This is a genomic window from Kitasatospora sp. NPDC098652 (genome assembly GCF_044760155.1).
Taxonomy (GTDB): domain Bacteria; phylum Actinomycetota; class Actinomycetes; order Streptomycetales; family Streptomycetaceae; genus Kitasatospora.
In genome coordinates this window covers 54344-109772 of the sequence record NZ_JBIWAQ010000013.1, presented here as the reverse complement: position 1 = coordinate 109772, position 55429 = coordinate 54344, and the positions used below count along the sequence as shown (strand labels likewise).

The window sequence follows — 55429 nt, the reverse complement described above, 5'->3', positions numbered from 1 at the left end:
ACAGCGGGACGCCGAGCGAGAAGGCGTACCCCTTGGCGGCGGCGACCCCGACCTGGAGGGCGCCGGACAGGCCGGGGCCGGTGGTGACGGCGACGGCCCCGACGTCCCGCAGCGTCAGTCCGGCCCGGTCCAGGGCCTCCTGCACCACCGGGGCCATCGCGTGGACGTGCGCCCGGGCGGCGATCTCCGGCACCACCCCGCCGTAGCGGGCGTGCTCGTCCATCGAGGAGGCCACCGCCTGCCCGAGCAGCACGCCGTCCCGGACCAGACCGGCACCGGTCTCGTCGCAGGAGGACTCGATGCCCAGTACGACCACCGGCGCCCCTGTCACAGTCACTCACCCTCTTCACTCATTACACGTGCGGGTGACCATTGTGCCCGATGTGAACGCCGGAATAAGCAGGAGCCCATACTTCGTTCCTGCAACCCATACGCAATAGTGTTGTCCCGGCACGATCGTCATCGCTCAACCCGCCGAAAGGGGCCGTGTCCTGATGGGCACCTACTCGCTTCCCGACCTGCCGTACGACTACTCCGCGCTCGAGCGGGCCATGTCCGCCGAGATCCTGGAGCTGCACCACTCCAAGCACCACGCCGCCTACGTGAAGGGGGCGAACGACACCCTGGAGCAGCTCGCCGAGGCGCGCGACAAGGAGCAGTTCGGCGGCCTGGTCGGCCTGCAGAAGACCTTCGCCTTCCACCTCTCCGGCCACGTGCTGCACTCGCTGTTCTGGCAGAACCTGTCCCCGGAGGGCGGCGACCGCCCCGAGGGCGAGCTGGCCGACGCCATCACCGAGCACTTCGGCAGCTTCGAGGCCTTCAAGAAGCAGCTCTCAACCGCCACCACCGGCGTCCAGGGCTCCGGTTGGGGCATCCTGTCCTGGGAGCCGCTCGGGCAGCGCCTGATCGTCGAGCAGGTCTACGACCACCACGGCAACGTCGGGCAGAACACCACCCCGCTGCTGGCCTTCGACGCCTGGGAGCACGCCTACTACCTGCAGTACCGCAACGTCCGCCCGGACTACGTCACCCGTCTGTGGGACGTCGTCAACTGGCAGGACGTCTCCTCCCGCTTCGCCGCCGTCAAGGGCGCCTGAGCACCGAGCGAGCAGGAGGGCCCCGGACCGGTCGGGCGGTCCGGGGCCTTCCCCCTGCGTCCCCACCGTGGTTTCCCGCCACGGCCGTTGATCCCCGTCACGTCAGCCACACCGAACCGAAGACTCGCCGCCACCCGTAGTTCGCCCGTGAACGGCGCGCGGTCGCTACGCTCGGGTTACCGCCGGTCACCGGCGGTCGGCGGCCGACCGGCCGACCGGCCCGTCCGCTCCCGAGCGAAAGGCCGTCCGATGGCCCCTCGTCTGTCCGTCGTCGTCCCGATCTACAACGTCGAGCGCTACCTCGCGGAGTGCCTGGACTCGATCGCGGCCCAGACCTTCACGGACTTCGAGTGCGTGCTGGTCGACGACGGCTCGACCGACGACGGTCCGGTGATCGCCAAGGAGTACGTCGCCCGCGACCGGCGCTTCCGACTCGTCCAGCAGGAGAACAAGGGCCTCGGCGCCGCCCGCAACACCGGCTGGCGCCACCTGGCCCCCGGCACCCAGTACCTGACCTTCGTCGACAGTGACGACACCCTGCCGCCGCACGCCTACCAGCTGATGATCAGTACGCTCGACCAGACCGGCTCCGACTTCGCCACCGGCAACGCGATGCGCCTGCGCACCACCGGCCTCACCCCCTCGCACGCCCACCGCCGCCCCTTCCGCGAGACCCGGCTGCGCACCCACGTCAGCGAACTGCCCGCCCTGGTCACCGACCGCACCGCCTGGAACAAGGTCTACCGGCGCACCTTCTTCGACACCGCGGGCATCCGCTACCCCGAGGGCATCCTGTACGAGGACGCCCCGGTCAGCGTCCCCCACCACTTCCTCGCCGAACGGGTCGACGTGCTCTCCGAGCCGATCTACCACTGGCGGGTCCGCGAGGACGGCAACCTCTCCATCACCCAGAAGAAGACCGACCCGCGCGGCCTGATCGACCGGGTCCGCTCGATGGAACTCGTCCGGGAGTGGCTGCTCGCCCGGCCCGAGGCGCTCTTCGCCGAGCAGTACCTGCGCGCCTACGACCGGAACTGCCTGGTCGAGGAGATCCCGATGTTCTTCTGGTCCATCCCGGACGGCGACCGCAACTACTGGGAGGTCTACCAGCGGCACGTCGGCCGGCTCCTGAACGCCATCGGCCCGGAGCGAATCGCCGACCTCAACGGCCAGCTGCGGCTCAAGTACCGCCTGACCCAGGCCGATGCGATGAACCGCTTCATCGCCGTCCAGCGCCTCCACCGCACCGTCCGGCGCGCCCGCCAGGCCGCCCAGGCGGTGCGCCGGGGCTGACCGGGAGGGGCGCTCGGTCCTCGGCGGGTGCCGTCAGCCGGGGGACCAGGGTGACCAGGGCGGCCCGGTCCGTGGCCGGTCCGTGGCTGGTCCGTGGCCGGGTTTCGGGCGGTCAGCCCCTGCGTCGCGCCGGGGTGAAGCGGACCGGGGTGCCCGGGGCGGCCTGGGCGGCGGCGGCCAGCTCGGCGGCGGGGACGACGCCGATGACGGGGTAGCCGCCGGTGGTGGGGTGGTCCGCGAGGAAGACCACCGGTCGGCCGTCCGGCGGGACCTGGACGGAGCCCAGGACCATGCCCTCGCTGGGGAGTTCGCCGTCGCGGGCGCGCTCCAGGGGCGGGCCGTCCAGGCGCAGGCCGATCCGGTTGCTGGTCGGGGAGACGCGGTAGTCGGATGCGGTCAGGGCGGTGCGGGAGCCGGCGGTGAACCAGTCGTCGCGCGGGCCGAACAGCAGCGGCAGGAGCAGCGGGTCCGGTGGTGCGGGCATCGGCACCAGGTCCACCGCGGCGGCCGGGCCGGCCGGCTCACCGAGCGGCAGCACGTCCCCGGGCGCCAGCGGAGCGGGGCCCAGCCCCGACAGCAGATCGGTCGAGCGGCTGCCGAGGACCGGGGCGGCGGCGACCCCGCCCGCGAAGGCCAGGTAGCTGCGCACGCCCCGCGTCGCCGGGCCCACGTCCAGCGTCGCCCCGGCGGGCAGCCGCACCGGGGCGCCCCAGGCGGCGGGCCGCCCGTCGACCCGTACGGCGCACGGCGCTCCGGTCACGGCGACCGTCACCGCGCGGTCCACGCGCAGCGCGCAGCCGAGCAGGGTGGTCTCCAGCGTGGCCGCCGTCGGGGGGTTGCCGACCAGCCGGTTGGCCAGCCGGTGGGCGGGCTGGTCCAGCGCGCCGGAACGCGGTACGCCCAGGTGGGCGTGCCCGGGGCGGCCCAGGTCCTGGACGGTCGTCAGCAGGCCGGAGCGGGTGACGGTGACGCTCATGCTTCCTCGCTCTCCTCGCTCTCCTCGCCGACCTCGCTCATCTTCCTCGATCATCTTCCTTGCTCATGCTCCCTCGCTCATGCTTCCTCGATCACGAAGCGGACCCGGGTACCCGGGCTGAGCAGGGCGGCGGGTTCGCGGGAGGGGTCCCACAGCACGGCGTCGGTGTGCCCGATCAGCTGCCAGCCGCCGGGGGAGGAGCGCGGGTAGGCGCCGGTGTAGCGGCCGGCGAGGGCGATCGCCCCGGGCGGGACGGCGGGACGCGGCGCGGCCCGCCGCGGCACCCGGTACCGCTCGGGCAGGCCGGTCAGGTAGCCGAAGCCGGGGGAGAAGCCGCTGAACGCGACCCGGAACTCGGTGGCGGAGTGGATCCGCGCGACCTCCCGCTCGGTGACGCCCCACAGCGCGGCGACCTCCGCCACGTCGGCGCCGTCGTAGCGCACCGGGACGGTCACGGTCCCGTCGGCGCTGGTCCGCAGCGGCGGGACGCGCCAGCCGGGCAGTTCGGCGGCCAGGGCGTCCGGATCGGCCACGCCGTCGAGCAGGACGGTGCGTTCGGCCGGCACGACCTCCGTGACGGACGGGAACCCGGAGGCCGCACGGCGGCGCTGGAGTTCGGCGTGGAAGGCGATCGTCTCGTCGGCCCCGGCGAGTTCGACCAGCAGCGCGTCCGGGCCGACCCGCAGGACTCGCAGGTTCATCCCGTACCTCTCCCCGCCCCACCCGGTACGTGTGCGAACGCCTCGACGCGGACCCCGGCCCGCCACAGCGCGGTCCGCACCCGCTGGGCCAGCTCGCCGGCCCCCGGGGTGTCGCCGTGCACGCACAGCGAGCGGGCCCGCAGCCGGATCCGCTCGCCGGTGCGGGCGGTGACCTCGCCGTCCCGGGCGATGGCGACCGAGCGGGCGACGACCGCGTCGGGATCGTGGACGACGGCGTCGGGTTCACGGCGCGGCACGAGGGTGCCCTGTGGGGTGTAGGCGCGGTCGGCGAAGGCCTCGGCGACCGCCGGCAGTCCGGCCCGCCCGGCCGCCTCGTGCAGCCGTGAACCGGGCAGCCCGAGGACCGGCAGTGCCGACGCCGGCCCGGCGAGGCGGATGCCCCGGACCACCGCCTCCGCCTGCTCCTCGTCGTGCACCGTCCGGTTGTACAGCGCGCCGTGCGGTTTGACGTATGCCACGTCCGCTCCGGCCGCCCGGGCGAACACCTGCAACGCCCCGATCTGGTACGCGACTTCGTGGGCCAGTTCGTCGGGCGGGACGTCCATCGCCCGGCGGCCGAACCCGGCGAGGTCCCGGTAGGAGACCTGTGCGCCGATCCGTACGCCCCGGGCCGCGGCCAGCTCGCACACCCGCTGCATGGTGCTCGGGTCCCCGGCGTGGAAGCCGCAGGCGACGTTGGCGCTGGTGACCACGGACAGCAGGGCGTCGTCGTCGGTGAGCGTCCAGCGGCCGAAGCCCTCGCCGAGGTCGGCGTTGAGGTCGACGACCGTCGTGGGGGCGCCTTCGGTGCCTTCGGTGCCCTCAGTGCCTTCAGTGTCCTCAGCGCCTTCGGGCGGTGTCACGCCGCGCCGTCCGTCATCGCGCGGACGATCACCGCGCGCGCGTCGTCCAGGTACCTGGTCAGTTCCACCTCGGCGTCGTCGATCTCGCCCGACTCCAGCAGTCCGGCGAGCGTCTGGTTGCGGCGCAGGAACGGCTCGTGCAGCCCGCTGGCCGACGGGACGGCGGCGAAGGCCAGGCGCAGCTCGGCCATCAGACGGGCCATGCACTCGTCGATCCGCCGGCTGCCGGCGAGCCCCGCGATGGCCTGGTGGAAGTGCAGGTCGGCGGTGCCGACGGTGACCCAGTCGCCGAATGCCTCGGCGGCCTCCGCGCGGGCCAGCGCGGTCCGCACCGCGGCCAGGCGTTCGGGCGTCGCGCTGCTCAGGGCCCGTACCCCGGCCGTCTCCAGCGCGAGGCGCAGGGTGTAGATGTCGGCGACGTCGGCCGGTTCGAGGACGCGGACGAACACGCCGCGGTTGAGCTCGTGCACGACCAGCCGCTGGTCGGCCAGCAGTCGGAACGCCTCGCGGAGCGTGTTGCGCGAGACGGTGAGCGCCTCGCCGAGCGCTTCCTCGGAGAGCCGGGTGCCCGGGGAGAGCCGGCCCTCGGTGATGTGCTCGCGCAGCAGATCGGCCACGCGTTGGGCGGCGCTGGCGCGTTCGATGCGACCCCGGTCGGCCGCGAGCGCGTCGAAAACTCCGGTCACGTTCCACCTCCTGAACTCTTGTCGGATTGTTCCACAATCCCCTAGCCTCTCGGCAACCCCCGAACGGTCGCGGTCCACCCAGCCGCGACCGCCTCCGCCCCGGGGCGCCCAGGCGGCCACCCGTACGGCGGAGGTCCTCTGAAAGGCGGTCAGGAACATGATCGTTCTTGTCGGCATTCTCGTCGTGGTGGCCGGGTTCGCCACCCGGCGGAATCCGCTCCTCGTCGTCGGCGCCGCCGGCATCCTCACCGGACTGCTGGGCGGGATGAGCCCGTTGAAGGTCCTGGAGGCCTTCGGCACCGGCTTCGCCTCCAGTCGCTCGGTGACCCTCTTCGCGATCACCCTGCCGGTGATCGGCCTGCTGGAGCGCCACGGCCTCCAGGAGCAGGCCCGCACCCTGATGAACAAGCTCGCCAAGGCGAGCGCCGGGCGCGTCCTCGCGGTCTACCTGGTGGTCCGCCAGCTCACCGCCGCCTTCGGCCTCACCGGTCTCGGCGGACCGGCCCAGGCGGTGCGCCCGATGGTCGCGCCGATGGCCGAGGCCGCCGCCGAGCGCCGCCACGGCACCCTGACCGACAAGGCCCGCGAACGCCTGCGCTCGTTCGCCGCCAGCGCGGACAACGTCGGCCTGTTCTTCGGCGAGGACTGCTTCCTCGCCGTCGGCTCGATCCTCCTGATCACGGGGTTCGTCAACGCGACCTACCACACCGCCCTGGAGCCGGTGCAGCTCGCGGTGTGGGCCATTCCCACCGCGGTCTGCGCCCTCCTCGTCCACGGCGCCCGCCTGCTGCGGCTGGACCGCACCCTCGCCCGGGACCTGTCCGCCGCGCCCGCCGCCACCACGGCCACCGCCGCCACCACGGCCACCGCTGCGGCCACTGCCGCCGCCGCCACCGCCACCGCCGTCGATCGCACCGAGGAGAGCACCAAGTGATCAAGGTCGAGTGGCTGTATTGGCTGGTCGGAGCCGTCTTCCTCGCGATGGCCGCGCAGATGGCCGCGGACCGCGGCAACCCCAAGCGGTACGGCAGCGCCGCCTTCTGGGGCCTGCTCGGCGCGAGCTTCGTCTACGGCTCCTGGGTCGCCGACAAGACCGCCCCCGCCGCGCCGCTGGGCGTCGCCGTCCTGGCGATGATCTGCCTGGCCGGCTTCGGCTTCACCGGTCGAGGCACCCCCACGGCCGCCGCCCCCGAGCGGCGGGCCGCCTCCGCCGCGCGCCTGGGCAACCGGCTGTTCATCCCGGCGCTGGCGCTCCCGCTGGTCGCGCTCGCCTGCGGCACGCTCCTCAAGGGCGTGCACCTGGGCGGCGGGGTGCTGCTGCAGACCGGCAGCGAGACGCTCCTCGGGCTCGGCATCGCCTCGCTCGTCGCCCTGGGCCTCGCCCTGCTGCTCACCCGCGAGCGCAACCCCGCCGTCGCCCTGCGCTCGGGCCGCGGGCTGCTGGAGGCCATGGGCTGGGCCCTGCTGCTGCCCCAACTCCTCGCCGTCCTGGGCTCGATCTTCCAGGGCGCCGGCGTCGGCGCCCAGGTGGGCAGGATCACCACCCACTTCCTCCCGGACGGCAGCAAGTACGCGGCAGTGGCGGTCTACTGCCTGGGCATGGCCCTGTTCACGATCATCATGGGCAACGCCTTCGCCGCCTTCCCGGTGATGACGGCCGCGATCGGCTGGCCGGTCCTGGTGACCCAACTGCACGGCAGCCCGGGCGTCGTCCTGGCGGTCGGCATGCTGGCCGGCTTCTGCGGCACGCTCGTCACCCCGATGGCGGCCAACTTCAACCTCGTCCCGGCGGCACTGCTCGAACTCAAGGACCAGTACGGGCCGATCAAGGCCCAACTCCCCACCGCCGGGGCGCTGTTGGTCTGCAACATCGCCATCATGTCGCTCTTCGCGTTCTGACCCGCCCCGCCCGCTCCGCCCGCTCCGCCCGCTCCGCCCGCTCCGCTTCCAGAAAGGCCGTCCCATGACCAGGGTCCTGCTCACCGGCTTCGAACCGTTCGACGGCGCCGACGTCAACCCGTCCTGGGAGGTCGCCCGCCTCGTCGCCGACGACCCGCCCGAGGGGCTCCTGGTCACCGCCACCCGGCTGAGCTGCGTCTTCGGCCGGGCGGCCGAGGAGCTGCGCGCAGCGATGGCGGAGTGCTCCCCGGACCTGGTCGTCTGCCTCGGCCAGGCGGCCGGCCGGCCGGACGTCACCGTCGAGCGGGTCGCCGTCAACGTCGACGACGCCCGCATCCCCGACAACGCCGGGCGGCAACCGGTCGACCGGCCCGTGGTCCCCGGCGGCCCGGCGGCCTACTTCGCCACCCTGCCGGTCAAGGCCTGCGTGGCCGCGGTCCGGGCGGCGGGCGTGCCCGCGTCGCTGTCCCACACCGCGGGGACCTTCGTCTGCAACCACGTCTTCTACGCCCTGATGCACACGCTCGCCACCGAACACCCCACCGCCCGGGGCGGGTTCGTCCACATCCCGGCCCTGCCCGAACAGGTCCTCGACGGCTCCGCACCCGCCCTGCCGGCCGGCCTGGTCGCCCACGCCCTGCGCGCCCTGCTCACCGCGGCCGCCACCCGCGCGGTGGACCTCCGCGTCCCGGAGGGCGCGACCCACTGAGGCCGCGCCGTCCGGGGGCCGGCGGATCAGGCGTCGAGCACCTGGCCGGGGCGCTTGACCACCGGGTCCTGCGCCGACCACGGGAACTCGATCCAGTCGTCGGTCCGCTTCCACACGTACTCGCACTTCACCAGGGAGTGCGACTTCTCGTAGATCACGGCGGAGCGGACCTCGGCGACGTGGTCGAGGCAGAAGTCGTGCACCAGCTTCAAGGTCTTGCCGGTGTCGGCCACGTCGTCGGCGATCAGCACCTTCTTGTCGGTGAAGTCGATCGCGGCGGGTACGGGCGCCAGCATCACGGGCATGTCGAGGGTGGTGCCCACGCCGGTGTAGAACTCCACGTTCACCAGGTGGATGTTCTTGCAGTCCAGCGCATACGCCAGCCCACCCGCCACGAACACGCCACCCCGGGCGATGCTCAGGACGAGGTCGGGCTCGAACCCGTCGTCGGCGATCGTCTGCGCCAGCTCGCGCACGGCCCGGCCGAAGGTCTGGTAGTCCAGGATCTCTCGCACATCAGTCACACCGATCAGTCTCCTGGAGAGCCGGCTGAGCGGCGAATCCGGACCCGGCACGCGGCTTGTCCAGCCACACCCACTGCCCGTCGGGCGTCACGGTCAACCCGAACCGCTCCGGCCCGGGGCGCCCGTTCTCCAGCCACCACCGGTACGCGCCCTCCACCTCCTCCCAGAGGCGGCGGGGACCGTGCTGCCACACGGTGTAGCGCTCGGCGCCGCGGGTGCCGTCCCAGTCGACGGCCGCCCAGGAGCCGCCGTCGGTGGTAGCCACCCAGAGCCGGGTCTCCACGCCCTCGACGTCGGGCTCGTGGTGCCAGGCGTACCAGAGGTCGCCGAGGCGGAGCCCGAGCGCGAACTGGGTCTCGAAGGAGGAGTCCGCGACCGCCCAGGGATCGAGGGCCGTGGTGGACTCGGGGTCCTTCGGCGCGGATTGGGAAGGGCACGAGTCTGCTACCTATAAGGTCCTGGCCACCCCGCACGGCCCCCTCTATCGGGGCTGGCGTCGACAGTTCGATGTGATGGTGGAAGACGCTGAGCGTGTGATCTGACGGAGGGAACAGGATGGCGATCGAGGCTGAGCTCAAGGCGGTCGTGCGCGACCCGGAGGGCGTGCTCAAGCAGTTGGAGGGTCGGTACGGTGTCGGCCGGGCGGAGGTCTACCGCGACACCTACTACGATGCGGCGGACGGCAGCCTGATGGGTGCCGATCGTGAACTGCGGATCCGCACCGTGCACAGCTCGGATGACACGCGCACCGTACTGACCTACAAGGGTGCTCGGGTGGACGAGGCCTCCGGCTCGAAGCCGGAGGCCGAGACGAGGGTCGAGGACGCCGAGGCCGCGCACGACATCGTGCGCGGCCTGGGCTTCGCGCCGCGCATCGCGTTCGAGAAGCGATGCCGTAACTACGCCTTCGAACGTGATGGCCGTCGGGTGATGGCCACGCTCGTACGTCTTCCGGAGCTGGACGACGCCACGTTCATCGAGGTCGAGACGGTGGCGGCGGTGGAGGCCGAACTCGCGTCGGCACTGGCTCTCGTGCGTGCCGTGATGGCGGAACTCGGCATCGGAGAAGGTGACTTGACCACAGAGCTCTACACCGATGCGGTCGCGGCGGCGCGACCAGTCTGATCGGATGGGTCAGCGGGGCCGCCCCCCGTGCGGAGGTGTGCCCACTGCTCACCGCTGCGCCGCCGCCCTCCACGAGAGGGCGGCGGCGATCCTGTCCGCAGGACCGGTAGCGACGTCACCCCGTGGCATTTGCGCGCTTGGCGAGTTTGACCAGTTCCGTTGGTGCGCCACGGCCGGCGATGAGGATGAGTTCACGGATCGCCGTCCGGGCCGCTACGTGGGTTCGAACGCTTTCCGGCGCCACTTCCTCGGCGCGAAGAAGGCAATCGAGAGCTTCCCCGAGATTTCGTCGTTGAGCGTGAGCTCGTCCGAGGTCGATGAGGATCCGGGACCTTCGTTCGGGTGAGAGTTGCGCGGCATCGATGCGTTGGCCCAGCTCCAGGGCCTCGCCCGCATCGCCGAGTTCGACGGCGGTGGAGACCGCTTGAATCTCGACGTTCGTTGGGCCGAACTCAAGATTGAAGTCGTTTCGGTCCTCTCCGAGCTGTGCGGCGAGGTCTCGGGCGTAGCCGATCTCCTTCCGGGCCTGCTCGCGTTGACCGGCGCGAGCGGCGGTCAACGCGAGAACCAGGTGGAGCGATCCGAGGACTGACAGCGCTTCCGGCGACCGGTCGCCGGTCGAGGCGTGCGCTCGCAGGGCGGAGACCGCACTCTGCGCCACGTGTTCCGCCTGGTCCAGCCGCTGTAGCCGGACGAATGCATGAGCCATCCGGAAGATGCCGGCGAACACGTGCAGCGGTTGGCCGGACTGCTCGGCGGCTCGAATGGAGCGATCGGCGGCGACCCATGCGGCATCGGCCTCGTCCTGTCGAACGAAAGCAGCTGCGAGTGCCTGGTAAGCCTGGCTGAGAAGCAGGTGGACCTCGGCGCGCTCGTCCCTGCCGGCGGTTCGTGCGGCTCGCTCCAACCTCGGCAGAATGTCGGCGATGGCAGTGCTCAGTTCGGCGAACTGAGCACTGTGGGTCAGTCGCCACAGCCGTTCGACGGCGTTGGCCAGTTCGGCAGGATCATCGTAGACTCCCCGGTTCTGATCGGTGAGCAACGCATCGAGAGCAGGGTGCCCCGAGAGCGACAGCCGGGCCAGGTCGAGGTCGTTGGCCTGATCCGAGGTCGCAGGTGTCGTGACAGCGAGAGACGGGGCGTCAGGTCGAAGCGTTTGAAGGGGAACTCCGAGGCCGTTCGCCAGTAGTTGGAGAACATCAAGGCGGACAACCGGTTGGACGCCCCGTTCGACCTGCGACACCCAGCTGGCTGTCCGGTTGATGGCCGCAGCAAGTTGATCCTGCCTCATGCCGCGGCTCTTTCGGAGCTGAGCGACCCGAGCGCCGAAGGCCCGCCGTTCCTCTGGGCTCACCGGACGGTTTGGGTGGCCGAGCCGCCCTTGCCGGAGACCTCATCAAGGAACGTGACCTCGAACGACTCGAGGTACTGGCCGCGTTCGGCCAGGAACCGGCGAACGTGGGGCTGGCGCTCGTGCTCCTCGAATGCCTCGCGGTCCGTGTACAGCTCGTAGAAGACTCGTACACGCGGGTCGTTCGCCACCGCGTGGTTGACGTAGACGAGGGTGCCGGGCTCCTCCGCCCGGATGCCGTTGAGTGCTTCCTCTGCCAGAGCATCGAACGCCTGAGCGGCAGTTGCGTCGTGGGCGACGAAGCGAACGACAAGACCGAATCCCATGGTTCTCCCCTTCCTGGTTGGTTGAGTCTTGCATGACTCGGTGAAGAACTGCGAGTAGCAGAGCTCCTTGACTCGCAGAAACTCTGCGACTACTTTCAGTGTTGCCAACGTAGCGGAGAGCTATGCATGGATCCCCTTTCGCTGCCGTCTGACTGACGGTCACTGCTTGCGGGTTGAGCCGGGCGTCGACTTCGACTTCGACCACCCGTCCGCCTGCAGGGATGGAGGAGCAATGGCGTCGGATCTGATCGTCAGTCCGCTCAACACCGCCCGATTTCCGGTACCTCTGGAGTGGGGGGTGCCGCCGGGGGCTGATGCGGTGCCGGCGGCGCGGCGGTTGGTGGGGGCGATTCTGCGGGAGTGGTCGGTGCCGCTGACCGAGGACGGGCTCCAGGAGGTGGAGTTGTGTGCGAGCGAGGTCATCGCCAATGCGCTTCTGCACACCGGGGAGCGGTGTGTCGTGTCCGTCCGCTGGCGTAGTGGGCGGGTGCGGGTGGAGGTGGCCGATCGGGGTGCGGAGCTACCGCATCGGGAGCGGGATCCCGAAGCGACCACCGGGCGTGGCCTGTTGCTCGTTCAGGCGCTCGCGCATGCGTGGGGGTGGCGGCCGGGGGAGGTGGGCAAGCTGGTGTGGTTCGAGTACCTGGCGAATGCCGAAGCGCCGTGTCCCCCGCATGGGTGGGGCACGGCGCTCGAACTTCACGCTGCCGGGGTGGTGTGACCGTCAGGCGGCTTCCAGGGGCTCCTTCATGACCGCCCTGGTGGCGATGCCCGTCAACTCCCTCAGGTGGTACCGAAGAAGCTGTCCAGGATCCGTTGCGCGGCCAGCCCCGCCGGCAGCGTACCGGCCCGCACCTGGGCCTCCAGTTCCGGGGTGAGCCGCCGTACCTCCGGGTGTTCGTGCAGCCGGGCGTACAGCTGGTCGTGGACCATCGACCAGGTCCACTCGACCTGCTGCTCCCGCCGCTTGGCCGCCAGCCCGCCCGTGGCGTCCAGCACCTTCCGGTGCTGCTGCAGCCGCTCCCACAGCACGTCGAGCCCGGCCCCGTCGAGCCCGCTGCAGGTCAGCACCGGCGGCGTCCACGCCGCGTCCGGGGGCTGCAACAGCCGCAGGGCGCCCGCGAGTTCACGGGCGGCGGCGCGGGCATCGCGCTCGTGCGGGCCGTCCGCCTTGTTGACGGCGATGACATCGGCGAGCTCCAGCACGCCCTTCTTGATGCCCTGGAGCTGGTCGCCGGTACGGGCCAGGCTGAGCAGCAGGAAGGTGTCCACCATCCCGGCGACGGTCGTTTCGGACTGGCCAACGCCGACGGTCTCGATCAGGACGACGTCGTAGCCCGCCGCCTCCATCACCACCATCGACTCCCGGGTGGCCTTGGCGACGCCCCCCAGCGTCCCCGAGGTCGGGGACGGCCGGACGAAGGCGTTCGGGTCGACGGCCAGCCGCTCCATCCGGGTCTTGTCGCCCAGGATGGAGCCGCCGGTCCGCGTGGACGTCGGGTCGACGGCGAGCACCGCGACCCGGTGGCCCAGGCCCGTGAGCATCGTCCCGAAGGAGTCGATGAAGGTCGACTTGCCGACCCCGGGCACCCCGGTGATGCCCACCCGCACCGCCCCGCCCGCGTGCGGCAGCAGCCGCTGGAGCAGCTGCTGCGCGAGCGCGCGGTGGTCGGGCCGGGTGGACTCGACGAGGGTGACGGCGCGCGCGATCCAGGCGCGCGAGCCGTCCAGGACGCCCGTCACGTAGCTGTCGAGGTCGATCGTCCTCGGTGGCATGACGATCAGACCGTCACAGCTCGTGGCCGAGCTCGGCGGCCAGGGCGGTCAGCAGGTCGAAGGCCGCGTCCGGGATCACCGTGCCGGGGCCGAACACGGCCGCCGCGCCCGCCTGGTACAGGGCCTCGAAGTCCTGCGGCGGGATGACGCCGCCGACCACGATGGTGATGTCCTCCCGCCCGGCCGCGGCGAGTTCGGCGCGCAGCGCGGGCACCAGGGTGAGGTGTCCGGCGGCCAGCGACGAGACGCCGACGATGTGGACGTCCGCCTCGACGGCCTGGCGGGCGACCTCGGCCGGGGTCTGGAACAGCGGGCCCACGTCGACGGTGAAGCCGAGGTCGGCGAAGGCCGTGGCGATCACCTTCTGGCCGCGGTCGTGGCCGTCCTGGCCCATCTTGGCGACCAGGATGCGCGGGCGACGGCCCTCGGCCTGCTCGAACCGCTCGACCAGGTCGCGGGTGCGCTGGAGGGAGGCCGACGGGCCCGCTTCGTCTCGGTACACACCGGAAATGGTACGGATCTGGCCGGAGTGGCGGCCGTACACCTTCTCCAGGGCGTCCGAGATCTCGCCGACCGTGGCCTTGGCCCGGGCCGCGTTGACGGCCAGGTGCAGCAGGTTGCCGTCCAGCGATCCGCCGCGCTGCGGACCGGCCTCGGCGGCCGCCGTCAGGGCGCGCAGGGCGTCCTGGCAGACCGCCTCGTCGCGCTCCTCGCGCAGCCGGCGCAGCTTCTCGATCTGCCGGGCCCGCACCGCCGAGTTGTCGACCTTGAGCACCTCGATCTGCTCGTCGTTCTCGACCCGGTACTTGTTGACGCCGATCACCGGCTGGCGGCCGGAGTCGATCCGCGCCTGGGTGCGGGCGGCGGCCTCCTCGACGCGCATCTTGGGGATGCCCGCGTCGATGGCCTTGGCCATGCCGCCGGCCGCCTCGACCTCCTGGATGTGCTGCCAGGCCCGGGCGGCGAGGTCCTGGGTCAGCTTCTCGACGTACGCGGAGCCGCCCCACGGGTCGATGACCCGGCAGGTGCCCGACTCCTGCTGGAGCAGCAGCTGGGTGTTGCGGGCGATCCGGGCGGAGAAGTCCGTCGGGAGCGCGAGCGCCTCGTCGAGGGCGTTGGTGTGCAGCGACTGGGTGTGGCCCTGGGTCGCGGCCATCGCCTCGACGCAGGTGCGCGTCACGTTGTTGAACACGTCCTGGGCGGTCAGCGACCAGCCCGAGGTCTGCGAATGGGTGCGCAGCGAAAGGGACTTGGGATTCTTCGGGTCGAACTGCTTGACCAGCTTGGCCCACAGCAGCCGGGCCGCGCGCAGCTTGGCGACCTCCATGAAGAAGTTCATGCCGATCGCCCAGAAGAACGACAGCCGCGGCGCGAAGGCGTCCACGTCCAGGCCCACGTCCAGGCCCGCGCGCAGGTACTCGACCCCGTCGGCCAGGGTGTAGGCGAGTTCCAGGTCGGCGGTGGCCCCGGCCTCCTGGATGTGGTAGCCGGAGATGGAGATCGAGTTGTACCGGGGCATCTTCTGCGAGGTGTACGCGAAGATGTCCGAGATGATCCGCATCGACGGCTGCGGCGGGTAGATGTAGGTGTTGCGGACCATGAACTCCTTGAGGATGTCGTTCTGGATGGTCCCCGCGAGCTTCTCGGGCGGCACCCCCTGCTCCTCGGCCGCGACGATGTACAGCGCGAGCACCGGGAGCACCGCGCCGTTCATGGTCATCGACACCGACATCTTGTCGAGCGGGATGCCGTCGAACAGCTGGCGCATGTCGTAGATCGAGTCGATGGCGACGCCCGCCATGCCGACGTCGCCGGTGACGCGCGGGTGGTCGCTGTCGTAGCCGCGGTGGGTCGGCAGGTCGAAGGCGACCGAGAGGCCCTTCTGGCCGGCCGCGAGGTTGCGGCGGTAGAAGGCGTTGGACTCCTCGGCGGTGGAGAAGCCCGCGTACTGGCGGACGGTCCACGGCTGGTTGACGTACATGGTCGGGTACGGCCCGCGCAGGTACGGGGCGATGCCGGGGTACGTCTCCAGGAAGTCCAGGCCCTCGAGGTCGGCCGCGGTGTACAGCGGCTTGACGCCGATGCCCTCCGGGGTGTCCCAGACCAGCTCGTCGACGTCCTTGCCGGTGGACCGGCGCCAGGCGGCCTGCCACTGGGCGTCGGTGACGTCTCCGGCGGAGGAACCGGCAGAGGAGCCGGTGGAGGAGTCGTCCAGCCCGATTCCGGTGAAGTCGGGGATCATCGCGCCACTCCAATGAGGTCCAGCAGGGAGGTGAGGACGGCGATCGCGTCCCCGCCCGCGTAGATGAACTCGTCCACTCCGGCGGGTACTTCGGCCGGGCGGCCGGCCAGCAGCACGCGCTGGGCGCCCGCCTCCTTCAAGGCTACGGCGACGGCCGCGGCGTGCTCGCCGTACAGGGCGTCGCTGGAGCACAGGCAGGCGACGGTCGCACCGGACGCCCGGAACGCCGCGGCGAACGCGGCCGGGTCGACGCCCTCGGTGGCGGTGGTCGCGATGCCGCCGGCCTGGAACAGGTTGGCGGCGAAGGTGGTGCGACCGGTGTGCGCGGCGGCGGTGCCGATCGAGGCCAGGAAGAGGGCCGGACGGGCGCCGGTGGCCGCCAGGTGGGCGTCCGAGCGGTCCCGCAGCGCCTCGTACGCCTCGGCGCGGCGCACCCGCGGCAGGCCGCCGGTGTGCCCGGCCGGGGCGGGCTCGCGGACCAGCGGCTGCTCGTCCAGGTGCGGGAACTCGCTGACGCCGGTGACCGGTTCGCGCCGCTTGGCGAGCTTCGCGGACCGCTCCGCCCAGGTCGCGGCGATCCGGTCGCCGACCAGCCCGGACGCCAGCGCGGCCTGCTGGCCGCCGGCCCGCTCGATCTCCTGGAACCAGGCCCAGGCGGCCCGGGCCAGCTCCTCGCCGAGCTGCTCGACGTACCAGGAGCCGCCGGCCGGGTCGATCACCCGGGACAGGTGGGACTCCTCCAGCAGGATCGACTGGGTGTTGCGGGCGATCCGGCGGGCGAAGGCGTCGGGGAGGCCGAGGGCGCTGTCGAAGGGCAGCACGGTGACGGCGTCGGCGCCGCCGACCCCGGCGGCCAGGCAGGCCACGGTGGTGCGCAGCATGTTCACCCACGGGTCGCGGGCGGTCATCATCACCCGGGAGGTGACGGCGTGCTGGCGCTGCGCCGAGGCGTCGGCGGAGCCGCCGGACACCTCGGCGACGCGGGCCCAGAGGCGGCGCGCGGCGCGGAACTTGGCGATGGTCAGGAACTGGTCGGCGTCGGCGGCGTAGCGGAACTCCAGCTGGCCGAGCGCGGCGTCGACGGACAGGCCGGCGGCGGTCAGCGCGCGCAGGTAGGCGACGCCGGTGGCGAGCGCGCAGCCCAGCTCCTGGGCGGGGGAGGCGCCGGCCTCGTGGTACGGCAGGGCGTCCACGGTCAGGGCCCGGACATTCGGGTAGCCCTCGGCGCAGCGGGCGGCGAGCGCGGCGGCCTCGGCGAGCAGGGCCTCGGTGCGGTCGGCGGAGCCGGTGCGGGCCTGGAGGCCGAGCGGGTCGGCGCCGAGGTTGCCGGCGGCGGAGGCGGGGGAGACCTCGCGCTCCTCGTACAGCGCGAACAGCCGCTCGGCGGCCTCGGTGAAGTCCGGTCCCGCGTCGAGGGCGACGGCGGCGAGGTCCAGGTACACCCCGTCGAGCGCCTCGGGCAGGGCGGCGACGGGCAGGCCCGCGTCGCCGAGCTCCAGCCAGAGTGAGCCGACGCCGTGCTCCAGGTCGGCCAGTACGGCCTCGTTGGCGCGCCGGCGGTCCGGGTCGGCGTGCCGCTGGCGTACGTCCCACCCGGCGACGGCGGAGCCCTGCGGCCGGCCGCCCCGGACGAACGGGGGGAAGCCGGGGTAGCCGGGCTCGACCGAGGTGTCCTCGGCGGTGTACAGCGGGCGGGCGCGAAGCCCGTCCTGGAGCGCGGTGGTGAGCGCCTGCTCGGCGGCGGCGCCGTCCTCCGGCTGGGCACCGGACTTGCGCAGCACGCCCTCGACGAGTTGCTGCCACTGCTCACGGTGCGCGGCCGGGAACTCGGCGGCGAGGGGGAGCCTTTCGGGCGGGACCTTCATGTCCGCAGGTTAGCGCCCGTCAGCGGAACGGAAGGAGGGTCGTTAAGTGTGACCTTGTTCTCGATTTGGCGCGCTTTCGGCGCGTGGCCAGCACTCCGTCCGGCGGGGAGTGTCACGAGGCGGGGGTCGGGGCCCGATGGAGGGTCGGTCGGCCGCCCGGAAGTGCCCTGGATCAGGGGATTGCGGAACCCCGCCCCTCATCTATTAAGTTACTTCGAAGAAGGCGGGTGGGGGCGGCATCCCCCGTACGGCCCCGCCCGTCCTTCGCCGTCCCCTGTGCGTCTGCGCACCCCTACCCGGGCGTGCCGCTGGGGCCTCGGCCGAATTCCCGGATGGTCGGATGAACGTGCGAATGCCCCTCGGACGTTCCTCCAGTGTCACCGCATGTCACCGCACCTGCCCGCACCTCCCCGCACCTCCCCGCACCTCCCCCGCCCGTCCCCCGAAGGAGTGCCACCTCGATGGGAAAGCGCCGTAAGCCCAGCCCCCCGAGCCGGGCCCGCATGGCGGTCCTCACCACGGCGATGGCCGGCGGTGCGGTGCTCGCCGCCGGCACCGCCCACGCCGAGCCGGCCCCGAACCTGGCCTCCGTCAAGGAGCAGGTGGACAAGCTCAACGAGGAGGCCGAGCAGTCCGTCGAGCAGTACAACGGCTTCCAGGAGAAGCAGCAGAAGCTCCAGGGCGAGGCCAACCGGATCCAGGAGAAGGTCGCCCGTGGCCAGGAGGCGATGAACGAGCTGCGCACCCGGCTCGGCGCGGTCGCCGCCGACCAGTACCGCAACGGCGGCATCGACCCCTCCGTCCAGTTGATGTTCGACTCCGACCCGGCCGGCTACCTGGAGCGCGCCTCGGCGCAGAACCAGGCGGCCGGCACCCAGACGGTCCTGCTCAAGCAGGCCCAGGGCGAGCAGCGCAAGCTCGACCAGGACCGCGCCGAGGCCACCGCCACCCTCGCCCAGCTCGACTCGGTCGGCACCGAACTGGCGGCGAAGAAGCAGCAGATCCAGACCAAGCTCGCCCAGGCCCAGGCCACCCTCAACAAGCTGAGCGCCGAGGACCGCGCCAAGGTCAACGCCCAGCAGGCCGCCGACAAGGCCAAGGCCGAGGCCCAGCAGGCGGCCGCCGCCGACCGGGCCTCCCGCTCGGACGCGCGCCCGGACCTGAACACCCCGGCCCCGCCGGCGGCCGCCAGCGGCCGGGCCGCGGCGATCGTCCAGTTCGCCTACGCCCAGCTCGGCAAGCCGTACCAGTGGAGCGCCACCGGCCCCAACAGCTTCGACTGCTCCGGCCTCACCGGCGCCGCCTACCGCGCGGCGAACGTCAAGCTCTCCCGGATGTCCCAGGACCAGTGGAACGACGGCCCGCGGGTCGCCCGCTCCGACCTCCAGCCCGGTGACCTGGTCTTCTTCTACCCGGACATCCACCACGTCGGGATCTACATCGGCGACGGCAAGATGATCCACTCCCCGCGCACCGGCAAGAACGTCGAGGTCCTGCCGATCTCCGCGATGCCGTACATGGGCGCCGTCCGGCCGTAGTCACGGAGTCCGGAGCCACGGGGCCCGTAGTCACGGAGCCCGGAGTCACGGAGCCCTGAGCCCGGAGTCCTGAGCCCGGCGGCTACGCGCCGCACCTGCTACGGGTGCGGTGCGCAGGCCAGCAGGTACGGCAGGGCCGGCAGTGCCAACACCCCGAGCCGCCAGGCCAGTTGGCGTCGCCGGCCGCTGCCCGGGCGGGCCAGGCGGCGGACCCTGGCCAGCACTCCGGTGGAGGCGACTCCCAGAGCGGTACCGGGAGTTGTCCCGGGAGTTGTCCCGGAGGCCGCCAACGCGCAGAGCGCCGAGGCCAGTTCGCTCCGGGACACCTCGGCCAGCGCCGCGTCGTCGGCCGCCATCTCCAGCAGCAGCGCCACCTCCGAGCGCCCCAGCCGGGCCAGTGGCAGGGGGCCCAGCAGCAGCCCGAAGGTGTCGACGGGCAGGCGGAGGAGGTGGTGGCGGCCGCGGATGTGCCCGTGCTCGTGGGCGACGGCCGCGGCCAGCTGCCGCTCGTCCAGCAGCCGCAGCGCCCCGCGGGACAGCACCACCCGGGAGCGCCGGCCGGGCAGGCAGTAGACCGTCGGGTGGGCGTGCTCCAGCACCAGGGCGCCCCAGCGCCGGTCCCGTACGGCGACCACGTCCAGCACGGCCCGGTGCCGCCGCCGGGCCCGCCCGGTCCGGACGCCGACGGCGGCCGCCGGCCCGGTCAGCAGGGCCCCGGTGGCGGCGAGCAGCCACCAGTCGTGGGTGTGCGGCAGGACCGGCCCGGTCGGTTCGAGGTGCGGGAACAGGCCGATCAGCCCGGCCGGCTCGTGCGTGGCGGGCTCGAACGCGTGGTGCGCCGCGAGCACCAGGGCGACGGTGAAGGAGGCCATCAGCGACAGCCACAGCGCGACGCCGAGCAGCGGGCGGGTCTGGAGCCGGGCCTGGAGCCGGGCCGAGCCGGCCAGTCGGCGGGGGAGCAGCACGCCGGTCGCGGCCAGGTAGAGGCCGAGCAGGGCGAGCGTCACTCGGCGTCCCGGGCCTTCACCTGTTCGAGGGCGGCGAGCAGTGCGGACGCCTCGTCCCCGCTGATCCGGTCGACGAACTGCAGCAGGGCGCCGGCCCGGTCCGTGGTGGTCTCCAGGGCCTGGTGCATCAGCTGGGCGGTGTACGCCTCCCGGGTGCAGGTCGGCTCGTACACCCAGGCGCGGCCGACCTTGTCCCGGCGCAGCCAGCCCTTGGTGTGCAGGATGTCGGCGACGGTGGTCACGGTGGTGTACGCGACCGGGCGCTGCTGCTGGAGGTCGTCGACCACCTCGCGCACCGTGGCCGGACGGCCCCAGGCCCACAACCGGTCCATGATCTCGGCCTCGAGATCGCCGAACCCCCGTAGCACCGCCCTCGTCCCCCTCGCCGCACCGATCGCCGGCGCCCTTCGCCCGCTGGAACGCGGCCCATGCTACGTAACGCACCGGGCGCCCGCCCCCGGGTGAGGGGAGCGGGCGCCCACGGACTGGACGACTCAGGACAGCCGCCGCCCCAGCGGCACCCTGGAGCGGGTGAACAGCGCCGCGAGCAGCCCGGCCACCACCGGCAGCACCAGGACCACCAGCAGCAGTTCCCCCCAGGGCGCGGTGAGCAGCATCGGCTTCGAACCGAACCCGCTGGCCCGGGACTTCAACAGCCCCACCGCCGGGACGAAGCCGTTCGCCGCCCCGAGCAGCGCCCCGAGCAGCGCGATCAGTGCGCACTGCAGGCCCGCCATGGTCCGGCGGATCCGCGGCGGTGCGCCGACCGCGGCCAGGGTGGCCTGGTCCTGCCGGGAGTCGGCGGCCGCGAGCCCGGTGGCGATCCCGGCCGCGCCGAGCACGACCAGTCCGGCGAAGCCGCTGAGCGCGAGGGTGAGCGCGTCGCTCTTGGGCTGGTAGCCGCGCTCGACGTCCAGCTCGGCGTAGTGGTCCAGCCGGGCGGCGGCGGCCGCGGCCCGCTGCTGGGCCTTGCGGTCGGGCGGGGTGGCCGGTCGCCAGACGGCGCCCTGGGGTGCCGAGGCGAGGCCGAGCCTGCTCAGCGCCGTGGTCGGCAGCAGGCCCTGGGCGTAGCGGGCGGCGTCCGGGTCGTCGACCAGCACCGCGTCCACCGGGACTTCCTGGAGGTCGGGCTTGGGGACCTGCCCGGGCTGCAGCGGGGCGCCGCCGCCCCCGCGCAGCAGCAGCACGGCCTTGCCGTCGGCGCCGATCAGCGACCGGTCGAAGACCAGCAGCTTCCCGGCGGCCAGCGCCTGTTCGGCCGCCTGGTCCCGCACGTCGAACAGGTTGTGCAGGACGGTGGCGTCCCCGGTGGCGAGGTGCGGGATCGCCGCGAGCCGGCGCGGCTCCACCGGGCCCTTGAGGGTGACGGTGCTGGAGCAGTTGTCGCAGAACTTGTAGAGGGCCTGGCCGACTTCGGCGCGCGGGCCGAGCCCGGAGAGCTGCTTCTCCACCTCGGCCAGCAGCTGGGCGGACTGTGGGCCCTCCCGGTGGCTGATCAGCTGGACGGCGCCGTACGGGGCCTCCGGCCGGTAGTCGCGCCGGTTCTCGGCGTCCGTGCTGGTGCTGTACACCCCGATGGCGACGGCTCCGGCCACGGCGGCCATCACCGCGGCGACGGCCGGTGCGGTGCGGGAGCGGTTGCGGGCGGAGTCGCGCAGCGCCAGCCGGGGGCCGAGCGGCAGCCGCCCCGCGAGCCGGCCGAACAGGGCGACCAGGACGGGGGTGCAGGCGAGCAGTCCGAGTTCGGCGCAGACCGAGCCGACCAGCACGGTGAGGGTGCGGGCGTCGTAGGTGCTGACCACGGGCGAGCCGTGCTGGACGGCGCCCGCGCCGTACATCGCGATCGCGCCGCCGCCGAGGAGCAGCGCCACGCCGAGCACGGTGACCAGGCGGTTGGGCGACCGGACGGTGTCCCGCCCGGTGAGGCCGGCGGTGACGCTGCGCCGGGCGGCCTGCCAGGCCGGCAGTGCGGCCGCGAGCAGGGCGGTGACCACGCCGATCCCGCCGATGGCCAGTAGGTCCGCCGGGGGGAGGGCGAAGTGGCCGAAGCGGGCGCCGCCGACCTCCTCGATCACCGACCGCAGCGCGGCGACCAGTCCGGTGCCGACCGCCACACCGAGGGCCGCCCCGGCCAGGCCGAGCACCAGGCCGCCGCCGAGCACCACCGCGCCGATGTGGGTGCGCCGGCCGCCCGCGGCGCCGAGCAGCGCGAGCTGGCGGCGGGAGCGGCGGGCGCCGACCGCGAAGGCCGGTCCGGCGAGCAGGGCGACCTCCAGCAGCCCCATGCCGGTGACGGTGGCGACCACGACCTTGGTGCTGTTGCCGCCGGCGGGGTCGCGGTAGACGGTGGAGTCCCGGTAGTAGGGGACGGCGCCGTACGGCGGTGGGTCGAGCGCGACGGTGCGCGCGGTGAGGGTGTAGCCGTGGGCGTTGAACGACTGGACGGTGGCCCAGTCCAGGGTGGCCCCGCCCGGGAGGTGCACCAGCCAGGAGCTGTGGTTGGTGCGGCCCTGCCCGGGGGCGGGCTGTCCGGGTTCCGCCGCGGCGGCCAGTTGGTCGAGCAACTCGCCAGGCCGGGCGATGAGTTCGACCCGGTTGAGGTCGTCCGGGTACTCCACCAGGCCGGTGATGCGGAAGGTGGTCCGCTCCAGTCCCTGGACGGTGGTGTCGCTGCCGAGCCTGAGCCCGGAGTGGTCCAGGAAGGCCTGGGTGACGGCGAGTTCGTGCGGTGCGCCGGGTGCGCGGCCCTTGACCAGGTCGACCCGGCCGCGCCAGACCGGGTCGCCCAGGTCGGCCTCGGCGGTGAGGGTGCGGACCAGGCCCTCGGGTGAGCTCGCGCCGGTCTCCGGACCGGTCCGGACCGGGGTGAGCGCGCTGCCGGGCGGCAGCAGCGAGCCGACCAGGGCGGTCGGGTCGGTGCTCGCGCCCTTGAGCTGCTCGGGCGTGGGCTGTTGCCCGGGCCGCGGCTGGACGGCGAACGCGCCGTCCTCGGCGATCGGGGCCTGTTCGACGGCCTGGCCCGGGCTGACCGCGGTGACCAGCGCGTCCGCGCCGCCCACCACCCGCTCGACCCGCTCGGCGGGGGACAGCCGGCCGCTGCGGTGGACCACGTCGGCGCCGGTGACGCCGAGCACGGGCAGCGCGATCATGGCCACGATCAGGGCGCTGCGCCCCTTGGCCCGCAGGGCGTCGCGCCGGGCGATCCGCAGCGCGAGCTTCCACGCTCCGAACCTCATCGGGCCACCTCGCCGAAGGAGCCGAAGGAGTGGGAGCGGTGGACGGCGGCCTGGCAGCTGCCGGAGCGGCGTCCGACGCTCTCCGAGGCGACCGCGCCGTCCCGCAGGTGGACCACCCGGTCGGCCCAACTGGCGTGCGAGGCCTCGTGGGTGACCATCATGGCGGCTGCCCCGGCGTCGCAGCGGGCGCGCAGTACGGCGAGCACGGCGTCGCCGGTGGCGGAGTCGAGCGCCCCCGTGGGTTCGTCGGCGAGGACGAGGCGGCGTTCGCCGATCAGGGCGCGGGCGATGGCGACGCGCTGCTGCTGGCCGCCGGACATGTCGTCGGGGAAGCGGTCGGCCAGCTCGCCGATGCCCAGTTCCTCCAGGGCGGCGAGGGCCTCCCGGCGGGCGGTGCGTCCGGAGACGCCGTCGAGTTCGCGCGGCAGCGCGATGTTCTCGGCGGCGGTGAGCGCCGGGATCAGGTTGTAGTCCTGGAAGACGTAGCCGACGGAGCGCCGCCGCAGGTCGGCGAGCTTGCCCCGGCTGAGGCCGCCGAGGGTCACGCCCTCGACCAGCACCTCGCCGCCACTGGGCAGGTCCAGCCCGCCGGCCAGGGTGAGCAGGGTCGACTTGCCTGAGCCGGAGGGCCCCATCACGGCGACGAACTCGCCGGCGTGGACGGTCAGGTCGACCTCGCGCAGGGCGTGCACCTCGGCGGCGCCGCGGCCGTGCACCCGGGAGACCCCGGCCAGCTGCAGGACGGGCGCGGGTCGGCTCGGATCGATGTGGGACATGGTTCCCCCTCGTGAGCTGTTCAGCTGCATATGTCGGTGAACTATATATGCCGGTGGGGGATGAGCAAGTCGCCGCAGGTTTGGTCAAGGTTCTACAAAGCTGTCGAAGATCAGCCGAAAAGGTGACTCGGGGTCGCCGTGCCGGGTCTATGCTTTGGGAGGTTTGAAAAGGCACCTCGTTCGGTGAGGCGTCTTCACGGACACAGGCCACTGACCCGACGACGTCGAGAGACGCCCAGGTTCAGGACAGGTCTTCCCGAGTTAAGGGTTGATCCCAAGTGGCTTCCGGCCGATCCGGCTGGACACGCCGTGGAGTGCCAAAGCTCTGACGAGTTGGGGTGTACCGGTCGTCGAAGACCGGTGTGCTCCTTGCCGTGTCGTGATGCGGCGCACAGACGGTGCGCCCCCGACCGGGAGGAGGCGAGAGACATGGACTGCGATAGTCCGGGCCACAGTAGCCCCTACCTCCGCATGCTCTCGAACACCTCCGGCACGCGGTAACAACCCTTCCCTGCGCGTTCACCCGACGCTTCGTCCTGCGCTCAACCATGCCCGGACGCAGGTCGACTGACGCGTCGTCAGCATCATCGTGCCCGCACGGCCGCCGCCGCTCAGCGTCGCCGTACGGCCGTGGATGCCGTGCGCCCGCAGGGAGGCTTGCCGCTGCGTGCCCCCTGACGCCCCCTCAAGGTAGGGGGAGGGAGGCCCCGCCATGACCAACGTGATGCTGGACCCGAAGGTCCCCACCGCCGCCACCGCCCCCGCGGCGCCCGTCGCTCCCGCAGCGCCCGTCGCGCCCGCCAAGTCCGCCGTGCTGGACGAGGCCCACGTCGGCGACATCAAGGGCGCGCTCGGCACCATCCGGCTCGACGACACCACCCCCCGCCACGGACTCTCCGCCCGGCTCAAGACCCTGCTGGCGATCGTCGGCCCCGGCCTGATCGTGATGGTCGGCGACAACGACGCCGGCGCCTTCTCCACCTACGGCCAGGCCGGCCAGAACTACGGCACCCAGCTGCTGTGGACACTGCTCCTGCTCGTCCCGGTGCTGTACGTCAACCAGGAGATGGTGCTGCGGCTGGGCGCGGTCACCGGCGTCGGCCACGCCCGGCTGATCCTGGAGCGGTTCGGCAGGTTCTGGGGCGCGTTCAGCGTCATCGACCTCTTCCTGCTCAACGCCCTCACGCTGGTCACCGAGTTCATCGGCGTCACCATGGCGGCCGGGTACCTGGGCCTGCCCAAGGTCCTCTCCGTGGTCCTGGCGGCGGCGATCATCATCGCCTCGGCCTTCACCGGCTCCTTCCAGCGCTTCGAGCGGGTCGCCATCACGCTCTGCGTCGGCTCGCTGCTGCTGGTCCCGATCTACTTCATGGTCCACCCCAAGACCTCGCAGATGGCGCACGACTTCGTGACGCCGCAGATGCCCGGCGGTGCCGGCCAGCTCGCGGCCGTCATGATGGTCATCATCTCGATCGTCGGCACCACCGTCGCCCCCTGGCAGCTGTTCTTCCAGCAGTCGTACGTCATCGACAAGCGGATCACCCCGCGTTTCATGAAGTACGAGAAGGTCGACCTGTGGATCGGCATCGCGATCGTGATCATCGGCGCCGCCGCGCTGATCGGCCTCACGGCGGCGGCCTTCGCCGGCACCGACGGCTTCGGCCAGTTCTCCGACACGGCCGCCGTCGCCAAGGGCATCGAGGACAAGGCCGGCCACCTGGCGGGCGTACTGTTCGCCATCGCCCTGCTGGACGCCTCGATCATCGGCGCCTTCGCCGTCTCGCTCTCCACCGCTTACGCCATCGGCGACGTCTTCGGCATCAAGCACTCCCTGCACCGCGGGGTCAAGGGCGCCAAGGGCTTCTACGCCGTCTACGCCGGACTGGTGGCCGTCGCCGCGACGATCACCCTGCTGTCCAACGGCTACACCCAGGGCCTGATCACCCAGTTCGTCCAGGTGCTGGCCGGGGTGCTGCTGCCCTCCGCCACCGTCTTCCTGCTGCTGCTCTGCAACGACAAGGCCGTGCTCGGCCCCTGGGCCAACGGGCCCCGGACCAACGCCTTCACCTCCACGGTGGTCGGCGTCCTGGTGATGCTCTCGCTGATCCTGACCGCCTCGGTGGTCTGGCCGGACATCAGCTCGGACGCGATCCTGTGGATCATGGGCAGCTGCGGCATGGTCGGGGTCCTGGTCGCGGGCTACTTCTTCACCGCCGGCCGTACCGGCACCAAGGAGGACCCCATCGACCGCACCGGCCGGGAGGACTGGCGGATGCCCCCGCTGGAGACGCTGGGCCAGCCGGTGATGTCCACCGCCCGCAAGGTCGGCATGGGCGCCCTGCGCGCCTACCTGCTGATCGCGATGGTCATGGTCATCATCAAGGTCGTCCAGACCGCGCTCAACCACTGAGCCGCCGAGCGGAGCCCGTACGGACGGGTGGCGGGCAGCGGCTCGCCACCCGTGCGTTCCTACTGCCTCCGTTCCCCCGGCCCGTGCTTCCCGTGATCCCTGTGGTCCCTTACTTCCCCTGCTGCAATCCCTTGGAGGAGGTGCCGTCGTGCACACCCTGACCACCGTCGAGTTCCTGGTCCGGCTCGCCACCGGCGTCGCCTGCGGCGCGCTGATCGGCATCGAGCGCCAGTGGCGGGCCCGGATGGCCGGCCTGCGGACCAACGCCCTGGTCGCCGCCGGCGCCACCCTGTTCGTCCTGTACAGCGAGGCGGTCGGCGACACCGGCAGCCCCACCCGGGTCGCCTCCTACGTGGTCTCCGGCATCGGCTTCCTCGGCGGTGGCGTGATCCTGCGCGACGGGGCCGGTGTACGCGGCCTCAACACCGCCGCCACGCTGTGGTGTTCGGCCGCGGTCGGGGTGCTGGCCGCCTCCGGCAAGCTGGAGCTCGCCGCCCTCGGCACCTTCGCGGTGCTCGCCGTCCACCTGGTGCTGCGCCCGGCCGGCCGGCTGCTCGACCGCTCCCCGCAGTCCGGCAGCGACCCGGACTCCACCGTCCGGGCCACCGTCCACGTGGAGTGCGACCGCAAGTCCGAGACCCACATCCGCGCCCTGCTGCTCCAGGCCCTGACCGCCTCGGGCCTCGCCCCGACCGGCCTGCGCGCCCGCCGCACCGAGGAGGGCGACGCCACCAGCCTGCGGGCCACCGTGGCGATCGGCGGGCAGGTGGCCCCCGCGCTGGAGCAGGTCGTCAGCCGGCTTTCGCTGGAGCCCGGCGTCCGGGACCTGCACTGGCACCTGGACGACGAGTCGGACGACCCGGGCAGCCCTGCGCTCGCCTGAGCACGCCGAGGTAGTAGAACGGACGGACCGTCACACGTACCCTCCGGGAGGCCGTCCGATGCTGAAAGCCGACCCCGAGCACGGGCCGTTGGTGCCGATGCTGCTGGTGCTGACGCTGGTCACCGGGGTGGTGGACGCGGTCAGCTACCTGGAGCTCGGACACGTCTTCGTCGCCAACATGACCGGCAACGTGGTCTTCCTCGGCTTCGCCCTGGCCGGTGCCCCCGGCCTGTCCGCCACCGCCTCGCTGGCCGCCCTGGCCGCCTTCGTGCTCGGCGCCCTGGCCGGCGGCCACCTGGCCCGGCACCTGCCCGGCCACCGGGGGCACCTGCTGACCGCCGCCGTCGCCGCCCAGGCGGTGCTCGTCGCCGTGAGCACCGTCCTCGCGGCCGTGCTCGGCCACGGCTCCGACCCCGCCCGCTACACCCTGATCGGGCTGCTCGCCCTCGCCATGGGCGGCCAGAACGCGGTGGTCCGCGCGCTCAAGGTCCCCGACCTCACCACCACCGTGCTCACCATGACCATCACCGCCCTCGCCGCGGACCGCACCGGACCGCGGCGGCTCGCCTCGACGGTGTGGATGTTCGCCGGGGCCCTCCTCGGTGCCGTACTGGTCCTGCACGCCGCCGTCCCGGTTGCGCTGGGCCTGGCGCTCGCCCTGCTGGCCGCGGTCGCCGTCCTCACCCATCACGCCGCCAAGCCCGTCCCGGCTCCGGCCTGGACGGCGCGCCGCTGACGGCTCCGGACCTTGCTCGGCCCCCCTGAACGGACGGTGGCGTGAGCGGACCGGCCTCGTTCACTCCTCCCGGCGGTGCCCGGCGCGGCCGCTCCAGAGCGGCTCCAGCCGGGCCCACTCGGCGGTCCAGCCGGCCTCGGCCCGGCGGTTGAGCGCGCTCAGGCGCAGCCGCAGCGCGAAGGCGATCAGGGCGGACAGCGCGAGCAGCGCGCCGGCGCCGGTGCAGGCCGCGGAGACGGCGAGGGCGGCGCGGTCGAGCGGGGGATTGGCGGGGTTGCCGGCCGGGTCGACCCAGACCTGGACGACGCCGCCGACGGTGGGTGAGCCGGAGGCCTCGACGGTGCCGGTGTGCGGGGTGGCCCCGGGGTAGGTCCAGGCGGCCTCGACCTCCACCTGGTTGCCGTAGCCGCCGGAGAACCGGCTGGTGGGGGCCGAACCGCGGTTGGGCCCGGCGGTCACCACGGCGTCGATCCGGTGCAGCCGAGTCCGGTTGGTGTCGGCCTGCGGGGCGGTGGCGCGGAAGAGCAGCAGCGCGCCGCCGACGGAGAGGGCGGCGGCCAGCAGCCCGCCGACGACGGTGAGCAGCCAGGCGCGGGCGCGGGACCGGTCGAGCGGGCGGGCCAACGGTTCGTGCCGGGCACCGAAGGCCCGCCGCAGCTGACGGCCGGTTCGCCGCGGGAGCGACGCCGATCGGGCCGGGCGGGGTGTGCTGGACACGCTGAGGTCTCCTCAAGGACGCGGGCGCGTACGGGGTTTCGTTACCCAATCTCCACCCGACCGCCCCCCTCGCACAAGACCGGGGTGTGCGGGCGGTGCCGGTCCACCCGGTTCGACCCGATTCGCCCTGGCCGAGCCCCTGGCTGAGCCCAAGCCAAGCCCTGACCGAGCCCTGACCGAGCCCGGGCCGAGCCCCGGACCACCAGGCCCGCCGGGCCCGGTCCACCCGGGACGTTCGGCCCTCGGCAGCGGCCGCCGGGCCGGGCAGGCTGGACTCCGGCCGCGCCCTCCGTGCCTGGGTGCGGCCCGGGTCCGGCGACCGTGGGGGTACCGGGCCGTGCCGCGGCGGAGCAGGGGGCGGTCGTGGGGGCCGCCTCCTGCTCCTCCCTGTCGAGGAGTTGACGTTCCACCAGGTCAGCGGCTTGTTCTCGCCGGATATACACTCGGTGTATATCCCTGGTGTATGGTCCTCCGCATGAGTGTTCCTTTGACCCTCCTCGGGCTGCTGGAGCGGGAGCCGAGCCACGGCTACGACCTCAAGCGCGACTACGACTCACTCTTCGGCCGGGGCAAGCCCCTCCCGTACGGCCAGGTCTACGCGACCCTCGGCCGACTGGCCCGCGACGGCAAGGTGATGGCCGGTGAGGCCGAGCCGGGCGACGGGCCCGAGCGCAAGCGCTACGTCATCACCGAGACCGGGGCGACCGAGTTCGAAACCTGGCTCCAGGAGCCGGTCGCCCCCGAACCCACCCTGCAGTCCGTGCTGTTCACCAAGGTGGTGCTGGCCCTGCTGCTCGGCCGTGACGCCGAGCTGTACCTGGACACCCAGCGCGCCGCCCACCTGCGCCGGATGCGCGAACTCACCGAACTGCGCCGCACCGGCGCCCTGGTGGACGCCCTCCTGGCCGACCACGGCCTGTTCCACCTGGAGGCCGACCTGCGCTGGATCGACCTCACCGCCGCCCGGCTGGACGCGCTCGCCGCGGAGGTGCGCGCATGAGTGAACGGAGTGAGCGAATCATCAAGAGGTGCGAGTTGCGCGAAGCGCCCGCCGAGCGAAGCGAGGCGGGCGCATGACCGCCGTCATCGAGGCCCGCGACCTCGCCCTCGCCTTCGGCGAGACGCCCGCCCTGCGCGGGGCGAGCCTGTCCGTCCGGGCCGGCGAGGTGCTCGCCGTCATGGGCCCAAGCGGCTCGGGCAAGTCGACGTTACTCCACTGCCTGGCCGGCATCCTGGTGCCCGACGCCGGCGAGGTGCTGTTCGACGGGCAGCGCCTGGACCGGATGAGCGAGGCCCAGCGCAGCGCCCTGCGCCGCGACAAGTTCGGCTTCGTCTTCCAGTTCGGCCAGCTGGTACCGGAGTTGACGGCCGAGGAGAACGTGGCCCTGCCGCTGCTGCTGAACGGCGTCCGCCGGGGCTCCGCGCTGGCCGAGGCCCGCCCCTGGTTCGCCCGGCTCGGCCTGGACGGCCTGGAGCAGCGCCGCTCCGGCGAGCTCTCCGGCGGCCAGGCCCAACGCGTGGCGCTGGCAAGGGGGTTGGTGGCCCGGCCGAGAGTGCTGTTCGCCGACGAGCCGACCGGCGCGCTGGACTCGCTGACCGGCGAGCAGGTGATGGAGCTGATGGTCGCCTCGGCCCGCGAGCAGGGCACCACCGTCATCCTGGTCACCCACGAACCGCGGGTCGCCGCCTACGCCGACCGCGAGGCGATCGTCCGCGACGGCCAGGCCCGTACGCTCTCCACCGGATCGGTGGCCCCGTGATCCGCTTCTCGCTCCGACTGGCCGTCAGCGGCGGCCGGGAGGCCGTGGCCCGGTTGCTGATGATCGCTGCGGCGGTGGCGATCGGGGTCGGGCTGCTGCTGTCGGTGCTCTCCAGCATCAACGCGATCGACCGCAGCAACGCCCGGCAGACCTGGATGAACACGGGTGCCAAGGGCGCGACCGCGGCAGCCCCGGCGGACCCGCTCTGGTGGCACGCGCGGATGGACTACTACCAGGGGAACAGCGTCTTCCAGGCCGAACTCGCCCCGACCGGTCCCCACCCGCCGGTGGTGCCCGGCCTGAGCCGGCTTCCCGCGCCAGGCGAGTACTACGCCTCCCCGGCGCTCGCGAAGCTGCTGCGCGAGACCCCGGCCGTCGAACTGGGCGACCGCTTCCCGGGCCGCCAGGTCGGCACCCTCGGTGAGGAAGCGCTGCCCTCCCCGGACACCCTCGCGGTGGTCATCGGCCGCACCGCCGACGAGGTCCGGGCGATGCCCCGGGCCACCACCGTCACCAGCATCGCCACCAAGCTGCCCACCGACTGCGAGTACGGCTGCTACGGCGCCGGCGTGCACGGGGACGCGCTCGTCCTGGTGCTCACCGTGGTGGCCGCCGCGCTGATCTTCCCGGTGCTGATCTTCATCGGCACCGCCACCCGACTGTCCGCCGCCACCCGCGAGCAGCGCTACGCCGCGATGCGGCTGGTGGGGGCCACACCGGGCCAGGTGTCGGTGATCTCGGCGGTGGAGTCCGCGGTGGCGGCGGTGGCCGGTACGGTCCTCGGCTTCGGCCTGTACTTCGCGTTGAAGCCGCTGGCGGCCGACGTGCCGTTCACCGGTGACCGGTTCTTCGCCACCGATCTCTCGCTGAGCCTGCCGCAGGCCGTCGGTGCGGCGCTGGGCGTGCCGCTGGCGGCCGCGCTCGCCGCCCGGTTCGCGCTGCGCCGGGTCACCGTCTCGCCGCTCGGGGTCTCCCGCCGGGTCACCCCGAAGCCGCCGAGCCCCTGGCGGCTGGCGCCGCTGGTGGCCGGTCTCGCCGAGCTCGGCTACTTCGTCGGCGACCACCCGAGGACCACCGACGGGCAGTCCTTGGCGTACCTGACCGGCTTCGTCCTGGTGATGCTCGGTCTGGTGATCGCCGGTCCCTGGCTCACCAGGGCCACCGCCCGGGCGGTGGCCCGGCGGACCAGTCGGCCGGCCTCGCTGATCGCGATGCGCCGCCTGTCGGACGATCCACGGGCGGGCTTCCGCTCGGTCGCCGGCCTGGTGCTCGCCCTGTTCGTGACCACCGCGACCCTGGGCATCATGACCACCATCAACGTGAACCGGGGCTCGCTCGACGGCGCCCCCGAGGTCCGCAAGGCGGTCGTGGCCACCCCGCTGCTCGGCCCGGAGCGGTCCGCCGTGCTCCCCTCGGTGCCCGACGGGGTGATCGCGCGGGCCCGGGCCGTCCCCGGCTTCGAGGGGATGGCGCTGCTGCACGACAACCCGGCCGGGATCGGTGCGTCGCGGTACGGCCGGGAACGGATCGTGCCCGTCCTGGTCCGCTGCTCGGAACTGGCGCAGATCCCTGCCGTCGGCCACTGCGCCCCCGGGGCCGAAGTCGCGGCCGTCGACCGGAACGGCGTCCTGGACCTCCAGGCGCACCCGGAGAAGGAGTGGCCGGCGGCGCCGCTCTCCGCCGAGGAGTCCGCCGCCCTCCCGGTGTTCATCGTCTACGCGACCACCGACGGCCCCCAGGCGGCCAAGGAGCAGTTGCGGACCCTGTTCACCGAGGCGTTCCCGGCGTACGTGACCAGGATGGCCGACGACTACTCCTCCGAGGGGCAGCGGAAGCTCCAGGGCTGGCGGCAGCTGGCCAACGTGGTGCTGCTGACCACGCTGCCGGTCGCCGGGTGCAGCCTCGCGGTGAGCGTCGTCGCCGGACTGTCCGACCGCAGAAGGCCGTTCGCGATGCTCCGGCTGACCGGTGCGCCGCTGCGGCTGCTGCGCCGGGTGGTCGGACTGGAGAGCGCGCTGCCGCTGCTGGTGGTCTCGGCGCTCGCGATCGGGACGGGCTTCGCCGCGGCGGCGATGTTCCTCAAGTCCCAGATGGACTACGCCCTGGCCTCGCCGGGCCTGACGTACTACGGACTGACCGGCTTCGGTCTGGTCGCCTCGCTGGGCATCATCGCCTCGACCCTGCCGCTGCTGCGGCGGATCACCGGGCCGGAGGCGGCCCGCAACGGCTGAGCGAGGTAGTCGAGTTGACCGCTCCGCCCGGTGCCCCGTCGGGTGGCCCGTCGCTTGCCCTGTCGGGTGCCTCGTCGCCTGCCCCCGCCGGGTGCCTCCGTCGCTTGCCCCGTCGCCCGCGCTCAGCGGGCGACGGGGTAGCCGTGCGTCGTGGGCCGTACCGCCGGGGCATACTGCGGCAGCCAGCTGCCGAGCACCAGCGCGGACGGGTAGAACATCGGCGCCGGGAGCGCGTCCACCGGGAAGCGCTCCCACCCGGCGCACGCGTGCGGCTCGGTGACCAGGGCCTCGGCCAGGCTGGGCGGCGCCAGCACGGCGGCCGTCAGCCGGGGCCGGCCGAGCTCGTGGTCCAGGTGCACGGCGAGCACCCGCATCCGCTCGGCCGGCAGCACGATCCCGGTCTCCTCGGCCAGTTCGCGGGCCGCGGTCCGCTCGAAGGACTCGCCCGGGTCGACCTTGCCGCCGGGCAGGCTCCAGGTCGGCGGTTCGCCGGCCGTGGTGCGGCGGCCGACCAGCACCCGGCCGTCCCCGGTGGGCACGATGATCCCGGCGCCCAGCACCGGTGCGGTCGTCACTTCGCCGTCAGCTCCTTCGGGTGGTCACCAGTTGCCGCGCTCGTAGTCCTTGAGGAAGCAGCCGTACAGGTCCTCGCCGGCCTCGCCGCGCACGATCGGGTCGTACACCCGGGCCGCGCCGTCGACCAGGTCGAGCGGAGCGTGGAAGCCCTCGTCGGCGAGGCGCATCTTGTCCGGGTGCGGCCGCTCGTCGGTGATCCAGCCGGTGTCGACGGCGGTCATCAGGATGCCGTCGGACTCGAACATCTCCTGGGCGCTGGTGCGGGTCAGCATGTTCAGCGCGGCCTTGGCCATGTTGGTGTGCGGGTGGCCGGCGCCCTTGTAGCCGCGCTGGAACACGCCCTCCATGGCGGAGACGTTGACCACGTACTTGCGGCGGGACGCCGAGGCGGCCATCGCCGGGCGCAGTCGGCTGATCAGGATGAACGGCGCGGTGGAGTTGCAGAGCTGGACCTCCAGCAGCTCGACCGGGCCCACCTCGCTCACGGTCTGCACCCAGCTGTTGGTGGGCGCGAGGTCGGGTACCAGGCCGCCGGCGTCGATCGCCGTCCCGGCCTCGATCCGGGCCGGGGTGGCGGAGCCGGTGACCAGCGCGAGCGAGGTGACGTCCTCGGCGGCCAGCCGCTGCTCGCCGCCGCCCGCCTGCTGGGGGAGGGCGGGCAGGTCGACGCTGCCGCTGTTGAAGCGGCCGATCGTGGTGGCCTGCGGCAGCTCGCCGGCGGGCAGCGGGGCGGACTCGGCGTTGACCAGCTCGCGGTAGGACTCCGGCGGCCGGCGCACGGTCTGCGCCGCGTTGTTGATCAGGATGTCCAGCGGGCCGTCGGCGGCGACCTCGTCGGCCAGGGCCATCACCTGGGCGGGGTCGCGCAGGTCGATGCCGATGATCTTGAGTCGGTGGATCCAGTCGGCGCTGTCCGGCATCGCCGTGAAGCGGCGGATCGCGTCGTTGGGGAAGCGGGTGGTGATGGTGGTGTGGGCGCCGTCGCGCAGCAGCATCAGCGCGATGTACATCCCGATCTTGGCCCGGCCGCCGGTGAGCAGCGCGCGCTTGCCGGTGAGGTCGGTCCGGGCGTCCCGGCGGGACCGGTTCAGCACGGCGCACTTCTGGCACAGGTTGTGGTAGAAGGCGTCGACCTCGACGTACCGGGTCTTGCAGGTGTAGCAGGAGCGCGGGCGCTCCAGGATGCCGGCGATCTCAGTGGTGGTGACGGTGGTCAGGCCGAAGGCGCCGGCCGTCTCGTCGTCGATCCGGGTCGGCGCGCCGGTGGCGGTGCGGGCGGTGACCTCGCGGTCGTTCGCGGTCTTGCGGGCCCGGGTCTCCTGGCGGCGGCGCTGCTTGAGCGTCCGGAATATGCCGCCGACGGCCTGGCGCACGGTGATCGCGTCCGGGTGGTCGACGTGCAGCGTGTCGAGCTCGGCGAGCACCTCCAGGCAGAGCTTCAGCCGCTCGGGGTCGAGGCCCGGACCGTAGTCGATCTCCTCCTCGCCTTGACCCTGCTCGATGTCCATCTGCTCGATGCTCACGCCCGCTGCTTTCCCGATCGCCCCGCCGTTACCGCCTGAATGCTACGGGAGCGGCCCAGGCCGGGGCGAAAGCCGGAGCTGGGAGCCGGGTCTTGGAGGATCGCACATGTCTACGCGCGGAGCATTGATCACGCTTTGTGTGCACACCCAGCAATGCTGCTCGAACTGGCATTTGCCCCCACCCTCACGGACAATCGAATGCTGGGTGCCGGGCGCCCGAGTGCGCCCCGGCGGCATCGCCGCAACCGCACCCGAGGTGTACCTTCCCCCAGCCGGAGAGCCCCCTTCATGCGCTTCCTGAACGACCTCAAGCCCTCGTACGACCTGACGTACGACGACGTCTTCATGGTCCCCAGCCGTTCCTCCGTGGGCTCCCGGCAGGCCGTCGACCTCTCCTCGAACGACGGCACCGGCACCACCATCCCGCTGGTCGTCGCCAACATGACCGCCATCGCCGGCCGCCGGATGGCCGAGACCGTCGCCCGCCGCGGCGGCCTGGTCGCCATCCCCCAGGACATCCCCACCGAGGTCATCGCCGAGGTCATCTCCTGGGTCAAGCAGCGCCACCTGGTGGTCGACACCGCGATCACCCTCGCCCCCGGCGCCACCGTCGCCGAGGCCCTCTCGCTGCTGCCCAAGCGCGCCCACGGCGCCCTCGTGGTGGTCGAGGACGACAAGCCCGTCGGCGTGGTCACCGAATCCGACTGCCAGGGCGTCGACCGCTTCACGAGCCTCGCCGACGTGATGTCCCGCGACCTGCTGCTGCTCGACGAGGGCCTCGACCCGCGCACCGCCTTCGACAAGCTCACCGAGGCGCACCGCAAGCTCGCCCCCGTCGTCGACGGCGAGGGCAAGCTGGTCGGCCTGCTGACCCGCAGGAACGCGCTGCGCGCCACCCTGTACACCCCGGCCGTGGACGCGAACGGCAAGCTGCGGATCGCCGCCACCGTCGGCATCAACGGCGACGTCGCGGGCAAGGCCAAGGCGCTCATCGACGCCGGCGCCGACGTGCTCGTCGTCGACACCGCGCACGGCCACCAGGAGAGCATGATCAGCGCGCTGCGCGCCGTGCGCGGCCTGGACCCGCAGATCCCGATCGTGGCCGGCAACGTGGTCTCCGCCGCCGGTGTCCGCGACCTGGTCGAGGCGGGCGCGGACATCCTCAAGGTCGGTGTCGGCCCTGGCGCGATGTGCACCACCCGGATGATGACCGGCGTCGGCCGGCCGCAGTTCTCCGCCGTCCTGGAGTGCGCCGCCGAGGCCCGCCGGCTCGGCAAGCACGTCTGGGCCGACGGCGGCGTGCGCCACCCGCGCGACGTCGCCATGGCGCTGGCCGCCGGCGCCTCCAACGTGATGATCGGCTCCTGGTTCGCCGGGACCTACGAGTCCCCGGGCGACCTCCAGACCGCCGCCGACGGCCGCCAGTACAAGGAGAGCTTCGGCATGGCCTCGGCCCGCGCCGTCAGCAACCGCACCGCCCAGGACTCCTCCTACGACCGGGCCCGCAAGGCGCTGTTCGAGGAGGGCATCTCGCACTCCCGGATGTTCCTCGACCCGGCCCGCCCGGGCGTCGAGGACCTGATCGACTCGATCGTGGCCGGCGTGCGCAGCTCCTGCACCTACGCGGGCGCCAACACCCTGGAGGAGTTCCACGAGAAGGCGATCGTGGGCGTCCAGAGCGCGGCCGGTTACGCCGAGGGCAAGCCGCTGCACTCCAGCTGGGCCTGATCGGCCCGGCGGGCTAGCCGAGCCGGTCGAGCCCGCCCGCGTCCGTACCGTCGGCCGTCCGGTTCCTCGCTTCGGGGAGCCGGGCGGCCGCGGCCGTTCCGGGGCCCGGCCCGCCCTCGCCGTGCCGGTCGTCGGGGTCGGTACGGTCGTCGCGGTCGGTGCGGCCGTCGGTGCGGCCGCTGTGCTCGGTACGGCCGTCGGGGTCGGTACGGTCGTCGCGGTCGGTGCAGCCGCTGTGCTCGGTGCGGCCGTCGCGGTCGTCGTACGGCACCAGTGGGAGCAGCAGCGCGTGGCCGAGCAGCCCGACGGAGCCGTCCAGCATCGTGGCGAAGGCCCGGGAGGCGGCCGAGAGCCCGCGCAGCTCCCAGAGCGCCTGGACGGCGGACCAGGCCCCCTCCCTGGCGGCCTCGACCGACCAGGCGCCGAGCAGGTGGGTGAGCGGCTCGGCGCACCCGGGCAGCTCGGGCCCCGGCAGCAGCTGCTCCCGGACCACCGACTCCACCTCGGCCAGCACCCCGTTGATCCGGTGGTAGTCCTGCTCGACCCCGGCCGGTCCGCAGCCCCGGCGGTGGCACAGCTCCACCACCGCGAGCGGCAGGTCGTGCTGGATGTGGGCGTTCATTCCGGCCAGCGCGAACTGCAGCGGGTGCACGCCCGGGTGGGCGCGCAGCGCGAACAGCGGCCGCCAGCAGGCTGGCGGGTCCTGACCGGCCGCGTCGGCGGCCACGGCCAGCAGGTACCGCCCGGCGAACAGTGCGTCCAGCTCGGCCAATGCCGGCGGATCGGTGAAGTACCCGTCCGCCAGCCGGTCGCGGACCGCCTCAGTGACGGTGAGGTAGAGGCGGTTGAACACCGCCACCCCGTCCGCCAGGGGCAGGGCCGCCGCGATCTCCCGCAGCCGTCCGACCACCTCCTCGACCGACGCCGGCGTGCGGGCCGCAAGCGTGGCGGCCGTTGCTGCAGGGGCTGTTGCGGCAGGGCCTGTCGCTGTGCTGGGCATGTGCCACCCTCCGATGCGGATCGTGCACTGATCGCATCATCGTGGCAGCGTGGTGACAGGCCCGGTGGTCGCGGCGCGCGTCCGCGGAGCCGGTGTCACACGTTCAGGCCGTCCCCACCGCAGTGGGGTGCAGACTTGGTCGTTGCTTTGTGCTGACTTTACCTATGCCCCACCTCCTGTCATGATCCCGAACGTGATCAACCGTCGTACCCTGATCGCCGCGCTCGCCGCGGCCCCGGCCCTCAGCACCCTCGGCGCCGTCGTGGGCAGCACCCCCGCGAGCGCCGCCGACCAGTACCCCTCCAACACCGCGCTGTACTCCGACCCGAGCCTGGTCGAGGGCGTCGACTACGGCCGCCGCTACCGCCGGCACCTGATCGACGACCAGAGCCCGCAGGGCCGTGCGGCGTTCATCCGGACCACCGTCATCGCCCCGCACGGTGGCGGCATCGAGGCCGGCACCTCCGAGCTGTGCCTGGCCGTCGCCGGCTACCACCCCGCCGACCTCGCCCCGACCCCGGCCGCCGGGCCGGTGCACGACTTCTGGATGTTCGAGGGCCTGCGCCCCTCCAACAACAGCGCGCTGCACGTCACCTCGACCCACTGCGACGACACCGTGGTCCGGGCGATGTGCTCCGGCAGCCTCAACGTGCTCTCGCTGCACGGCTGCACCACCGGCCAGGCCGGTCTGGAGGCGGGCGCCCGGGCGGTGCTGGTCGGCGGACTGAACTCCACCCTCCGCCAGTACCTGATGGAGGAGTTCGGCGCAGCGGGCATCCGCGCCGTCACCGCCACGGCGGACGAGGAGATCGCCGGCGTCTCGCCGGAGAACATCTGCAACCGCAGCATGCTCGGCGCAGGTGCCCAGCTGGAGCTGACCACCGAGCTGCGGGCCGCGATGTTCGCCCCCGGGAAGAACACCCGGGCCGAGCGCGCCGCCAACACGCTGCCCCTGTTCTGGAGCTTCGCGACGGCCGTCCGGACCGCGATCCAGCGCCTGGAGGCGACCCAGCCCATCCTCTGAGCAGCGGACACGGGGCGGGCCGCACCGGCCGGGACCGGCCCGGTCCGGACCAGTCCGGCTCGGCCCGCACCGGCCCGCCGGCCGTCAGCCCAGCTCGTACGCCAGCACGTAGGTGTGGGCGCCGGACGCGTCGACGGACAGCCGGAACTCGCCGGTGATCCCGGCCAGCTCACCCGCCCCCGTGCCCGGCACCACGCGTATCGTCACACCCGTGGTGTCCCAGGCCGCGTGCTGCAGCACGAACGAGCCCTTACGCCCGTCCAGTTCGCCCGTCACGTGCTCCACCGCGACGTACGAGGCCGGCCCGCCCGAAGCGTCGCCGACGGACAGCATCCGCACCTCACTGCGACCGCTCAGCCCACCGGTGAAGGTCTTGGCGATCCGCACCCGCCCGAACGCCGCGCCCTCGCGCTGCTCCGTCTCCACCGGCTCGAACGCCGTCACCTCGAACGACCCACTGACCTCGGCCATGACACGCTCCCCTCGTCCGTCCTCAGGCACCGTCGACACGCGCCGCCCGGCACGCATTCCGACCCCTACGGTCGACTCCGGCGACCGTGCGTGAAGCGTTGCACACGGCACTGACAATCGCGTCCGCAGCCGTCTCCGCACTCCCGGCGCCCCCGCCTCAGTGGTCCCAGCGCAGGGCCAGCAGCGCCGCGTCGTCCGCCAGCCCGGCGTCCCCGACCCAGCCCCGGACGTCCGCCAGCACGGCGTCCAGCAGGTCGGCGGGGCTGCTGCCGTGCAGCCCGGGCAGCCGCTCCGCCAGCGGGTAGAACCGGCCCTCGGCGTCCCGGGCCTCGGACACCCCGTCGGTGTGCAGCAGCAACAGGTCGCCCGGGCCCGGATCGAAGCGGCAGGTCGAGTAGTCCTCGCCGGTCAGCTCGCGCAGGCCCAGGGGCGGCGCGGGGACGGCCGGCGCCAGTTCCTCGACCCGGCCCGCCCGGCGCAGCAGCGGCGGCGGGTGGCCGCAGTTCACCACCCGCACCGGCTCCCGGCCGGCCGGTACGTCCAGCAGCAGCGCGGTGGCGAACCGGCCGTCGCCCGGCCGCGCGGTGAGCGCCGCGTCCAGCCGCTCGGCGAGCCGCCCGGGGTCGGGCTCGGTGCGGGCCGCCTCCCGGAACACCCCCAGCACGTCCGCGGCCGTCTCCACTGCCGGGAGCCCGTGGCCCTGCACGTCGCCCAGCAGGATCCGTACCCCGAAGCGGGTCTCCACCACGGCGTACAGGTCCCCGCCGATCCGGGCCTCCGCGGTCGCCGCGACGTACCGCACGGCCAGCCGCAGCGGCCCGATCCGTTCGGCGGGCGGCCGCAGCAGGGCCCGCTGGGCCGCCTCGGCCACCGTCCGGACCTGGTACAGCTGCCGCTCCCGGGCCGCCACCAGCACCACACTGGCGGCACTGGCCAGGGTCGCCGCCAGCACCGTGACCGGCACGCTGATCCGCACCGACAGCGGCAGCTGGGTGTTGTCGGACTCCAGCGCGCCGACCGCCAGCAGCGCCGCCGCGCCGACCAGCAGCGGCACCCGGGCCTTGCGGGTGGTGGCCCCGGCCAGCACCGGGGCCACCGCGAGCAACGGGGACAGGGTCGCTCCGGGGCCGATCGCCAGGGCAGCCACCACGGCGGCGACCAGCAGGACGAGGGCGCCGTACAGCAGCAGCCGGGTCCGCCGTGGCAGGTGCAGCGGCGGAAGCCCGTCCGGGCCGTCGGCGCTCACTCGTTCTCCTCCAGTGGTCGGGAAGCTCCAGGGCCCGAGGGCCTTCGAACCACTTTCCCCGCCCCGCCCCGGGTCAGCACCTCGGCGCGGGGGCGCACCGGCGGCGTGCCGGTGCTCGGACCCTCCCGGCACCTCACCCCGGGGGCGGCCGGGGCGCGCACTAGGCTGGGCCGGGAGATGAGACGCAAGAACCGCCGCCCGGCCTCCCCCCTCCCGCAGCGCCTCGGCGTGGACCCGGTGCACCTGCGGCTGCCCCTGGAGGGCGACTGGCCGACCGTCCGGGAGCACCTGGTCGAGCGGCTGCCCGCAGTGGCGGCGGCGCGGATCGACGTTGCGCTGCGCGCGGGCGAGATCGTCGGCGAGCAGGGCCCGGTCGCCCTCGACGAACCGTTTCGCCCCGGCGCGCACCTGTGGTTCTACCGGGACCTCCCGGCGGAGGTGCCCGTCCCCTTCGAACTGGTGGTGCTGCACCGGGACGAGCACCTGGTGGTGGTCGACAAGCCGCACTTCCTGGCCACCACCCCGCGCGGTCGGCACGTCATCGAGACGGCGCTCTCCCGCTTGCGGCACGCCCTCGACCTGCCCGCGCTCAGCCCCGCCCACCGGATCGACCGGCTCACCGCGGGCCTGGCCATGTTCGTGGTCCGCCCCGAGGACCGCGGCGCCTACCAGACGCTCTTCCGCGACCGGCAGGTGCGCAAGGAGTACCGGGCGGTCGCCCCGTACGACCCGGGCCTGGCGCTGCCGCGAACGGTGCGCAGCCACATCGTCAAGGAGCGCGGGGTGATCGCCGCCCGGGAGCTCGACGCGCCGCCGAACAGCGAGAGCCGGATCGAGCTGCTGGAGCGGCGCGACGGCCTCGGCCACTACCGGCTGCGGCCGCTCAGCGGGCGCACCCACCAGCTGCGGCTGCACATGAGCGGCCTCGGCGTGCCGATCCTCGGTGACCCGGTCTACCCGGTGGTGCTGCCCGAGCCGGCTCCGGACGACTTCCGCCGGCCGCTGCAACTGCTGGCCTCGACGGTCGAGTTCACCGATCCGCTGACGGGCCGGGAGCGGCGCTTCGAGAGCCGCCGCACGCTCGCCGCGTGGGACGACCCGTCCGGCTGGGCGGCCGGGGGCTGACCGGCCGTCGGGGGTGCGGGCCGCCCGGGTCGACCTTCCGCCGGGGGCGGGCCACCTGTGGTCCCGGTCCTAGGTCCGGCTGGCGGTCTAGGACGAACGGAGGGCCGGGTCCCGGTCCCGGGGGCCGATCCGCGGCCCGCCCGGTGGCGCGATGGTTGGGCCATGAACGCAGCGCAGCACACCGATTCCGCTCCCGTCGCCCTGGTCACCGGTGCCTCCCGCGGCCTCGGACTGGCCCTCGCCCGCGCCCTCGCCGCCGAGGGCTGGCGGCTGGTGATCACCGCCCGGGGCGCGACCGCACTCGCCGGGGCCGCGGCCGAACTGTCCGCCCTGACCGAGGTCGTCGCCCTGCCGGGTTCGATCGTCGACGACGAGCACCGGGCCCACCTCGCCGCGGCCGCCGACCGCCTCGGCGGCGCGAGCCTCCTGATCAACAACGCCGGTTCACTCAACGGCGCCGCCGCGCCCGGCGGCGAACCGCTGCCCCGGCTGGCCGACTTCCCGCTGCCGGACCTGCTGGAGCTCTTCGAGGTCAACGCGCTCGCCCCGATCGCCCTCACCCAGCTGGTCCTGCCGCAACTGCGCGACCACGCCGGGGCCCTGCTGAACATCAGCTCGGACGCCGCCGTGGAGCCCTACCTCGGCTGGGGCGGCTACGGTGCCAGCAAGGCCGCGCTCGACCAGGCCACCGCCGTACTCGCCCGGGAGGAGCCGGAATTGCGGGTCTGGGCGGTCGACCCGGGCAGCATGCGCACCGAGATGCTGCAGGAGGCGAGCCCCGGGGAGGACATCTCCGGCGAGCCGCTGCCCGAACAGGTCGCCCCGCTGCTGCTCGACCTGTTGCACCACCGCACGCCGTCCGGCCGCTACCGCGCCGAGGACCTGGCGGCCCTTCCCGCCCCTGCCCCCACCCCCGCCTCCGCCCCTGCCCTCGGTCGGGGCGGGCGATGACCGGCCTGGCCGCGCTGGGCCTCGACGTGACCGTCCCGCCCGAACTCTCCGCCCGCGCACCGGCGGAGGCCCGCGGCACGGCCCGGGACGGTGTGCGGATGCTGGTCGGCCGGGGCGACACCGGCGCCGTCGAGCACCACCGCTTCACCGAGCTGCCCGAGGTGCTGCGCCCGGGCGACCTCCTGGTGGTGAACAACTCGGCCACCGTCCCGGCCGCCCTGCCGGGCCGACTGCCCGACGGCACCCCGGTGGCGCTGCACCTGTCCTCCGCCCAGCCCGACCGACAGGGCTCCCATCTGGTCGAGTTGCGCCGGTCGGTGCCGGGCGCGGCCGCGGCCTACTACCCACCGGCGGAGTCCCCGGCCCGCCCCGGCCTGCGGGTCGCCCTGCCGGCGGGCGGCGCGGCGGTACTGGTGCAGCCCTTCACCGCCCGGCTCTGGTACGCCGAACTGTCCCTGCCCGCACCCCTGTTGCCGTACCTGGACCAGCACGGCCGGGCGATCCGGTACGGCTACGTGGACCGTGACTGGCCGATCGAGGCCTACCGGACGGTCTTCGCGACCGTCCCCGGCAGCAGCGAAATGCCCAGCGCCGCCCGCCCGTTCACACCGGACACGGTGGCGCGGCTGGCCGGTCGGGGCGTGCTGGTCGCGCCGGTCACCCTGCACACCGGGGTGGCCTCCCCGGAGGCGCACGAGGCCCCGTACGCGGAGCGCTTTCACGTTCCGGCGGCCACCGCCCGGCTGGTCGGCCACGTCCGGGCCGAGGGCGGCCGGGTGATCGCCGTCGGCACCACCGTGGTCCGTGCGCTGGAGTCAGCGGTCGCGCCGGACGGCACGCTCCAGGAGGCGGACGGCTGGACGGAGTTGGTGATCACCCCGGAGCGCGGGGTGCACGCGGTGGACGGCCTGCTCACCGGCTGGCACGAGCCGCTCGCCTCGCACCTGCTGATGCTGGCGGCTGTCGCGGGCCGCCCGCTGCTGGCGGCCTGCTACCGCGAGGCCGTGCAACAGCGGTACCTCTGGCACGAGTTCGGGGACGTCAACCTGCTGCTGCCGAACTGAGGCCGTGCTGCTGCCGGGCTGAGCCGGTGCCGCGGCCGACTGCCGGGGGGCCGGCCGGGGTTCAGGCCAGCCGGGGTTCAGGCCGGCAGCGGTTCAGGCCAGCAGGGTCCGCGCCACGTGGTCGGTGTCCAGGTACTCGCGGACGGCGGTGATCAGCCCGTTCTCGACGGTGAACACGCCCAGGCAGTGGTTCTCGTAGCGGGCGCCGTTGGCGGCCGTCCCGACGGCGGTCCACTCGGCCACCGCCTGCGGGCCGTCGGCGAGGACGCCGGTGAGGGTGAGGCTCGGCAGGCCGTCGGAGGCGAAGAGGGTGCCGACCTGGCCGAGGAAGTCACCGAAGATCTCCTGCTTGCCGCGCCAGGTGCGGGAGAGCGCCAGGTTGCCCGGGTAGGTCCAGGTGGCGTCCTCGGCGAACAGGGCCACGGCGGCGTCGAGTTCGCCTGCGGCGAGCCGGGTGACGTACTCGGTGACGACGGTGCGGGCATCGTTCTGCGGCATGCTGGGCTCCTGGGGCTCGTCGTGGTCCGTCCGGTCGGGGCTCCCCGGCCGTGGCACCAGCAAAGCCCCGTGGCCACCCCGGCGGCCAACAACCCCTGGCCCGGGCCGACAACCCACGGTTGTTCACGCAGGCGGGGGGAAGTCCGGCGGCAGTTCCAGCTCGAACCAGACCACCTTGCCGTCCCCGGTCCGGCGACTGCCCCAGCGGTACGCCAGCTCGTTGACCAGGTGGATGCCGCGGCCCCCCTCGTCCTCGTTGTGGGCGCGCCGGATCCGGGGCGTCTCGCTCTCCCGGTCGGCGACCTCGACGGTGAGCACCCGGTCGCAGAACATCCGCAGCTGGACGGGCGACCCGGCGTGCACCAGGGCGTTGGTGATCAGCTCGCTGGTGAGCAGCTCGGCCCAGTCGGCGAGGGAGGCCAGGCCCCACGCGGTGAGCGTCTCGCGGGTGAAGCGCCGGGAGTGGGCGACCATCGCGTGGTCGCCGGTCAGCGGCAGGGCGGCGATCCGGTCGGCGCCGGCCGGGCGGACCTGCGCCATGATGACGGCGATGTCGTCCTCCGGGGTGCTGCCGGTGAGCCGGGTCAGGACGACGTCGCAGGTCTGCTCCAGCGAGCGGCGCCGGTCGGCGACCGTGCGGCAGAGCAACTCGAGCCCCTCGTCCAGGTCGTGGCCCCGGCGCTCGACCAGTCCGTCGGTGTACAGGGCCAGGATGGCCTGCTCGGGGAGGGTGAACTCGACGCTCTCGAACGGCACTCCACCTACGCCCAGCGGTGCACCCGGCGGCAGTTCGAGCAGGTGGGCGTTGCCCTCGGTGTCGGCGACGACGGGCGGCAGGTGACCGGCGCAGGCGGCGGTGCAACTGCGGTCCGCCGGATCGTAGATCACGCAGACGCAGGTCGCGAACTGTCCTTCGCCGAGTGCCGCGGTGGCCTCGTCCAGCCGGTGCAGGACCCGCACCGGGTTGAGCTCCAGGGTGATCAACGTCCGTGCCACCGTCCGTAGTTGGCCCATGGTGGCGGCGGCCCTGATGCCGTGGCCCATCACGTCGCCGACGATCAGGGCGACCCGGCCGGAGGACAGCGGCACCACGTCGAACCAGTCGCCGCCGACCTCGCTGACCACACTGCTCGGCAGGTAGCGGTAGGCCAGCTCCAGGCCGAGGGTGCGGTGGATCTCCTGCGGCAGCAGGCTGCGCTGGAGGGTCAGTGCGGTGTCCCGCTCCCGCCGGTAGAGCCGGCCGTTGTCGATCGCCAGCGCGGTACGGGCGGCCAGCTCCTCGGCCAGCGAACGGTCCGCCGGGCCGAACGGCGCCGGATTGTGGGTGCGGACGAACTCCGCGCCGCCCAGCACCAGTCCGCGCGCCACCAACGGCACCATCAGGTACGAGTGCACCCCGGCGGCCAGCCCCGGCTCCACCCGGTCGGGGGAGGCGACGATCCGCCGCAGTTCCTGCTCCGTCACCTCGGAGACCAGGATCGAGCGCCGGGAGCGCAGGCTCTGCGCGTACACCTCGGCCGACTGCGAGGTCGCGCCGACCTGGTCCGCAGCCGCCGTCATGCTGCCGTCCGGCGCCGACTCGCCGACCGCCACCGCCCGCATCAGCACCGGCCCGTCCCTCGGCACCGGCCCGGGCTCCTCGCCGCCGAGCACCGCGTCGCGCAGGTCCACCGTCACGAAGTCGGCGAAGCGCGGGATCACCACCTCCACCAACTCCCTTGCGGTGCGGTGCAGATCGAGCGTGGTGCCGATCCGGTTGCTGGCCTCGTTCAGCAGGCCCAGCCGCTGCTGGGCGGCCCAGGCCTCGTCCAGCGCCCGCTGCCGGGCGGCGGCCGCGTCCCGTTCCCGGGTGAACAGCAGCGCGTTGTCGATCGACACCGCCGCGCGTACGGCCAACTCCCCGGCCAGCGCCAGGTCCTCGTCCTCGTACGGGCGCTCCACCAGGGTCCGGTAGAAGCCCGCCACACCGACCGGATTACCGCGCGCGATCAGCGGGACGACCATGAACGAGCGCACGTTCTGCTCCCGTACCGCGGCCGTGCGGACCGGATCGTCGGCGAACCAGGCCAGCCCCTCCTCGTCCATCCGGGGCACCAGCACCGGCCTGCGGTGCGCCAGGCTCCACGCGTACGGCGAACCGGGCAGGAACCGGTGCACCCCGCCCAGCCGGGCGATCGGGGCCAGGGTGGAACCGCTCACCGAGTGGAACGCCATCCGTCGCAGCAGCGCCGAACCGTCCGCCGGGGCGCGTGGCTCCCGTTCGCCCCGCACCAGCTCCTCCAACACCTCCACCACCACCGTGTCCGCCAGCCGGGGCGTCGCCACCTCGGCCAACTCGTGGGCGGTGCGGTCGAGATCGAGGGTGGTGCCGATCCGGGCGGAGGCCGTGTTCACCAGCGCCAGCCGCTCCTGCGCGGCCTTCGCCTCGCGCAGCGCCTGCTGCCGGGCCAGTACCGTTTGGTGCTGGCGCAGGTACAGCCGGGCGTTGTCGATCGCGACGGCCGCGCGCGAGGCCAGCTCGTCGCCGAGCGTGATGTCCGCCTCCGCGAAGGACTCCCGCTCGCCGCGCCGCGAGTAGACCACCATGCCGAGCGTCGTGCCCCGGGCCACCAGCGGGGTGATCCGCACCGAGCGCGGCCGGTCGCCCAGGAACGCCCGGCGACGGCTCTCGCTGAGCGCGTCGGCCAGCGGCGACAGCTCCCAGGACGGCACCACCACCGTCCGCCCGGTGATCAGCGCCCGGGCGTACGGGGAGTCGGCGGGCAGCTCGTACACCGAGTCCACCGGCAGCGCGTCGGCCGGGTACAGCGGATCGGTGGTGGCCAGCGCCAGCCGGCGCACCAGCTGGGCCTCGTCCGGAGCCGGCGGCTCGACGTTGCGCCCGGCGATCAGCGCCTCCAGCGCGAACACCCCGCTGATGTCGGCGACCCGGGGCACCATCGCGTCCGCCAGCTCCCGGGCGGTCTGCCGTAGGTCCAGCGTGGTGCCGATCGAGGCGGTCGCGTCGACCAGCAGCGACAGCCGCTCCTGCGCCTTCGCCGCCCGGGCGTCGGCCCGGTAGCGCTCGGTGACGTCGATGATCGTCGCGCTCACCCCGAGCACCCGCCCGCTCCGGTCCGCCAGCCGGAAGTACGAGGCCGACCAGGCCCGGTCCCGCTGCGGATCCCCGGGCGTACGGCCATGGGTGCGGAAGTCCACCACCGGCCGGCCGGTCGCCAGCACCTGCCGCATCACCGCCTCGGACTCGTCGCCGTTGATCCCGGGCAGCACCTCGGTGAGCCGGCGGCCCAGATGCTCGGGCACGGCCAGGCCGTTCGACACCGCCAGGGCCTCGTTCAGCCGGACGTAGCGCAAGCCGGTGTCGAACACCGCCATGCCGACCGGGGACTGGGTGAAGAACCCGTCCAGCACGGCCAGGTCCGCCTGGATCCGGCGCAGCGTCGTCACCTCCGACGCCACCGCCAGCACCAGCGGCTCACCGCCGGGCCCCCGGACCGGATGGGTCCGGAACTCCAGGTTCACCAGGTGCCCGTCCCGGTGCCGCACCGGGAACACCCCGGACCACTCGCGGCCCGCCAGGATCTCCCGGAACAGCTCCAGCACCTCCGGCCGGTGTTCGTCCGAGGTCAGCAGCCGGGCGGCCTTCGCCCCCACCGCCTCGTCCGCACGGTAACCGAGCAGTGCCTCCGCGTCGCCGCTCCAGTGCAGGATCCGCCCGTCGGCCTCGATCAGCGCCGTGGCGATCGGCACCATCAGCAGGGCGCCCTGCTGCGGCTCCCCCCGGCGTTGCGCGTCATCGTCCACCATGGCCAGAGAACCGCCCGGAGCTCGTTCCCACCAGCCCTGCCATCCTCGCACGCAGCCCCCGCGCCCCGCCCCTCGTGGCCCCGCACCCGGCCGGGCCAGGCGCGCGAGTGGGTTTCACACGATCCGGCACCGGACATCACCCCCCGGCCCCGCCCGGGGCAGCTACGCGACGCCCCGTCGCCCACGCACGCCCCAACCACCCGTGGACCCCCCATGCCCGACGATTCACCAACCCCGCCGCCGCGGCCCACACCCGCGGGCCGGGCCCTGCACAGAAAGTCGGCGGCCCCGACTTCCTGCATCGTGGGCTCGACTTCGCGGCAAGAAACATCGGCCGGACCGACGTCCTGTGCGGTCTGCGTCCCTGCCGAGCGGGCAGTAGCCGCGCGCATATGCGGTAGCAGTGCGTGGAAAGTCGGCGGGTCCGACTTCTCGTGTTGGGGGTTAGACGGCCTTCCGACTCCAGGTGGCCGGTTGGCCTGAGTAGGAAGTCGGCGGGTTCGACTTCTTGTGTTGGTTGGGTGGGGGCCAAGCGGCCCTTTTGACTCCAGGTGGCTGGTTTGGCTTGCGTGGGGAGTCGGGTGGGGCGGTTTCTTGGGCGCGTGCCCGGTCAGCGGGGCGTGGGGTGGGTGTGGCGTTCGGCGTGGCGGGCGGTGAGGGCGAGGGCTGCGCCGAGGAGGCAGAGGGTGGCGGCGAGTAGGACCGCGCGGTCGGTGCCGGTGGCGAGGGCGTGGGCGGCGGCCTCGGGGCCGGGGGTGCGGGGGTGGGCGGAGGAGGCGAGGGCGACCGTCGCGGCGACGCCGAGGGCGGAACCGAGGTAGCGGGAGGTGTTGTTGGCGCCCGAGCCCATGGCCGCGCGGTGGGCGGGGACGCTGCTGACCGCCAGCCGGGCGAGGGCCGCATTGAGGACGCCGCTGCCGAGGCCGGCCACGGCCAGGCCGGGGGCCAGCCGCAGCCACGAGGAGTCGGGGTCGAGGCCGTACAGTCCGGCCTCGCCGACGCCGCAGACGAACAGGCCGAGGGCGACCTGGGTGGTGGCCGACAGATGGGCGGCCAGTCGGCGGGCCTGGAGGGCGGCGACCACGGACAGTCCGGACCACAGTGCGAGTACGCCGCCCGCTGCCAGGCCCGAGAGGCCGAGTACGCCCTGGAGGAGGGTGGGCAGGTAGCTCATGAAGCCGACCAGTGAGAGCCCGGTGAACAGGGCGCCGCCGGTCGCGGCGAGGAAGCCGGGGCTGCGGAACAGGGCCGGGTCGAGCATCGGCTCGCGGACCTTCGTCTCGACCACCGCGAAGGCGGCGAGCAGCAGCACCCCGCCGACCAGCAGCGTCACCACCGAGGCCCGCCCCCAGCCGTCACGGCCCTCGGCGAGTCCGGCGATGAGCAGGGTGGTTCCGGCGGCGAGGGTGAGCACGCCGTACGGGTCCAGCGCGCGAGGCCGTTCGGCCCGGGACTCGGTGAGGAGGACAGCGGCGCAGACGGCGACGGCGGCCGAGACGACGGCGAGTCCGCCGCCGACCGCCCGCCAGCCCGCCCACTGCTGGACGAGCGCGCCGTAGACCGGTCCGACCGCGATGCCGAGCCCGACGGCCGCGCCCCAGACGCCGAGCGCCCGGATCCGCTGCGGCCCGGCCGGGTGGGCGTGGCTGATCAGGCCGAGTGCGGGCGCGAGGACGGCGGCGGAGGCGGCGCCGAGCAGGATCCGGGCGGCCAGGTAGACGGTGCCGTCGGGGGCGAGTGCGGCCAGGGCCTCGGCGGCGGCGAACAGCAGCACGCCGGAGGTGAAGACCCGTTTGCGGCCGTGGTCGTCGGCGGCGCTCCCGGCCGTGAGCAGGAGGGCCGAGATGCCGACGAGGGTGCCGGTGAGGATCCAGGTGCGGCCGGTGGCGCCGAGGTGAGCGGCCTGGGCGGTGGCGGCGAGCGAGGCGGTGGGGGCGGTGTACGCGACGGTGCCCAGGGCGGTGGCGGCCGCCGTGACGGCCAGGGTGGCACCAGGCCGAACAGGCCGAACAGGCCGAACAGGCCGGGCGGGCCGGGCGGGCCGGAGCGGCCGTACGGACCGGCGGGCCCGGACGAGCAGGCCGGGCAGTGCGGACGCGGCAGGTGGTGCGGGGGACATGGGTGTTCCCTCCGGAGGACGGGCCAATGGGTCTGGTGAATGAACCTTCGTCTCGAGTGGGACGCTACCACTGAAAGTCTGTTCATTGAACCCATGTCGCCCGTGGACTACGCTGGCCCGCATGGCGCTGGGAACGGACTACGAACTGCAGGACTGCGCACTGGCCCGCGCCCTGGAGGTGGTCGGCGAACGCTGGAGCCTGCTGATCGTCCGCGACGCGTTCTACGGCGTGCAGCGCTTCAACGACTTCCTCGTCCACCTGGGCATCCCGCGAGCCGTCCTGACCGCGCGCCTCAACGCCCTGGTCGCGGCGGGGGTGCTGCGCAAGGAGCCGTACCAGCAGGCGCCGCTCCGCCACGGCTACCTGCTCACCGACACCGGCCTCGAACTCTGGGGCCCGCTCTACCAGTTGAGCCGCTGGGGCGGTCGGCACGCGACCCCGGGCGGCCCGCACCACCTGTTCGCGCACCGCGCCTGCGGCACCGACCTCGACCTCATCGGAGCCTGCCCCAGCTGCGGCGGCGGGCCCGTCCCCCCGGCCGAGGTCACCATGCGCCCCAACCCGGCCCACGCCGGCGGCCACCGCGAGGACCCGGTCTCCCGCGCCCTGGTCCGCCCGCACCTGCTGCTCGAACCGATCGCCTCGGCCGCTGCCTCCGCCGCGTAGCGGAGCGCCGCCGGGCGGCGTGCCCAAGGCCGACGGGGCCGCGGGCAGCGCGCCGACGGCCCCGCGGGTGCAGCTGGTCAGGAGTGGAAGTGGACCTCCGGGTCGGCGGCGGTCGGCCCGTCGAGCAGCGGCTGGTCGATGCCCTTCAACTGGAGGTCGAAGAACGCCCCGACGTACCGGCGGGTGAGCTCGACGGCACGCTGCCCCGTGATGGTGGTCTCCGGGGGCTGGGGCGCGCCGAGCGCCTTGAGGAAGAGCGGGTAGTCGGTGAAGCTGCCGTGGTCGGTGCCGTCGACGGTCAGCCACCGCTTCCAGCCGTCGAGCCGGGGCCAGCTGTCGGTCCAGCTGGCGTCCTCGGCGCCGGGCAGGGGGTGGCCGATCATCAGGTACGGCTTGCCGCCGATCCCGGACTCGGGCACCTCGTAGTCCATGCTGCCGTCCAGGTCCACCCCCGCCCGGATCCGGTCGTCGGTCACCAGCGCCGGGACGCTGGCCGCGCCGCCGGCGGAGTGCCCGGCCATGCCGATCCGGTCGCGGTCGATCATGCGGGCGTAGCGCCAGGCCGGGTGGGGGCGGTCGGTCAGCTGGTCGACGACGAAGGAGGCGTCCTTCGCCCGGCTCTCGTCCAGGCCCTTCCAGGCCTCGCGGGTGGTGAGCTTGCCGCACTCCACGCAGGGCAGTGTCTGCCCGTCCGGGAAGGTGGTCCCGGTGTTCTCGTAGGTGTGGTCGACCAGTGCCACCACGTAGCCGCGGCTGCCCAGGTCCTCGGCGAGGCTGCTGAGCGAGGCGCGCGGCATGGTGAAGCCGGGGGAGAGGACCACCAGCGGGTAGTGGCCGCCCTGGGGGCGGGCGTCCGTCCTGGACCAGGTCCGGGTGCCGGTCACGGCCTCGGTCGGGACGCTGTTGCCCGGGAGCTTGCTGTCCAGCAGCAGCCGGGCGGCCGCGGCGGTCATGTACGGGGCCGGGCTGCCCGTCCCGGCGTGGGCGGGGTAGTACATCGTGACCATCAGCTGGCGCGGCCCGGCGGAGGGCACCCATGGGTCCGGGCGGTTCTCGTCGACCAGGTGCAGGACCTCCTGCCCGACCGCAAACGGCCCGGTCGGGCGCGGGAGTTCGAGGTGGACGGCGCTCGGCGTGCCGGCCGCGGCGGAGCTGCCGGCCGCACCGGCAGCGGCGGCGACCGGTGCGACCGGTGCGGCGGGTGCGGCCAGGGCCGGTGCCGCGGCTGCGACGGACAGGGGCACGGCGAGCAGCAGGGCTGCGAAGGCGGCGGTGGTGCGAACTCGGCTCGTGTGTCGGCTCATACGGGCGACGGTAGGTCGCCGGCGGGCGGCCTGACGTCCACTCAGAGAGGTACTGATCCCTTGCGGGGCGGGCCCCCTGCGGCCCTTAGGGGGTGATCGGTCGGCCTCAGTCGACCGCCTCCAGGATCGTGGCGTTGGCCAGGCCGCCCGCCTCGCACATGGTCTGCAAGGCGAACCGCCCTCCACTGCGGCGCAGTTCGTGCACCAGCGTCGTCATCAGCCGGGTGCCACTGGCGCCCAGCGGGTGGCCGAGGGCGATGGCGCCGCCGTTGACGTTCAGCCGGGCCGGGTCGGCGCCGGTCTCCTGCAGCCAGGCCAGGACGACGCTGGCGAAGGCCTCGTTGACCTCGAACAGGTCGATGTCGGCGAGCGAGAGCCCGGCGCGGTGCAGCACCTTCTCGGTGGCGGGCAGCACGCCGGTGAGCATCAGCAGTGGGTCCGACCCGGTGACGGCGAAGGAGTGCAGCCGGGCCAGCGGGCGCAGCCCCAGTCGGGCGGCGGTCTCGCTGCTGGTGATCAGGACGGCGGAGGCGCCGTCGTTGATCGGACTGCTGTTGCCCGCCGTGACCGACCAGTCGATCTGCGGGAATCGCTCGGCGTAGGCAGGGTCGGCGAAGGCCGGACGGAGCCCCGCCAGGACCTCGGGCGTGGTGCCCGGGCGCACCGACTCGTCCGTCGTGACCAGGCCCTCGGGCGTCGGTACGGGGACCAGCTCGTCCGCGAACCGGCCCTCCGCGTGCGCCCTGGCGGCCTTGGCGTGCGACCCGGCCGCGAACTCGTCCATGGCCTCCCGGGTGAGCGACCACTTGGCGGCGATCAGCTCGGCGCCGACCCCCTGCGGAACCAGCCCGCCCGGGTAGCGGGCCGCGACGGCGGCGCCGAACGGATCCGCCCCCGGCGGCACGTTCGACCACATCGGCACCCGGCTCATCGACTCGATCCCGCAGGCCACCACCAGGTCGTACGCCCCGGAGATCACCCCCTGAGCCGCGAAGTGCACCGCCTGCTGGGAGGAGCCGCACTGCCGGTCCACGGTGGTCGCCGGAACGGACTCCGGGAACCCGGCCGCCAGCCAGGCGTAGCGGGTGGTGTTCATCGCCTGTTCCGCGACCTGGTCGACGCAGCCGCCGATCACGTCGTCGACCAGGGCCGGGTCGATGCCGCTGCGCCCGATCAGGGCCTGGAGGGTGTGGGCGAGCAGTTCGACCGGGTGGACGCCCGAGAGCGAGCCTCCCGGCTTGCCCTTTCCGACCGGGGTGCGGACGGCTTCGACGATCACGGCATCGCGCATGGCGGGCCGCCTCTCCTCTGCGGTGGATTGGAAAAGCAAACTCACTATAGGTCGGTGAGTTTGGGAATCCAACCCTCTAGGTGTTCGCCAAGGCGCCCGAGCCCCGGACGTCCTCCAGGAACTCCGCCGCCGCACGGGCGTTGGGCACCGGAAGGGTGAGCGGCAGCCCCGCCGACCCCGTCCGAAGCTCCAGCTCAGCGAGACCGGTCGCCCGGGCCGAGTGCACCTCCGCCCACCGGTACGCCGTCGCCGCGCCCAGGGGGTGCGGCGGCCGGTGCACCAGCCCGCCGGGCGTCACCGTGAGCCGCCCCCGGGCGAACCGGACGCTCCCCTCGCTGCGCAGCGCCTCGTGCAGCGCGGCTCGGAGGCACGGGGACAGGCGCTCGTCCACCTCCCGCGCCAGCGCCTCCAACCCGTGCAGTCGGGCCAGCACAACGGGCTCGTCCGCACCGGCGGGCCATATTCGGATCCGCTCGGGCTCCCGGCGCCGCCCGCCGGGGGAGTACTCGACGGCTTCGATGCCCGCCCACGGCAGCAGCCGCTCGTCGGCGCCCGCCCCGACCAGTGCCAGACCGCCCTCATGGACCCGTACGGAGCGCAGCCCGGGCGCGGGCCGTAGGGCGCCGTACCCGTTCGCGCCCACCACCACCGCCGCGGCCGCCACCACCGGGGCGGGCCACCACTGGCCGAACGCCAGGCAGACCACCAGCGCCAGGACCACCGCTACGGTGTCCAGCCACGTCCGCGCCCGCCACGGGACCGGCCGGAACGCCCGGTGCACCTGCACCACCGGCCCGAGCGGACCGGCCGACCCGCGACGGCCCTGACCGTTCTCCACGAACGACCACGCCCACCCGGGCGACCACAGCATCGCCACTTCGCCCTCCTTGCCTCGACGGTCTCCCCAACCGGAACTGCGACTGCCGGATGGCGGACCACCAGGATCGATCGCCCACCACCCTCCGGAACAGTGCCAATCGACACCCTTTGGACCGAAACGGCCGGAGTGTGTCCGGCAGCCGGGGGTGCCGTTCGGCAGGGGCGACCGACAGGACAGTCAGCGGGGGAGCCGAGGCGCGGGGGCAGGCCCCGCCGGTCAGCGCCCGGCCGCGCCGAGTCCCACCTGCAGGCGCCGCAGCAGCGCCGTGCCCGCCTCGTCCACCGACCGCCGGGAGTTGGCCAGCACCACCACCCCCACCTGCTGCTCCGGGTCGAACGCGAGGAAGGAGGCGGACCCGCCCGTCCCCCCGTTGTGCCACAACTGCAGGTGCCTGCCCTGCTGGGCGTGCAAGCGGTGGCCGAGCCAGCCGAGGTGCGCCCAGGCGAACGGGTTGACCCGGTGCCTGCTCTCCCGGGTGAGCAGCATCGCCGGCGCCAGCGGTGCGTCCGGCTCGCCCTCGGCCGCCAACTGCGCCCGCAGGAAGGCCGCGAGGTCGGCCGCCGTCGAGCGGAGCCCGCCAAGCCGGGGAGCGCCGCGAACTCCCAGGACGGCACCGGGCGCCCGCTCGGCGCATGGCCGGACGCCAGCCGGGCGGACTGGTCGGCGTCCGGCCGCAGGCAGGTGTCCGTCAACCCCAGCGGTGCGCAGACCTCGCGGTCCACCAACTCCCCGTACGCCGTGCCGGACCGGTGGGCGAGGGCCAGCCCGAGCAGCCCGGCGCCGAGGTTGGAGTACCGGAAGTTGCGCCCGGGGGCGGAGTGCAGCCGCGTCCGCCCGAGCCCGGAGAGTATTCGCTCGGCGGTGCAACGGGCGTACGGGTCGGGCTGGTTGGGCCGCAGCAGCGCGCGCAGCAGCATGCCCCGGGGCAGCCGGGGGAGCCCCGACGTGTGGGTGGCGAGGTGCCGGAGCGTGATCGCCGCCCCGCCCCGGGCCGGGACGGCCGCCGAACGGGGCAGCACCTCCGTGAGCGGCTCGTCGAGACGTACGGTGCCGTCGAGCGCCAGCCGCGCGAGCGCGAGCGAGGTGAACACCTTGGTGACGGAGCCGATGTCGAACAACGTCCGGGCCCCGGGCACTTCGCCTCCCGGACCCGTCCGCCCGGCGCCGTGGATCTCCACGGCGCCACCGGCCACCCCGGCGACCACCACGCCGACGCGCCGCGCCGCGAGCCGGTCGGAGGTCTGCTGCACGAGGCGCGCGAGTTCGTTCATGCCCCCGACCCTAGGGGCCCGCGACCTGCGAAGTCGTCCGCCCGGAAAATGATTTCACCCCCGCCCGGATGCTCCCCCGGTCGTACGCCCCACCCCGCCCAGCGCCTACCCCTCCTCGAGCACCGCCCGCAGCCGCGCCGCCACCTCCGCCGCCCCC

Annotated in this window: 49 protein-coding genes, 1 pseudogene and 1 riboswitch (2 of these 51 cut by a window edge); of the genes and pseudogenes, 20 read left to right on the top strand and 30 right to left on the bottom strand. The window is 73.5% G+C overall.

From position 1 onward, the window contains the following. Positions 1 to 337, bottom strand: the 5' portion of a protein-coding gene (gene tsaD, locus ACIQWA_RS26180) for a tRNA (adenosine(37)-N6)-threonylcarbamoyltransferase complex transferase subunit TsaD (RefSeq protein WP_402486487.1). 737 nt of this gene lie to the left of the window's left edge; 337 of the gene's 1074 nt are visible here — the first part of the coding sequence; it begins with the start codon at positions 335 to 337; the stop codon falls past the left edge of the window. Positions 338 to 494: 157 nt separating this feature from the next. Between tsaD and ACIQWA_RS26175 the strand changes: the two genes are divergently transcribed. Both ACIQWA_RS26175 and ACIQWA_RS26170 read left to right on the top strand, forming a co-directional pair. After that, positions 495 to 1097 carry a superoxide dismutase gene (locus ACIQWA_RS26175; protein WP_360238606.1) on the top strand — a complete coding sequence of 201 codons (603 nt, stop codon included), beginning with the start codon at positions 495 to 497 and terminating at the stop codon, positions 1095 to 1097. Between the two features lie 249 nt (positions 1098 to 1346). After that, a complete protein-coding gene (locus ACIQWA_RS26170) occupies positions 1347 to 2390 on the top strand; it encodes a glycosyltransferase family 2 protein (protein WP_402486485.1) in 1044 nt (347 codons plus the stop codon). 112 nt (positions 2391 to 2502) lie between these two features. On the opposite strand, the gene ACIQWA_RS26165 is transcribed toward ACIQWA_RS26170, so the two are convergent. From ACIQWA_RS26165 to ACIQWA_RS26150, 4 genes are all read right to left on the bottom strand, one after another. Further along, positions 2503 to 3366: a biotin-dependent carboxyltransferase family protein gene (locus ACIQWA_RS26165; protein ID WP_402486482.1), complete on the bottom strand. Its 864-nt coding sequence runs from the start codon at positions 3364 to 3366 to the stop codon at positions 2503 to 2505. A 77-nt stretch (positions 3367 to 3443) separates the two neighbouring features. Further along, complete coding sequence (locus tag ACIQWA_RS26160; RefSeq protein WP_402486480.1) at positions 3444 to 4067, bottom strand: allophanate hydrolase subunit 1; 624 nt, start codon at positions 4065 to 4067, stop codon at positions 3444 to 3446. Next, the gene (locus tag ACIQWA_RS26155) at positions 4064 to 4930 is read right to left on the bottom strand and encodes a LamB/YcsF family protein (RefSeq protein WP_402486477.1); all 867 of its coding nucleotides are present in this window, start codon (positions 4928 to 4930) and stop codon (positions 4064 to 4066) included. Before ACIQWA_RS26155 ends, ACIQWA_RS26160 begins: the two co-directional genes overlap by 4 nt. Beyond that, on the bottom strand, positions 4927 to 5616 hold the full coding sequence (locus tag ACIQWA_RS26150; RefSeq protein WP_402486475.1) for a GntR family transcriptional regulator: 690 nt from the start codon (positions 5614 to 5616) through the stop codon (positions 4927 to 4929). Before ACIQWA_RS26150 ends, ACIQWA_RS26155 begins: the two co-directional genes overlap by 4 nt. A 157-nt stretch (positions 5617 to 5773) precedes the next feature. On the opposite strand from ACIQWA_RS26150, the gene ACIQWA_RS26145 reads away from it, so the two are divergent. The 3 genes from ACIQWA_RS26145 (at position 5774) to pcp (ending at position 8224) form a co-directional block, all read left to right on the top strand. Next, complete coding sequence (locus tag ACIQWA_RS26145) at positions 5774 to 6550, top strand: DUF969 domain-containing protein (protein ID WP_402486472.1); 777 nt, start codon at positions 5774 to 5776, stop codon at positions 6548 to 6550. Further along, positions 6547 to 7515, top strand: a complete 969-nt coding sequence (locus ACIQWA_RS26140; RefSeq protein WP_402486469.1) for a DUF979 domain-containing protein — start codon at positions 6547 to 6549, stop codon at positions 7513 to 7515. The genes ACIQWA_RS26145 and ACIQWA_RS26140 overlap by 4 nt, the downstream gene beginning before the upstream one ends. Before the next feature lie 64 nt (positions 7516 to 7579). Next, entirely contained in the window at positions 7580 to 8224 is a 645-nt protein-coding gene (gene pcp / locus ACIQWA_RS26135; protein WP_402486466.1) for a pyroglutamyl-peptidase I, read from the top strand. Between the two features lie 26 nt (positions 8225 to 8250). Here pcp and ACIQWA_RS26130 read toward each other — a convergent pair whose 3' ends face one another. Then, positions 8251 to 8748: a phosphoribosyltransferase gene (locus ACIQWA_RS26130; protein WP_360238628.1), complete on the bottom strand. Its 498-nt coding sequence runs from the start codon at positions 8746 to 8748 to the stop codon at positions 8251 to 8253. Continuing rightward, on the bottom strand, positions 8741 to 9013 hold the full coding sequence (locus ACIQWA_RS26125) for a hypothetical protein (RefSeq protein ID WP_402486463.1): 273 nt from the start codon (positions 9011 to 9013) through the stop codon (positions 8741 to 8743). Before ACIQWA_RS26125 ends, ACIQWA_RS26130 begins: the two co-directional genes overlap by 8 nt. Before the next feature lie 290 nt (positions 9014 to 9303). Between ACIQWA_RS26125 and cyaB the strand changes: the two genes are divergently transcribed. Beyond that, positions 9304 to 9873: a class IV adenylate cyclase gene (gene cyaB, locus ACIQWA_RS26120; RefSeq protein ID WP_402486460.1), complete on the top strand. Its 570-nt coding sequence runs from the start codon at positions 9304 to 9306 to the stop codon at positions 9871 to 9873. 115 nt (positions 9874 to 9988) lie between these two features. Here the strand turns inward: cyaB and ACIQWA_RS26115 are convergent, their stop codons facing one another. Both ACIQWA_RS26115 and ACIQWA_RS26110 read right to left on the bottom strand, forming a co-directional pair. Continuing rightward, positions 9989 to 11227, bottom strand: coding sequence for a helix-turn-helix domain-containing protein (locus ACIQWA_RS26115; protein ID WP_402486457.1), 1239 nt, complete (start codon positions 11225 to 11227; stop codon positions 9989 to 9991). Further along, positions 11224 to 11658, bottom strand: coding sequence for a putative quinol monooxygenase (locus ACIQWA_RS26110; protein WP_402486454.1), 435 nt, complete (start codon positions 11656 to 11658; stop codon positions 11224 to 11226). The genes ACIQWA_RS26115 and ACIQWA_RS26110 overlap by 4 nt, the downstream gene beginning before the upstream one ends. A gap of 124 nt (positions 11659 to 11782) precedes the next feature. Between ACIQWA_RS26110 and ACIQWA_RS26105 the strand changes: the two genes are divergently transcribed. Continuing rightward, positions 11783 to 12271: an ATP-binding protein gene (locus ACIQWA_RS26105; protein WP_402486452.1), complete on the top strand. Its 489-nt coding sequence runs from the start codon at positions 11783 to 11785 to the stop codon at positions 12269 to 12271. Positions 12272 to 12333: 62 nt separating this feature from the next. On the opposite strand, the gene meaB is transcribed toward ACIQWA_RS26105, so the two are convergent. The 3 genes from meaB to ACIQWA_RS26090 are packed head-to-tail and all read right to left on the bottom strand — an operon-like array spanning position 12334 to position 17433. After that, positions 12334 to 13326 carry a methylmalonyl Co-A mutase-associated GTPase MeaB gene (gene meaB / locus ACIQWA_RS26100; protein WP_402486449.1) on the bottom strand — a complete coding sequence of 331 codons (993 nt, stop codon included), beginning with the start codon at positions 13324 to 13326 and terminating at the stop codon, positions 12334 to 12336. Positions 13327 to 13339: 13 nt separating this feature from the next. Further along, complete coding sequence (gene scpA, locus ACIQWA_RS26095; protein ID WP_402486446.1) at positions 13340 to 15568, bottom strand: methylmalonyl-CoA mutase; 2229 nt, start codon at positions 15566 to 15568, stop codon at positions 13340 to 13342. Further along, the gene (locus ACIQWA_RS26090) at positions 15565 to 17433 is read right to left on the bottom strand and encodes a methylmalonyl-CoA mutase family protein (protein WP_402486443.1); all 1869 of its coding nucleotides are present in this window, start codon (positions 17431 to 17433) and stop codon (positions 15565 to 15567) included. Before ACIQWA_RS26090 ends, scpA begins: the two co-directional genes overlap by 4 nt. Before the next feature lie 461 nt (positions 17434 to 17894). Between ACIQWA_RS26090 and ACIQWA_RS26085 the strand changes: the two genes are divergently transcribed. Beyond that, positions 17895 to 18971, top strand: a complete 1077-nt coding sequence (locus ACIQWA_RS26085) for an NlpC/P60 family protein (protein ID WP_402486440.1) — start codon at positions 17895 to 17897, stop codon at positions 18969 to 18971. A gap of 98 nt (positions 18972 to 19069) precedes the next feature. On the opposite strand, the gene ACIQWA_RS26080 is transcribed toward ACIQWA_RS26085, so the two are convergent. The 4 genes from ACIQWA_RS26080 to ACIQWA_RS26065 form a co-directional block, all read right to left on the bottom strand. Beyond that, a complete protein-coding gene (locus tag ACIQWA_RS26080) occupies positions 19070 to 19978 on the bottom strand; it encodes a M56 family metallopeptidase (RefSeq protein WP_402486437.1) in 909 nt (302 codons plus the stop codon). Then, positions 19975 to 20310, bottom strand: coding sequence for a BlaI/MecI/CopY family transcriptional regulator (locus ACIQWA_RS26075; protein WP_402486434.1), 336 nt, complete (start codon positions 20308 to 20310; stop codon positions 19975 to 19977). The genes ACIQWA_RS26080 and ACIQWA_RS26075 overlap by 4 nt, the downstream gene beginning before the upstream one ends. A 162-nt stretch (positions 20311 to 20472) precedes the next feature. After that, a complete protein-coding gene (locus ACIQWA_RS26070; protein ID WP_402486431.1) occupies positions 20473 to 23214 on the bottom strand; it encodes an FtsX-like permease family protein in 2742 nt (913 codons plus the stop codon). Next, a complete protein-coding gene (locus ACIQWA_RS26065; protein WP_402486429.1) occupies positions 23211 to 23990 on the bottom strand; it encodes an ABC transporter ATP-binding protein in 780 nt (259 codons plus the stop codon). The genes ACIQWA_RS26070 and ACIQWA_RS26065 overlap by 4 nt, the downstream gene beginning before the upstream one ends. Before the next feature lie 168 nt (positions 23991 to 24158). Further along, positions 24159 to 24335: riboswitch (M-box (ykoK) riboswitch) on the top strand. 379 nt (positions 24336 to 24714) lie between these two features. Here ACIQWA_RS26065 and ACIQWA_RS26060 point away from each other — a divergent pair. The 3 genes from ACIQWA_RS26060 to ACIQWA_RS26050 all read left to right on the top strand — a co-directional run bounded on the left by ACIQWA_RS26060 (position 24715) and on the right by ACIQWA_RS26050 (position 28019). Then, a complete protein-coding gene (locus tag ACIQWA_RS26060) occupies positions 24715 to 26400 on the top strand; it encodes an NRAMP family divalent metal transporter (protein WP_402486771.1) in 1686 nt (561 codons plus the stop codon). A gap of 148 nt (positions 26401 to 26548) precedes the next feature. Next, complete coding sequence (locus ACIQWA_RS26055; RefSeq protein WP_360238666.1) at positions 26549 to 27283, top strand: MgtC/SapB family protein; 735 nt, start codon at positions 26549 to 26551, stop codon at positions 27281 to 27283. A 58-nt stretch (positions 27284 to 27341) separates the two neighbouring features. After that, positions 27342 to 28019 carry a YoaK family protein gene (locus ACIQWA_RS26050; protein WP_402486426.1) on the top strand — a complete coding sequence of 226 codons (678 nt, stop codon included), beginning with the start codon at positions 27342 to 27344 and terminating at the stop codon, positions 28017 to 28019. A 60-nt stretch (positions 28020 to 28079) separates the two neighbouring features. Here the strand turns inward: ACIQWA_RS26050 and ACIQWA_RS26045 are convergent, their stop codons facing one another. Next, complete coding sequence (locus tag ACIQWA_RS26045) at positions 28080 to 28736, bottom strand: hypothetical protein (protein WP_360238670.1); 657 nt, start codon at positions 28734 to 28736, stop codon at positions 28080 to 28082. Between the two features lie 475 nt (positions 28737 to 29211). Between ACIQWA_RS26045 and ACIQWA_RS26040 the strand changes: the two genes are divergently transcribed. The 3 genes from ACIQWA_RS26040 to ACIQWA_RS26030 all read left to right on the top strand — a co-directional run bounded on the left by ACIQWA_RS26040 (position 29212) and on the right by ACIQWA_RS26030 (position 32727). After that, entirely contained in the window at positions 29212 to 29736 is a 525-nt protein-coding gene (locus tag ACIQWA_RS26040) for a PadR family transcriptional regulator (RefSeq protein WP_360238672.1), read from the top strand. A 73-nt stretch (positions 29737 to 29809) separates the two neighbouring features. Continuing rightward, positions 29810 to 30496 carry an ABC transporter ATP-binding protein gene (locus tag ACIQWA_RS26035; RefSeq protein WP_402486422.1) on the top strand — a complete coding sequence of 229 codons (687 nt, stop codon included), beginning with the start codon at positions 29810 to 29812 and terminating at the stop codon, positions 30494 to 30496. Further along, complete coding sequence (locus ACIQWA_RS26030; protein WP_402486419.1) at positions 30493 to 32727, top strand: FtsX-like permease family protein; 2235 nt, start codon at positions 30493 to 30495, stop codon at positions 32725 to 32727. Before ACIQWA_RS26035 ends, ACIQWA_RS26030 begins: the two co-directional genes overlap by 4 nt. A gap of 122 nt (positions 32728 to 32849) precedes the next feature. Here the strand turns inward: ACIQWA_RS26030 and ACIQWA_RS26025 are convergent, their stop codons facing one another. Both ACIQWA_RS26025 and ACIQWA_RS26020 read right to left on the bottom strand, forming a co-directional pair. Then, on the bottom strand, positions 32850 to 33302 hold the full coding sequence (locus ACIQWA_RS26025) for an NUDIX hydrolase (RefSeq protein WP_402486416.1): 453 nt from the start codon (positions 33300 to 33302) through the stop codon (positions 32850 to 32852). Between the two features lie 24 nt (positions 33303 to 33326). Continuing rightward, positions 33327 to 34811, bottom strand: coding sequence for an SDR family NAD(P)-dependent oxidoreductase (locus ACIQWA_RS26020; RefSeq protein WP_360238700.1), 1485 nt, complete (start codon positions 34809 to 34811; stop codon positions 33327 to 33329). Positions 34812 to 35114: 303 nt separating this feature from the next. Here ACIQWA_RS26020 and ACIQWA_RS26015 point away from each other — a divergent pair, with 303 nt between their 5' ends. Further along, a complete protein-coding gene (locus ACIQWA_RS26015; protein WP_360238680.1) occupies positions 35115 to 36554 on the top strand; it encodes a GuaB1 family IMP dehydrogenase-related protein in 1440 nt (479 codons plus the stop codon). A 13-nt stretch (positions 36555 to 36567) separates the two neighbouring features. Here ACIQWA_RS26015 and ACIQWA_RS26010 read toward each other — a convergent pair whose 3' ends face one another. Beyond that, positions 36568 to 37464, bottom strand: coding sequence for a DUF5995 family protein (locus tag ACIQWA_RS26010; protein WP_402486412.1), 897 nt, complete (start codon positions 37462 to 37464; stop codon positions 36568 to 36570). Between the two features lie 271 nt (positions 37465 to 37735). On the opposite strand from ACIQWA_RS26010, the gene ACIQWA_RS26005 reads away from it, so the two are divergent. Continuing rightward, the gene (locus tag ACIQWA_RS26005) at positions 37736 to 38578 is read left to right on the top strand and encodes a poly-gamma-glutamate hydrolase family protein (RefSeq protein ID WP_402486409.1); all 843 of its coding nucleotides are present in this window, start codon (positions 37736 to 37738) and stop codon (positions 38576 to 38578) included. Between the two features lie 84 nt (positions 38579 to 38662). Here the strand turns inward: ACIQWA_RS26005 and ACIQWA_RS26000 are convergent, their stop codons facing one another. Further along, positions 38663 to 39049 carry a DUF3224 domain-containing protein gene (locus ACIQWA_RS26000; protein WP_402486407.1) on the bottom strand — a complete coding sequence of 129 codons (387 nt, stop codon included), beginning with the start codon at positions 39047 to 39049 and terminating at the stop codon, positions 38663 to 38665. Positions 39050 to 39206: 157 nt separating this feature from the next. Then, a complete protein-coding gene (locus ACIQWA_RS25995; protein WP_402486404.1) occupies positions 39207 to 40295 on the bottom strand; it encodes a PP2C family protein-serine/threonine phosphatase in 1089 nt (362 codons plus the stop codon). Positions 40296 to 40472: 177 nt separating this feature from the next. Between ACIQWA_RS25995 and ACIQWA_RS25990 the strand changes: the two genes are divergently transcribed. The 3 genes from ACIQWA_RS25990 to ACIQWA_RS25980 all read left to right on the top strand — a co-directional run bounded on the left by ACIQWA_RS25990 (position 40473) and on the right by ACIQWA_RS25980 (position 43435). Next, complete coding sequence (locus tag ACIQWA_RS25990; protein WP_402486402.1) at positions 40473 to 41420, top strand: RluA family pseudouridine synthase; 948 nt, start codon at positions 40473 to 40475, stop codon at positions 41418 to 41420. A gap of 162 nt (positions 41421 to 41582) precedes the next feature. Then, positions 41583 to 42371: an SDR family NAD(P)-dependent oxidoreductase gene (locus ACIQWA_RS25985; RefSeq protein WP_402486399.1), complete on the top strand. Its 789-nt coding sequence runs from the start codon at positions 41583 to 41585 to the stop codon at positions 42369 to 42371. Then, entirely contained in the window at positions 42368 to 43435 is a 1068-nt protein-coding gene (locus ACIQWA_RS25980; RefSeq protein ID WP_402486396.1) for an S-adenosylmethionine:tRNA ribosyltransferase-isomerase, read from the top strand. Before ACIQWA_RS25985 ends, ACIQWA_RS25980 begins: the two co-directional genes overlap by 4 nt. Before the next feature lie 93 nt (positions 43436 to 43528). Here ACIQWA_RS25980 and ACIQWA_RS25975 read toward each other — a convergent pair whose 3' ends face one another. The 3 genes from ACIQWA_RS25975 to ACIQWA_RS25965 form a co-directional block, all read right to left on the bottom strand. After that, the gene (locus ACIQWA_RS25975; RefSeq protein WP_360238696.1) at positions 43529 to 43933 is read right to left on the bottom strand and encodes a nuclear transport factor 2 family protein; all 405 of its coding nucleotides are present in this window, start codon (positions 43931 to 43933) and stop codon (positions 43529 to 43531) included. A gap of 123 nt (positions 43934 to 44056) precedes the next feature. After that, the gene (locus ACIQWA_RS25970; RefSeq protein ID WP_402486393.1) at positions 44057 to 47740 is read right to left on the bottom strand and encodes a SpoIIE family protein phosphatase; all 3684 of its coding nucleotides are present in this window, start codon (positions 47738 to 47740) and stop codon (positions 44057 to 44059) included. A 610-nt stretch (positions 47741 to 48350) separates the two neighbouring features. Then, a complete protein-coding gene (locus ACIQWA_RS25965) occupies positions 48351 to 49859 on the bottom strand; it encodes an MFS transporter (RefSeq protein ID WP_402486390.1) in 1509 nt (502 codons plus the stop codon). A 121-nt stretch (positions 49860 to 49980) separates the two neighbouring features. Here ACIQWA_RS25965 and ACIQWA_RS25960 point away from each other — a divergent pair, with 121 nt between their 5' ends. Beyond that, entirely contained in the window at positions 49981 to 50526 is a 546-nt protein-coding gene (locus tag ACIQWA_RS25960) for a winged helix-turn-helix transcriptional regulator (RefSeq protein WP_402486387.1), read from the top strand. Positions 50527 to 50603: 77 nt separating this feature from the next. Here the strand turns inward: ACIQWA_RS25960 and ACIQWA_RS25955 are convergent, their stop codons facing one another. From ACIQWA_RS25955 to ACIQWA_RS25935, 5 genes and pseudogenes are all read right to left on the bottom strand, one after another. Next, the gene (locus tag ACIQWA_RS25955; protein ID WP_402486384.1) at positions 50604 to 51830 is read right to left on the bottom strand and encodes an alpha/beta hydrolase family protein; all 1227 of its coding nucleotides are present in this window, start codon (positions 51828 to 51830) and stop codon (positions 50604 to 50606) included. 106 nt (positions 51831 to 51936) lie between these two features. Then, the gene (locus ACIQWA_RS25950) at positions 51937 to 53121 is read right to left on the bottom strand and encodes a thiolase family protein (protein ID WP_360239895.1); all 1185 of its coding nucleotides are present in this window, start codon (positions 53119 to 53121) and stop codon (positions 51937 to 51939) included. Positions 53122 to 53197: 76 nt separating this feature from the next. Continuing rightward, the gene (locus ACIQWA_RS25945; protein ID WP_402486381.1) at positions 53198 to 53998 is read right to left on the bottom strand and encodes a hypothetical protein; all 801 of its coding nucleotides are present in this window, start codon (positions 53996 to 53998) and stop codon (positions 53198 to 53200) included. Between the two features lie 219 nt (positions 53999 to 54217). Next, a pseudogene (locus ACIQWA_RS25940) lies at positions 54218 to 55272 on the bottom strand (serine hydrolase domain-containing protein). 105 nt (positions 55273 to 55377) lie between these two features. Next, positions 55378 to 55429: the final stretch of an HIT family protein gene (locus ACIQWA_RS25935; protein ID WP_402486378.1), read on the bottom strand. It continues 365 nt past the right edge of the window; 52 of the gene's 417 nt are visible here — the last part of the coding sequence; its start codon lies off the right edge, out of view; it ends in the stop codon at positions 55378 to 55380.

Excerpts from the sequence above, each read along its gene's own strand:
- ACIQWA_RS26175 (WP_360238606.1), top strand. The coding sequence starts at position 495 with ATGGGCACCTACTCGCTTCCCGACCTGCCGTACGACTACTCCGCGCTC.
- ACIQWA_RS26170 (WP_402486485.1), top strand. The coding sequence starts at position 1,347 with ATGGCCCCTCGTCTGTCCGTCGTCGTCCCGATCTACAACGTCGAGCGC.
- ACIQWA_RS26165 (WP_402486482.1), bottom strand. The coding sequence starts at position 3,366 with ATGAGCGTCACCGTCACCCGCTCCGGCCTGCTGACGACCGTCCAGGAC.
- ACIQWA_RS26160 (WP_402486480.1), bottom strand. The coding sequence starts at position 4,067 with ATGAACCTGCGAGTCCTGCGGGTCGGCCCGGACGCGCTGCTGGTCGAA.
- ACIQWA_RS26145 (WP_402486472.1), top strand. The coding sequence starts at position 5,774 with ATGATCGTTCTTGTCGGCATTCTCGTCGTGGTGGCCGGGTTCGCCACC.
- pcp (WP_402486466.1), top strand. The coding sequence starts at position 7,580 with ATGACCAGGGTCCTGCTCACCGGCTTCGAACCGTTCGACGGCGCCGAC.
- cyaB (WP_402486460.1), top strand. The coding sequence starts at position 9,304 with ATGGCGATCGAGGCTGAGCTCAAGGCGGTCGTGCGCGACCCGGAGGGC.
- ACIQWA_RS26105 (WP_402486452.1), top strand. The coding sequence starts at position 11,783 with ATGGCGTCGGATCTGATCGTCAGTCCGCTCAACACCGCCCGATTTCCG.
- meaB (WP_402486449.1), bottom strand. The coding sequence starts at position 13,326 with ATGCCACCGAGGACGATCGACCTCGACAGCTACGTGACGGGCGTCCTG.
- scpA (WP_402486446.1), bottom strand. The coding sequence starts at position 15,568 with ATGATCCCCGACTTCACCGGAATCGGGCTGGACGACTCCTCCACCGGC.
- ACIQWA_RS26090 (WP_402486443.1), bottom strand. The coding sequence starts at position 17,433 with ATGAAGGTCCCGCCCGAAAGGCTCCCCCTCGCCGCCGAGTTCCCGGCC.
- ACIQWA_RS26085 (WP_402486440.1), top strand. The coding sequence starts at position 17,895 with ATGGGAAAGCGCCGTAAGCCCAGCCCCCCGAGCCGGGCCCGCATGGCG.
- ACIQWA_RS26075 (WP_402486434.1), bottom strand. The coding sequence starts at position 20,310 with ATGGACCGGTTGTGGGCCTGGGGCCGTCCGGCCACGGTGCGCGAGGTG.
- ACIQWA_RS26070 (WP_402486431.1), bottom strand. The coding sequence starts at position 23,214 with ATGAGGTTCGGAGCGTGGAAGCTCGCGCTGCGGATCGCCCGGCGCGAC.
- ACIQWA_RS26065 (WP_402486429.1), bottom strand. The coding sequence starts at position 23,990 with ATGTCCCACATCGATCCGAGCCGACCCGCGCCCGTCCTGCAGCTGGCC.
- ACIQWA_RS26060 (WP_402486771.1), top strand. The coding sequence starts at position 24,715 with ATGCTGGACCCGAAGGTCCCCACCGCCGCCACCGCCCCCGCGGCGCCC.
- ACIQWA_RS26050 (WP_402486426.1), top strand. The coding sequence starts at position 27,342 with ATGCTGAAAGCCGACCCCGAGCACGGGCCGTTGGTGCCGATGCTGCTG.
- ACIQWA_RS26040 (WP_360238672.1), top strand. The coding sequence starts at position 29,212 with ATGAGTGTTCCTTTGACCCTCCTCGGGCTGCTGGAGCGGGAGCCGAGC.
- ACIQWA_RS26035 (WP_402486422.1), top strand. The coding sequence starts at position 29,810 with ATGACCGCCGTCATCGAGGCCCGCGACCTCGCCCTCGCCTTCGGCGAG.
- ACIQWA_RS26020 (WP_360238700.1), bottom strand. The coding sequence starts at position 34,811 with ATGGACATCGAGCAGGGTCAAGGCGAGGAGGAGATCGACTACGGTCCG.
- ACIQWA_RS26015 (WP_360238680.1), top strand. The coding sequence starts at position 35,115 with ATGCGCTTCCTGAACGACCTCAAGCCCTCGTACGACCTGACGTACGAC.
- ACIQWA_RS26005 (WP_402486409.1), top strand. The coding sequence starts at position 37,736 with ATGATCCCGAACGTGATCAACCGTCGTACCCTGATCGCCGCGCTCGCC.
- ACIQWA_RS26000 (WP_402486407.1), bottom strand. The coding sequence starts at position 39,049 with ATGGCCGAGGTCAGTGGGTCGTTCGAGGTGACGGCGTTCGAGCCGGTG.
- ACIQWA_RS25990 (WP_402486402.1), top strand. The coding sequence starts at position 40,473 with ATGAGACGCAAGAACCGCCGCCCGGCCTCCCCCCTCCCGCAGCGCCTC.
- ACIQWA_RS25985 (WP_402486399.1), top strand. The coding sequence starts at position 41,583 with ATGAACGCAGCGCAGCACACCGATTCCGCTCCCGTCGCCCTGGTCACC.
- ACIQWA_RS25980 (WP_402486396.1), top strand. The coding sequence starts at position 42,368 with ATGACCGGCCTGGCCGCGCTGGGCCTCGACGTGACCGTCCCGCCCGAA.
- ACIQWA_RS25975 (WP_360238696.1), bottom strand. The coding sequence starts at position 43,933 with ATGCCGCAGAACGATGCCCGCACCGTCGTCACCGAGTACGTCACCCGG.
- ACIQWA_RS25970 (WP_402486393.1), bottom strand. The coding sequence starts at position 47,740 with ATGGTGGACGATGACGCGCAACGCCGGGGGGAGCCGCAGCAGGGCGCC.
- ACIQWA_RS25965 (WP_402486390.1), bottom strand. The coding sequence starts at position 49,859 with ATGTCCCCCGCACCACCTGCCGCGTCCGCACTGCCCGGCCTGCTCGTC.
- ACIQWA_RS25960 (WP_402486387.1), top strand. The coding sequence starts at position 49,981 with ATGGCGCTGGGAACGGACTACGAACTGCAGGACTGCGCACTGGCCCGC.
- ACIQWA_RS25955 (WP_402486384.1), bottom strand. The coding sequence starts at position 51,830 with ATGAGCCGACACACGAGCCGAGTTCGCACCACCGCCGCCTTCGCAGCC.
- ACIQWA_RS25950 (WP_360239895.1), bottom strand. The coding sequence starts at position 53,121 with ATGCGCGATGCCGTGATCGTCGAAGCCGTCCGCACCCCGGTCGGAAAG.